The sequence below is a fragment of the Deltaproteobacteria bacterium genome (genome assembly GCA_016875225.1).
Taxonomy (GTDB): Bacteria; Myxococcota_A; UBA9160; order SZUA-336; family SZUA-336; genus VGRW01.
Map to the genome: position 1 here is coordinate 1 of VGRW01000004.1, position 56,539 is coordinate 56,539.

53 protein-coding genes and 1 tRNA gene (1 of these 54 cut by a window edge) are annotated in these 56,539 nt (G+C 70.6%); 25 read left to right on the plus strand and 29 right to left on the minus strand.

What is annotated here, in order from left to right; genetic code table 11:
- The coding region (locus FJ108_01850) for a fumarylacetoacetate hydrolase family protein (GenBank protein MBM4334643.1) at positions 1-655 on the minus strand (655 nt) is incomplete at its 3' end.
- Between the two features lie 47 nt (positions 656-702).
- On the opposite strand from FJ108_01850, the gene FJ108_01855 reads away from it, so the two are divergent.
- Together FJ108_01855 and FJ108_01860 are read left to right on the plus strand one after the other, a co-directional pair.
- Positions 703-1,914, plus strand: a complete 1,212-nt coding sequence (locus tag FJ108_01855; protein ID MBM4334644.1) for a threonine ammonia-lyase — start codon at positions 703-705, stop codon at positions 1,912-1,914.
- A 17-nt stretch (positions 1,915-1,931) separates the two neighbouring features.
- Positions 1,932-3,131, plus strand: a complete 1,200-nt coding sequence (locus tag FJ108_01860; protein MBM4334645.1) for a cytochrome P450 — start codon at positions 1,932-1,934, stop codon at positions 3,129-3,131.
- A gap of 3 nt (positions 3,132-3,134) precedes the next feature.
- Here the strand turns inward: FJ108_01860 and FJ108_01865 are convergent, their stop codons facing one another.
- Positions 3,135-4,277 carry a pyridoxal phosphate-dependent aminotransferase gene (locus tag FJ108_01865; GenBank protein MBM4334646.1) on the minus strand — a complete coding sequence of 381 codons (1,143 nt, stop codon included), beginning with the start codon at positions 4,275-4,277 and terminating at the stop codon, positions 3,135-3,137.
- A gap of 87 nt (positions 4,278-4,364) precedes the next feature.
- Between FJ108_01865 and FJ108_01870 the strand changes: the two genes are divergently transcribed.
- Both FJ108_01870 and FJ108_01875 read left to right on the plus strand, forming a co-directional pair.
- Positions 4,365-5,384: a zinc-binding dehydrogenase gene (locus FJ108_01870; GenBank protein MBM4334647.1), complete on the plus strand. Its 1,020-nt coding sequence runs from the start codon at positions 4,365-4,367 to the stop codon at positions 5,382-5,384.
- A 151-nt stretch (positions 5,385-5,535) separates the two neighbouring features.
- Positions 5,536-6,492, plus strand: coding sequence for an alpha/beta hydrolase (locus FJ108_01875; protein MBM4334648.1), 957 nt, complete (start codon positions 5,536-5,538; stop codon positions 6,490-6,492).
- 12 nt (positions 6,493-6,504) lie between these two features.
- Here FJ108_01875 and FJ108_01880 read toward each other — a convergent pair whose 3' ends face one another.
- The 3 genes from FJ108_01880 to FJ108_01890 form a co-directional block, all read right to left on the minus strand.
- Positions 6,505-6,816 carry a hypothetical protein gene (locus FJ108_01880; GenBank protein MBM4334649.1) on the minus strand — a complete coding sequence of 104 codons (312 nt, stop codon included), beginning with the start codon at positions 6,814-6,816 and terminating at the stop codon, positions 6,505-6,507.
- A gap of 146 nt (positions 6,817-6,962) precedes the next feature.
- Positions 6,963-7,682, minus strand: a complete 720-nt coding sequence (locus FJ108_01885; protein ID MBM4334650.1) for a TVP38/TMEM64 family protein — start codon at positions 7,680-7,682, stop codon at positions 6,963-6,965.
- Positions 7,679-8,233, minus strand: a complete 555-nt coding sequence (locus tag FJ108_01890; GenBank protein MBM4334651.1) for a class I SAM-dependent methyltransferase — start codon at positions 8,231-8,233, stop codon at positions 7,679-7,681. Before FJ108_01890 ends, FJ108_01885 begins: the two co-directional genes overlap by 4 nt.
- A gap of 174 nt (positions 8,234-8,407) precedes the next feature.
- Between FJ108_01890 and FJ108_01895 the strand changes: the two genes are divergently transcribed.
- The gene (locus FJ108_01895) at positions 8,408-8,623 is read left to right on the plus strand and encodes a helix-turn-helix domain-containing protein (GenBank protein MBM4334652.1); all 216 of its coding nucleotides are present in this window, start codon (positions 8,408-8,410) and stop codon (positions 8,621-8,623) included.
- A 61-nt stretch (positions 8,624-8,684) separates the two neighbouring features.
- On the opposite strand, the gene FJ108_01900 is transcribed toward FJ108_01895, so the two are convergent.
- From FJ108_01900 to FJ108_01910, 3 genes are all read right to left on the minus strand, one after another.
- Positions 8,685-10,550 (minus strand): serine/threonine protein kinase, encoded by a 1,866-nt coding sequence (locus FJ108_01900; GenBank protein ID MBM4334653.1) that lies wholly within the window; start codon positions 10,548-10,550, stop codon positions 8,685-8,687.
- Between the two features lie 94 nt (positions 10,551-10,644).
- The gene (gene dusB, locus FJ108_01905; protein MBM4334654.1) at positions 10,645-11,826 is read right to left on the minus strand and encodes a tRNA dihydrouridine synthase DusB; all 1,182 of its coding nucleotides are present in this window, start codon (positions 11,824-11,826) and stop codon (positions 10,645-10,647) included.
- Entirely contained in the window at positions 11,823-12,578 is a 756-nt protein-coding gene (locus FJ108_01910) for a PIG-L family deacetylase (GenBank protein ID MBM4334655.1), read from the minus strand. The genes dusB and FJ108_01910 overlap by 4 nt, the downstream gene beginning before the upstream one ends.
- 68 nt (positions 12,579-12,646) lie before the next feature.
- Here FJ108_01910 and FJ108_01915 point away from each other — a divergent pair, with 68 nt between their 5' ends.
- A complete protein-coding gene (locus tag FJ108_01915; GenBank protein ID MBM4334656.1) occupies positions 12,647-14,311 on the plus strand; it encodes a glycosyltransferase family 39 protein in 1,665 nt (554 codons plus the stop codon).
- Here the strand turns inward: FJ108_01915 and FJ108_01920 are convergent.
- The 12 genes from FJ108_01920 to FJ108_01975 all read right to left on the minus strand — a co-directional run bounded on the left by FJ108_01920 (position 14,199) and on the right by FJ108_01975 (position 29,567).
- Positions 14,199-15,407 carry a hypothetical protein gene (locus tag FJ108_01920; protein ID MBM4334657.1) on the minus strand — a complete coding sequence of 403 codons (1,209 nt, stop codon included), beginning with the start codon at positions 15,405-15,407 and terminating at the stop codon, positions 14,199-14,201. The two genes, FJ108_01915 and FJ108_01920, sit on opposite strands and share 113 nt — an antisense overlap.
- Positions 15,404-17,809, minus strand: a complete 2,406-nt coding sequence (locus FJ108_01925) for an ATP-dependent DNA helicase (GenBank protein MBM4334658.1) — start codon at positions 17,807-17,809, stop codon at positions 15,404-15,406. The genes FJ108_01920 and FJ108_01925 overlap by 4 nt, the downstream gene beginning before the upstream one ends.
- A 13-nt stretch (positions 17,810-17,822) precedes the next feature.
- Positions 17,823-19,043: an acyl-CoA dehydrogenase gene (locus FJ108_01930; protein MBM4334659.1), complete on the minus strand. Its 1,221-nt coding sequence runs from the start codon at positions 19,041-19,043 to the stop codon at positions 17,823-17,825.
- A gap of 14 nt (positions 19,044-19,057) precedes the next feature.
- Complete coding sequence (locus FJ108_01935) at positions 19,058-20,170, minus strand: acyl-CoA dehydrogenase (GenBank protein MBM4334660.1); 1,113 nt, start codon at positions 20,168-20,170, stop codon at positions 19,058-19,060.
- 108 nt (positions 20,171-20,278) lie between these two features.
- Positions 20,279-20,968 carry an ABC transporter substrate-binding protein gene (locus tag FJ108_01940; GenBank protein ID MBM4334661.1) on the minus strand — a complete coding sequence of 230 codons (690 nt, stop codon included), beginning with the start codon at positions 20,966-20,968 and terminating at the stop codon, positions 20,279-20,281.
- A complete protein-coding gene (locus FJ108_01945; GenBank protein MBM4334662.1) occupies positions 20,895-21,671 on the minus strand; it encodes a VacJ family lipoprotein in 777 nt (258 codons plus the stop codon). The genes FJ108_01940 and FJ108_01945 overlap by 74 nt, the downstream gene beginning before the upstream one ends.
- Positions 21,671-22,162 carry an outer membrane lipid asymmetry maintenance protein MlaD gene (gene mlaD / locus FJ108_01950; GenBank protein MBM4334663.1) on the minus strand — a complete coding sequence of 164 codons (492 nt, stop codon included), beginning with the start codon at positions 22,160-22,162 and terminating at the stop codon, positions 21,671-21,673. The genes FJ108_01945 and mlaD overlap by 1 nt, the downstream gene beginning before the upstream one ends.
- 17 nt (positions 22,163-22,179) lie before the next feature.
- Positions 22,180-22,956 (minus strand): ABC transporter permease, encoded by a 777-nt coding sequence (locus FJ108_01955; protein MBM4334664.1) that lies wholly within the window; start codon positions 22,954-22,956, stop codon positions 22,180-22,182.
- The gene (locus FJ108_01960; protein ID MBM4334665.1) at positions 22,956-23,759 is read right to left on the minus strand and encodes an ATP-binding cassette domain-containing protein; all 804 of its coding nucleotides are present in this window, start codon (positions 23,757-23,759) and stop codon (positions 22,956-22,958) included. Before FJ108_01960 ends, FJ108_01955 begins: the two co-directional genes overlap by 1 nt.
- A gap of 57 nt (positions 23,760-23,816) precedes the next feature.
- Positions 23,817-25,778, minus strand: a complete 1,962-nt coding sequence (asnB, locus tag FJ108_01965) for an asparagine synthase (glutamine-hydrolyzing) (GenBank protein ID MBM4334666.1) — start codon at positions 25,776-25,778, stop codon at positions 23,817-23,819.
- 51 nt (positions 25,779-25,829) lie between these two features.
- On the minus strand, positions 25,830-26,642 hold the full coding sequence (locus tag FJ108_01970; protein MBM4334667.1) for a lytic transglycosylase domain-containing protein: 813 nt from the start codon (positions 26,640-26,642) through the stop codon (positions 25,830-25,832).
- 24 nt (positions 26,643-26,666) lie between these two features.
- Complete coding sequence (locus FJ108_01975) at positions 26,667-29,567, minus strand: helicase (GenBank protein ID MBM4334668.1); 2,901 nt, start codon at positions 29,565-29,567, stop codon at positions 26,667-26,669.
- On the opposite strand from FJ108_01975, the gene FJ108_01980 reads away from it, so the two are divergent.
- Entirely contained in the window at positions 29,340-30,515 is a 1,176-nt protein-coding gene (locus FJ108_01980) for a GTP-binding protein (protein MBM4334669.1), read from the plus strand. The two genes, FJ108_01975 and FJ108_01980, sit on opposite strands and share 228 nt — an antisense overlap.
- Complete coding sequence (locus FJ108_01985; GenBank protein ID MBM4334670.1) at positions 30,508-33,075, plus strand: DUF3516 domain-containing protein; 2,568 nt, start codon at positions 30,508-30,510, stop codon at positions 33,073-33,075. The genes FJ108_01980 and FJ108_01985 overlap by 8 nt, the downstream gene beginning before the upstream one ends.
- Here FJ108_01985 and nth read toward each other — a convergent pair.
- Genes nth through grxD form a run of 4 tightly spaced genes read right to left on the minus strand, consistent with a single transcriptional unit; the run spans position 32,996 to position 35,982 of the window.
- Positions 32,996-33,700 (minus strand): endonuclease III, encoded by a 705-nt coding sequence (nth, locus tag FJ108_01990; protein ID MBM4334671.1) that lies wholly within the window; start codon positions 33,698-33,700, stop codon positions 32,996-32,998. The two genes, FJ108_01985 and nth, sit on opposite strands and share 80 nt — an antisense overlap.
- Positions 33,697-34,734, minus strand: a complete 1,038-nt coding sequence (locus tag FJ108_01995) for a ferrochelatase (GenBank protein ID MBM4334672.1) — start codon at positions 34,732-34,734, stop codon at positions 33,697-33,699. The genes nth and FJ108_01995 overlap by 4 nt, the downstream gene beginning before the upstream one ends.
- Before the next feature lie 44 nt (positions 34,735-34,778).
- On the minus strand, positions 34,779-35,003 hold the full coding sequence (locus tag FJ108_02000) for a BolA/IbaG family iron-sulfur metabolism protein (protein MBM4334673.1): 225 nt from the start codon (positions 35,001-35,003) through the stop codon (positions 34,779-34,781).
- Between the two features lie 49 nt (positions 35,004-35,052).
- Positions 35,053-35,982 carry a Grx4 family monothiol glutaredoxin gene (grxD, locus tag FJ108_02005; GenBank protein ID MBM4334674.1) on the minus strand — a complete coding sequence of 310 codons (930 nt, stop codon included), beginning with the start codon at positions 35,980-35,982 and terminating at the stop codon, positions 35,053-35,055.
- A gap of 145 nt (positions 35,983-36,127) precedes the next feature.
- Here grxD and FJ108_02010 point away from each other — a divergent pair.
- Positions 36,128-36,205, plus strand: a tRNA-Glu gene (locus FJ108_02010).
- A gap of 300 nt (positions 36,206-36,505) precedes the next feature.
- On the plus strand, positions 36,506-36,853 hold the full coding sequence (locus FJ108_02015) for an RNA-binding protein (GenBank protein ID MBM4334675.1): 348 nt from the start codon (positions 36,506-36,508) through the stop codon (positions 36,851-36,853).
- 120 nt (positions 36,854-36,973) lie between these two features.
- Here FJ108_02015 and FJ108_02020 read toward each other — a convergent pair whose 3' ends face one another.
- A complete protein-coding gene (locus FJ108_02020; protein ID MBM4334676.1) occupies positions 36,974-37,624 on the minus strand; it encodes a glutathione S-transferase family protein in 651 nt (216 codons plus the stop codon).
- 164 nt (positions 37,625-37,788) lie between these two features.
- On the opposite strand from FJ108_02020, the gene FJ108_02025 reads away from it, so the two are divergent.
- Genes FJ108_02025 through FJ108_02060 form a run of 8 tightly spaced genes read left to right on the plus strand, consistent with a single transcriptional unit; the run spans position 37,789 to position 44,621 of the window.
- Complete coding sequence (locus FJ108_02025) at positions 37,789-40,134, plus strand: DUF4040 domain-containing protein (protein MBM4334677.1); 2,346 nt, start codon at positions 37,789-37,791, stop codon at positions 40,132-40,134.
- Positions 40,134-40,559, plus strand: a complete 426-nt coding sequence (locus FJ108_02030; GenBank protein MBM4334678.1) for a Na(+)/H(+) antiporter subunit B — start codon at positions 40,134-40,136, stop codon at positions 40,557-40,559. The genes FJ108_02025 and FJ108_02030 overlap by 1 nt, the downstream gene beginning before the upstream one ends.
- A complete protein-coding gene (locus tag FJ108_02035) occupies positions 40,547-40,888 on the plus strand; it encodes a Na(+)/H(+) antiporter subunit C (GenBank protein MBM4334679.1) in 342 nt (113 codons plus the stop codon). The genes FJ108_02030 and FJ108_02035 overlap by 13 nt, the downstream gene beginning before the upstream one ends.
- On the plus strand, positions 40,885-42,435 hold the full coding sequence (locus FJ108_02040; GenBank protein ID MBM4334680.1) for a Na+/H+ antiporter subunit D: 1,551 nt from the start codon (positions 40,885-40,887) through the stop codon (positions 42,433-42,435). Before FJ108_02035 ends, FJ108_02040 begins: the two co-directional genes overlap by 4 nt.
- The gene (locus tag FJ108_02045; protein ID MBM4334681.1) at positions 42,087-42,797 is read left to right on the plus strand and encodes a hypothetical protein; all 711 of its coding nucleotides are present in this window, start codon (positions 42,087-42,089) and stop codon (positions 42,795-42,797) included. The genes FJ108_02040 and FJ108_02045 overlap by 349 nt, the downstream gene beginning before the upstream one ends.
- The gene (locus FJ108_02050) at positions 42,794-43,069 is read left to right on the plus strand and encodes a Na(+)/H(+) antiporter subunit F (protein ID MBM4334682.1); all 276 of its coding nucleotides are present in this window, start codon (positions 42,794-42,796) and stop codon (positions 43,067-43,069) included. Before FJ108_02045 ends, FJ108_02050 begins: the two co-directional genes overlap by 4 nt.
- The gene (locus FJ108_02055; protein MBM4334683.1) at positions 43,069-43,440 is read left to right on the plus strand and encodes a Na+/H+ antiporter subunit G; all 372 of its coding nucleotides are present in this window, start codon (positions 43,069-43,071) and stop codon (positions 43,438-43,440) included. The genes FJ108_02050 and FJ108_02055 overlap by 1 nt, the downstream gene beginning before the upstream one ends.
- Before the next feature lie 8 nt (positions 43,441-43,448).
- The gene (locus tag FJ108_02060) at positions 43,449-44,621 is read left to right on the plus strand and encodes a lanthionine synthetase (protein MBM4334684.1); all 1,173 of its coding nucleotides are present in this window, start codon (positions 43,449-43,451) and stop codon (positions 44,619-44,621) included.
- Here the strand turns inward: FJ108_02060 and FJ108_02065 are convergent.
- Together FJ108_02065 and FJ108_02070 are read right to left on the minus strand one after the other, a co-directional pair.
- The gene (locus FJ108_02065) at positions 44,609-45,346 is read right to left on the minus strand and encodes a DUF2470 domain-containing protein (GenBank protein MBM4334685.1); all 738 of its coding nucleotides are present in this window, start codon (positions 45,344-45,346) and stop codon (positions 44,609-44,611) included. The genes FJ108_02060 and FJ108_02065 overlap by 13 nt on opposite strands.
- Position 45,347: 1 nt before the next feature.
- Complete coding sequence (locus FJ108_02070) at positions 45,348-46,886, minus strand: sulfatase (GenBank protein MBM4334686.1); 1,539 nt, start codon at positions 46,884-46,886, stop codon at positions 45,348-45,350.
- Positions 46,887-46,902: 16 nt separating this feature from the next.
- Here FJ108_02070 and FJ108_02075 point away from each other — a divergent pair, with 16 nt between their 5' ends.
- From FJ108_02075 to FJ108_02095, 5 genes are read left to right on the plus strand one after another with little or no spacing between them, the layout of a single operon-like run.
- On the plus strand, positions 46,903-47,868 hold the full coding sequence (locus FJ108_02075; GenBank protein MBM4334687.1) for an LLM class flavin-dependent oxidoreductase: 966 nt from the start codon (positions 46,903-46,905) through the stop codon (positions 47,866-47,868).
- Positions 47,865-49,814 (plus strand): DUF3604 domain-containing protein, encoded by a 1,950-nt coding sequence (locus FJ108_02080; protein MBM4334688.1) that lies wholly within the window; start codon positions 47,865-47,867, stop codon positions 49,812-49,814. Before FJ108_02075 ends, FJ108_02080 begins: the two co-directional genes overlap by 4 nt.
- The gene (locus FJ108_02085; GenBank protein ID MBM4334689.1) at positions 49,811-51,136 is read left to right on the plus strand and encodes a DUF1329 domain-containing protein; all 1,326 of its coding nucleotides are present in this window, start codon (positions 49,811-49,813) and stop codon (positions 51,134-51,136) included. Before FJ108_02080 ends, FJ108_02085 begins: the two co-directional genes overlap by 4 nt.
- 6 nt (positions 51,137-51,142) lie before the next feature.
- A complete protein-coding gene (locus FJ108_02090) occupies positions 51,143-52,117 on the plus strand; it encodes a peptidyl-prolyl cis-trans isomerase (GenBank protein ID MBM4334690.1) in 975 nt (324 codons plus the stop codon).
- The gene (locus FJ108_02095) at positions 52,114-53,079 is read left to right on the plus strand and encodes a HupE/UreJ family protein (protein ID MBM4334691.1); all 966 of its coding nucleotides are present in this window, start codon (positions 52,114-52,116) and stop codon (positions 53,077-53,079) included. Before FJ108_02090 ends, FJ108_02095 begins: the two co-directional genes overlap by 4 nt.
- Here the strand turns inward: FJ108_02095 and FJ108_02100 are convergent, their stop codons facing one another.
- Together FJ108_02100 and FJ108_02105 are read right to left on the minus strand one after the other, a co-directional pair.
- Positions 53,080-53,946, minus strand: a complete 867-nt coding sequence (locus tag FJ108_02100) for an LLM class F420-dependent oxidoreductase (protein MBM4334692.1) — start codon at positions 53,944-53,946, stop codon at positions 53,080-53,082.
- Positions 53,946-54,806, minus strand: coding sequence for an MOSC domain-containing protein (locus FJ108_02105; protein ID MBM4334693.1), 861 nt, complete (start codon positions 54,804-54,806; stop codon positions 53,946-53,948). Before FJ108_02105 ends, FJ108_02100 begins: the two co-directional genes overlap by 1 nt.
- A gap of 122 nt (positions 54,807-54,928) precedes the next feature.
- On the opposite strand from FJ108_02105, the gene FJ108_02110 reads away from it, so the two are divergent.
- Both FJ108_02110 and FJ108_02115 read left to right on the plus strand, forming a co-directional pair.
- A complete protein-coding gene (locus tag FJ108_02110) occupies positions 54,929-55,813 on the plus strand; it encodes a crotonase/enoyl-CoA hydratase family protein (GenBank protein ID MBM4334694.1) in 885 nt (294 codons plus the stop codon).
- Positions 55,814-55,818: 5 nt separating this feature from the next.
- Positions 55,819-56,539: the 5' portion of an outer membrane lipoprotein-sorting protein gene (locus FJ108_02115; protein ID MBM4334695.1), read on the plus strand. The gene runs 134 nt beyond the window's last position; 721 of the gene's 855 nt are visible here — the first part of the coding sequence; it begins with the start codon at positions 55,819-55,821; the stop codon falls past the right edge of the window.

Sequence of the window (56,539 nt, forward strand, 5' to 3'; positions counted from 1 at the left end):
TTTTGGTGTTCGAGCTCTGCCGTACCTCTCCGTTCACGAGCGTGCGGATCGAGAGCGCGTGCGGGTCGCCCACCTCGTCGGACGTGGTGAGCCAGGGGCCGAGCGGTCCGTGCGTGTCGAAGGACTTGCCCATCGTCCAGGTCGGGATGCGAAGCTGCCAGTCGCGCACCGAGACGTCGTCGCAGATCAGGTAGCCCGCGATCACCTCGGGCGCGCGCGAGCGCGGAACGTGGCGGCAGCGCTTTCCGATCACGAACGCTAGCTCGCCCTCGTAGTCCAGCGCCGACGAGACACGCGGCATGTGGACCGGGTCGTACGGGCCGGTCACGCAGGTGGACTGCTTGTTGAAGATGGTCGGGAGCTTCGGCGTCTGCGCGCCGCTCTCGGCCACGTGGTCGGCGTAGTTCAGGCCGACGGCCAGAAGCTTGGGCGGGCGCAGGATCGGGGACTCGAGCTTGACGTCGGCGAGCGGGATCCGGGCGGTGCCGGCGCTCGCGACCTCGCCGGCGCGTTGCCGCGCGCCGGGTCCGCCGGCGAGAAAGCCGATCAGGTCGCGCGGCAGCTCGGGCGCGGCGGAGGAGAGGTCGACGATCTCGTCCCCGCGCACGACCCCGATTCGCGTCGATCCGGCCTGGCTGAAGGTGGCGAGCTTCATTCGGCGTCTCCTGGGTGCGGGCTCGCGGCAGTATACACTCGGCGGCAATGAGCGAGATCGGGATCGGAGAGGTTCGCGCGGCCGCGGCCGCGATCCACGGCGCGGTCGAGCGCACGCCCTGCCTGCTCTCGCGCACGCTCTCGCAGATCGCCGGCTGCGAGCTGTATCTGAAGTTCGAGAACCTGCAGTTCACGGCCTCGTTCAAGGACCGCGGGGCGCTGGCGAAGCTGCGCTCGCTCTCGCCCGGCGAGCGCGAGGCCGGCGTGATCGCGATGTCGGCCGGAAACCACGCGCAGGGCGTCGCCTACCACGCGCAGCGGCTCGGCATCCGAGCCGTGGTCGTGATGCCGCGCTTCACCCCGACGATCAAGGTCGAGCACGCCCGCGCGTTCGGAGCCGAAGTGGTGCTCGAGGGCGACACGCTCGAGGACGCGAGCAAGAGAGCGCACGCGATCGAGCGCGAGCGCGGGCTGGTCTTCGTGCACCCCTACGACGACGCGCGCGTGATCGCGGGGCAGGGCACCGTCGCGCTCGAGATGCTGGGCGCGGTCCCGAACCTGGACGCGATGGTCGTGCCGGTCGGCGGGGGAGGGCTGATCTCGGGAATGGCCGTCGCCGCGCACGCGCTGCGGCCGGAGCTCGAGATCTTCGGGGTGGAGTCGGCGCGCTTTCCGTCGCTGAAGCAGGCGCTCGCGGGCGAGCCGATCGTCTGTGGCGACTCGACCATCGCGGGCGGGATCGCCGTGAAGGTGCCCGGCGCGCTCGCGCTTCCGATCGTGCGCGAGCACGTGCGCGACATCCTGCTGGTGGACGAGGAGCAGATCGAGGCCGCGATCCTGCTCCTGCTCGAAGTCGAAAAGACCGTCGCGGAGGGCGCGGGTGCCGCGGCGCTCGCCGCCGTGCTCGCGCACCGCGCGATCTTCGCGAAGCGCCGCGTCGGGATCGTGATCTCGGGCGGGAACATCGACATGCTCGTGCTCGCGCACGTGATCGAGCGCGGGCTCGCGCGCACCGAGCGGCTCGCGCGCGTCGTGGTCCGGATTCGCGACGTGCCCGGGGCGCTCGCCGCGGTCACGACCGCGATCGCGAATGCCGGTGCCAACGTGGTCGAGGTCCTGCACGAGCGCGCCTTCGCGCGCGGGCCCGCGGGCGAGGCCGAGGTCGAGTTCGTGCTCGAGACGCGCGGCGCGGAGCACCTGCGCGAGATCCTGGAGCAGCTGAACGCGATGGGGCACGTCGCGCGGGCGGAGCCGCGCTAGCGGGGTAGAATGCCGAGATGCCGACACCGTTCGCCTTCAATCCGTTCGAGGATCCGACCCGACGCGACCCGTTCCCGTTCTACGCGCGCGGCCGCGAGCTCCGCGTGCACCGCCATCCCGGGCTGCCGGTCGTGTCCGTCTTCGGCTACGCAGACACCGTCGACGTGCTCCGCGACTGGCGCGCCTGGTCGAACCGGTTTCCGGCGCCGCCGGACTTTCCCGAGCTCGAGGAGCGCACGCCGAGCATGCTGGGCACCGATCCGCCCGAGCACGACCGGCTGCGCGGGCTGGTGAACCAGGCCTTCACGCCGAAGATCATCCGGCGTCTCGAGCCGCGAATGATCGAGATCGCAAATCAGCTCCTCGACGCGGCGCTCGAGAGGCGAGAGGTCGACCTGGTCCAGGCGCTGACTTATCCGCTTCCGGTCACGATCATCGCCGAGATCATCGGCGTTCCGACCGAGGACAACGCGCGCTTCAAGGACTGGTCCGACAAGCTGGTCGAGAACCTGGGCTCCGGCCTGCTCGCGCCCCCCGACCGCGCCACGCTCGAGCGCAACCGCAGGATCGTCGCGGAGCTCGGCGAGTACTTCTCGAAGCTCGTCGAGGAGCGGCGCAGGTCGCCGCGCGAGGACCTGCTCACGGGGCTCGCGCAGGCCGAGCTCGAGGGCTCGAAGCTGGATTTCGACGAGCTGCTGCAGATGCTGATCCTGCTGCTCGTCGCCGGGAACGAGACCACGACGACGCTGATCGGCAACGCCGCGCTCACGCTTCTCGATCACCCCGCGGAGCTCGAGCGACTGCGCCGCGATCCGTCGCTCGTCCCCTCCGCAATCGAGGAGGTGCTGCGCTTCTCGTCGCCGGTGCAGATGGATCCGCGCCGCGCCACCGCCGACACCGAGCTCTGCGGCGAGAAGCTTCGCGAGGGCGAGATCGCGCTCTGCTGGCTCGGCTCCGCGAATCGCGACGCCTCGGTCTTCCGCGATCCCGATCGCTTCGACGTCGGCCGGAAGGAGAACCGCCATCTCGCGTTCGGCTTCGGCACCCACTACTGCCTGGGCTCGAACCTCGCGAGGCTCGAGGCGCAGATCGCGCTGCGCGCGCTGCTCGAGCGCACCCGGAGCTTCGAGCTCGCGACCGCCGAGCCGCTGCCGCTGCACCGCAGCATCGTGTTCCGCAGCTTCACGCGGATTCCGGTCGAGCTCGTGCCCGCCTGAGCCTCAGCGGAGGACGCGGCCGATCCGCTCCAGCGCCTCGCGGAGCCGGGCTTCCGGCGCGGTGCAGGAGAAGCGCAGGAATCCCTCGCCCGCCTGGCCGAAGTCGACTCCGGGCGTGACCGCGACGTGGGCCTGCTCCAGGATTCTCGAGGCCAGCGCAGTCGAGTCACTCGCGAAGCGGCGCGCGTCTGCAAAGACGTAGAATGCGCCGCGCGGAATCACCGGGACCTCGAGGCCCAGGCGCGAGAGCCCGTCGATCAGCAGAGCGCGCCGCGCTCCGTAGCTCTCGCGCATCGCCGCAGTCGTCGCCTCGCCGTGCTCGAGCGCCGCGACTCCGGCGCGCTGCGCGAAGCTCGAGACCGAGATGAAGAGATTCTGCGCCAGGCTCTGCAGCGCGCGCATCGCGCCGGAAGGCGCGATCGCGTAGCCGAGCCGGAAGCCGGTCATCGCGTAGCGCTTGGAGAATCCATCGAGCACGAACACGTCGTCGCCGAGCTCGAGCGCGGATGTGACGCGAGCGCCGTCGTAGACCAGCCCGTCGTAGATCTCGTCCGAGACCAGCGGCAGGCCGAGCGCGTGCAGGGCCTCGAGGTCGGCGCGTGCCTGGATCGCGCCGGTGGGATTCGCGGGCGACGCGACCACGATCGCGCGCGTGCGCGGCGTGATCGCCTTGCGGACGTCGTCGGCGCGAAGCGGGTAGCCCTGGTCGGCGCGCGTCGGGACGAAGACCGGCACTCCGCCCGCGGCGCGGATCAGGTTCGGGTAGCAGGCGTAGTGCGGCGTGCCGAGCACGACCTCGTCTCCCGGGTCGAGCAGGTAGGTGAAGACGAGCAGGAGCGCGGGAGAGGTGCCGGCGGTGACGAGGACGCGCTCGGCGTCGAGCCGGACGCCGCTCCTGCGCTGGTGACTGCGAGCGATCGCCTCGCGCAGCTCGAGCGTGCCGCGGCTGTCGGTGTAGCGCGAGGGCTCGCTCGCGAGCGCGCGCCGCGCGGCCTCGACCGCGGCCTCGGGCGCGGGGAACTCGGGCTCGCCGATCTCGAGGTGGATCAGATCCGCGCCCGCGCGCTCCAGCTCGAACGCGCGCTCCATCACCTCCATCGCGAGGAAGGGAGCGATGCTCCGCGCGCGCAGCGACGGTCGAGTCATGGCGACGAGTTACGCGGCCTGCGGCAGGGTGTCAAACTGGACTCGGGTTCCCCGTCGGTTCAGAATCGCCAGGCGGAGGAAGACGCGATGAGAGCCGCGACATTCCAGGGTCTGGGTCAGCCGCTGACAGTCGAGGAGCGCCCGGATCCCAAGCCCGGTCCGGGCGAGCTCGTTCTGCGCGTGAAGAGCTGTGGGATCTGCGGCTCCGATCTCCACATCGCGGATCTCCCTCCGGGCCTGCCGCCGGGAACCGTGATGGGACACGAATTCGCCGGCGAGGTGGTCGAGGTCGCCGCCGACGCGAAGGCGCTCTGGAAGCCCGGTGATCGGATTTGCGCGCTTCCCGCGATCGGCTGCGGAAAATGCCGCGCCTGCCTCACGGGCGACGTGACGCGCTGCCCGACGCTTCGCGGCACGGGGCTGGGTCAGCTGCCGGGAGCGTACGCGGAGTACGCGATTGCCGGTGCGGCCGAGTCACTGCGCCTTCCCGACGGAGTGAGCTACCGCGAGGGCGCCCTGGTCGAGCCGCTCTCGGTCGGGCTGCACGCGGTGAACACGGCGAGGCTCGAGCCGGGCGACCGGGTCATGGTGATCGGGGCGGGGCCGATCGGCCTTTCGGTCACGGCCTGGGCGCGATTCTTCGGCGCGCGCAGCGTGGTGGTGAGCGAACGCGCACCCGGCCGGCTCGCGCTCGCCGAGAAGTTCGGCGCCACCGCGGTGGCCGACGCCTCCAAGGACGACCCGGTCGCGGTCTTCGAGCGCGAAACGGGCGGTCCGCCCGACGTGATCTTCGAGTGCGTCGGCGCGCCCGGGCTCCTGCAGCAGTGCCTGGGCATGGTGCGGCCGCGCGGCCGGGTGGTGGTCGTCGGTGTCTGCATGCAGCCGGACACGATCTTCCCGGTGATGGCGGTCGTGAAGGAGATCGAGCTGCGCTTCGTGGTCGCCTACCGGCTCCAGGATTTCGAGCTCACGATCGAGATGCTCGATCGCGGGCGGATTCCCGGGCGCGAGATGGTCACCGACGTGGTCGATCTGGCGGCCTTCCCGAGCGCGTTCGAGGCGCTGAAGAAGCCGACTTCGCAGTGCAAGGTGATTCTCGAGCCTTGATCGGATCGGGACAAAACCCTCGGATCGGAGCGCGCGGCGGCGGGACCGCGCTCTCCTCGGGGGTCCCCTCCGGCGGCCCTTCGACCCTCCTCGTCGAGCGCGGTCCCGCCGCCGCGCGCGGAGCGGAGAGGAGAGAGAGCAAGGAGAAGGTATGAGTGGAGGCGGATTTCCAGAGCCTCGGATGGTTTGCTCCAACGGCATACGCATGGCGGTGTACGAGGCGGGGCGGGGGCCGGCGGTGGTGTTGTCGCACGGCTTCCCGGAGCTTGCGTACTCGTGGCGGCACCAGCTTCCCGCGCTCGCGGCCGCGGGCTTCCGGGTGATCGCGCCCGACCAGCGCGGCTACGGTGGGACGGACCGGCCCGAAGCGGTCGAGGCCTACGACATGGCCCAGCTAACGGCCGATCTGGTGGGCCTGCTCGACGAGGCGGGGATCGCGAAGGCGGTCTTCTGCGGCCACGACTGGGGCGGAGCCGTGGTCTGGGCGATGGGCCAGCGGCACCCGTCGCGCGTCGCGGGGATCATCGGCGTGAACACGCCGTTCATGCCGCGCTCGCCGCTGCCGCCGGTCGAGCTGCTGCGCGCGACGATGGGCCCCGAGCACTACATCGTGCACTTCCAGATCCCGGGCGACGCCGATCGAAGGCTCGCCGCCGACGTGGGGCGCGTCTTCGACCGGATCATGCGCAAGGGGATCAAGGCGAGCGATCTCGATACCAGCCGCGGAATCCAGAATCTGGCCACGGCGGTCGAGAGCGGAGACGCGCTCGGCGAGCCGCTGCTCTCCGCCGAGGAGCGCGCGGTCTTCGTGCGCGCCTACGAGCGGACGGGCTTCACGGGCGGAATCAACTGGTACCGGAACATCGACCGGAACTGGCGCGACTCCGAGCGGCTTCCCGCGAAGATCGAGGCGCCCGGCTTGATGATCTGCGCCGAGGACGACTTCGCGCTTCCTCCGACCCTCGCGGACGGAATGGAGACGTACGTCCCGCGGCTCGAGAAGCGGCTGATCCGCGACTGCGGTCACTGGACGCAACAGGAGAAGCCCGAGGAGCTGAACGCGCTCCTGATCGACTGGCTCACGCGGACGGTCGCGCGCGAGAGCTGAGTCGGGCCCGGTCTAGGAGCCCGCGTTCTCGAGCGACTTCCGGCCGGCCTCGGCCTCGACCGCATCCACCAGATCCTCGGCGTCCTCGAGCGGAAGAGCCCGCCGGAGCCGGGACATGACCCCGGCCCAGCGCAGGGCCTCCTGGGGCGCGGATCCTGCGGAATCCGCGGCCTCTGCGATCGGCAGGAGCGAGATCACGTCGCCCTGGAGCTCGACGATCACGGGGAGCGCGCGGCCGCTACGGACGTCGCGGACGACGACCTCTCCGCGGCGCAGAAGGCGCCTCAGGTAGCCAGCTTGCTGGCGGGGGGTGGGACCGGTCATGTCATCTCCGCAGAAGGACGGACGAGTGGGATTTGCAAGCGGCGCGCCCGTCGCGAGAGACCCGGCCCGACGCCGCGGGCGCGCGGATGTGCAAGTGTCGCGCAGAACGAGAAGGCTTTCTTCCCCGTCATGTGGCGCCGCCTTCCTCAGGACTGTGGCGGCTCGCCCGTGGCCTCGCGGAGCGCGCGCCGCGCGGTGCGCGTGATGACCGCGGTCGCGATCAGCGTGACGACCAGGCCTGCCGCCTTGAAGATCCACTCCAGCGCCGTCGGCGCGCTCTGGCTCCGGCCGGCCGCGTCCCCCGCAAGCGAGCCGAGGTAGACGTACAGCAGGGTTCCGGGGAGCATGCCCAGACACGCGAGTGCGTAGTCGCGGAAGCGAAGCTTGGTCAGGCCGAGCGCGTAGTTCAGCAGGCTGAACGGAAACGCCGGAGAGAGCCGCAGCAGGAAGGCGATCTTCCGGCCCTCGGCCGCGATGGCGCGATCGATCGCCGCGAAGCGCGCGTTTCCCTCGAGCCGGCGCTCGATCGCGCCCCGCGCGACGGTCCGCGCCAGCGCGAAGGCCCCGCACGCGCCGAGGCTCGCGGCGGCGAAGACGTAGATCGTCCCGGCCGCCAGGCCGAAGATGCCGCCGGCCGCGAGCGTGAGCACCGAGCCCGGTACGAACGCGACCACCGCGAGCGCGTAGCCTGCAATGAACGCGACCGGCCCCCAGGGGCCGAGCGTCGGCACCCAGCGCAGGAAGGCCTGCACGCTCGACGTCACCGCCTCGCCGAGCCCGGTGCTCCGAGCCAGCGCCACCGTGGTGATGGCGAGCGCTGCGAGCGCGAGCCCGCGCAGCCATCGTCCTCGCGCGGTCGGCGTCATCCGACCCGCCTGCTTCGCCACAGGTAGCGGCTTCGCGTGGGCGCCCAGCCGGCCGCGACGAACCTTGCGCGCCACCAGCTTCGCGGCCGCAGCGTCACGCGCTGCGGGTCTTCGGGCTCGTGGTCCTCGCTCGTGCTGCTGTAGAAGTGGAACAGCTCGCCGACGCGGCTGGCGGCCGCGAGCACGGTCGGCACATCTCGCGCCGCCAGGTAGACCAGCGCGTTCGAGAAGATCAGGTCGAAACGCCGTCCCGCGCGCTCGAGGCGAGGCAGGTAGTGCCGCAGGTCGGCGCGCTCGATGCTGCGGCGGTGGCGAGGCGGGATCCGAGCGTGGGCCCACGCGCTGATCTCGCAGCCGTGCGGGCGAACGCCGAGCGCCCTTTCGAGGTGCGCGAGGATCTGTCCCGTGGCCGCGCCGAGCACGAGCGCCGAGCCGATCGGTGCGCGCATGCGGCGCAACGTGGCGACGCAGTTTTCCGCCCCGCTGTGCTCGAGCCAGATCTGCTCGTACGGGGCGCGCCCGCAGTAGCGGGTGAAGTATTCGCGATTCACGGCGCCTGTAGATGCCAGCTGCGACCCGGGGGCGCAAAAATTTCCCTAAAGGAGTTGGCGGCCGTGTCGAAACGAAGTCATCTGGGGCGGGGCTGGCCGGGACTGGACGGTGGTGCTGGCGAAACGACCCGCAAAGCCTGAAATGGCCCGAAGGGGCCGGAAAGTGGGGGGATCATGGGAATGGCGGAGAATCTGATCACGGTTCGCGAGGCGGCCAACTTCCTGCGCATCTCGGCGCGAACGGTCTACCGGCTGATCGAGTCGGGCCAGATCGGCGCGGTGCGGATCGGCAAGCAGTGGCGCATTCCGGCGAACGATCTTCCGGGCGTGACGATCGTCGAGGGTCCGAACGGCCCGCAGCTTCAGACCCAGGCGACGTCGAACGCCTGAGCATTTCGAGGTTGGGCGTAGCGCGCCGGCTCTCGCGAGAGGGCCGGCGCCTTGCCTTCTTCTAGCGCGGCTCCGTCCGGCGGGGACGCCCCGGAAAGAGCTGGCTCGCTTCCTCGGCCAGCTTGGTCACGCCCTCGAGCTCCTCGCGCAGCTCGAAGCAGATCGCGTGGATCGCGCGGCGCTCGTCCTCGGGCTCGAGCAGATCCTGCGCGCGCAGGCGCGAGAGCGAGGCGGCGAACTCGAGCACGGCCTGCACGAGCCGGCTGCGCGCGCTCTGGTAGAGCGACCGGCTCTCGATCAGCCCGGGCGGCGGCTCGTTGCGGTGCTCGCCGTGGAGCTCGAGCGCGTCGAGCATGCCGTCCTCGCGCGCGAGCTCGGTCGCGGCGTCGCAGGCGCAGAGCAGCGCGGCGACGAGCTCGGAACGCGCGCCGTCGGAGGCCTCGCCGGCGCAGAGTCGCAGCCAGAGATCGCGGCCGAGGCGAAGGATCTCGACCAGCAGCTTGCGGGCCTGGCCGGCCTGGAGCATCGGCATCGCCTCCGAGACCGCGCGAACCAGCGCGCCCGGCGGAGGCACGTCCGTGCCGTCACCGATCAGTGTCTCGCGCTGGATCCAGGTCCAGCCGGAGTAGATCGCCACCGACGCCGGGATCAGGCTGGCGCCGAGCAGCGGCAGGAATCCGGCCGCGGCCGCGGCCGCGCCCGCGCCCAGCGTCGCGACCGCCAGCCAGAGGCTCCAGTGGGGCAGGGCTGCCCAGGCGCGCTCGAGCGGCAGAGCCCGCGCTTCGATTCCACGGCTGCGCAGGCGCCGCGCGAGCACCTCCGCGTGCGAAGCCGACACGCGCACGAGCGCGCGCTGCGCGCGCGCCGCGCTGCGCAGCGCGTGGACCTCGGGGGGAATGCTGGTCAGCTCCGAGAGCAGCCGCAGCTGGTTGGCGCGGCCCTCGCGACCGTGCGCGGGAACGACCAGAAGCAGCGTGTTGGCCTCGCCGCCGTCCACGTCCTCGCAGTGCGGACAGACCGCGCGCCCCAGCGTTCCGGGCCGCCGGCAGAGCACGCAGACCCGCAGCGCCTGGCCGGAGTGCGACTCGTCGGATCGGCTCTCGAGCGAGCGCTCCGCGAGCGCCCGCGCGAAGCGCGACGCGGTCTCGAGTCGGTGGCTCGCCTCCGCGCGCGTCGCCCGCGCGATGATCTCGTCGATCCACTCGGGCAGATCCGGGCGCTTCTCGCGCGGGTGGTGCCCGTTGGGAAGTGGATCGGGCGGAAGCTTCGGATCCGCGCCCTTCGGCACGTAGCCGACCAGTGCGAAGAAGAGCGTCATGCCCAGCGCGTACACGTCGCTGCGCGGGTCGGCGATCTGCCCCTCGACCAGCTCGGGCGAGAGGAAGCCGACCGCCTGCAGGGGATCTTCGGGCTGCAGGAGCAGCGCCTGGCTCTCCAGGTGCACGCTGCCGAAATCGGAGAGGCGAGCGCGGCCGCCTTCGTCGAGCAGGACGTTCTGGGGCTTCACGTCCCGGTGGACCACACCGCAGCGGTGCACGGCCGAGAGCGCCGCGGCGAGCTCGGTGCCGATGCGCGCGACGGCCTCGGGGTGGAACGGCCCGTCCTCCGCCACCGCGCTCGCGAGCGACCGGCCGGTGACCCGCTCCATCGCGATCAGGCTCCAGGTTCCGTGTTCCAGGATCTCGATCGGCCGCACGATTCCGGGGTGTGCGAGCGCGCGCACGAGCTCGGCCTCGCGGCGCAGCCGCTCTCGGGCGAAGTGCGCGGTCGCGGGAGCGAGCATCACGAGCTTGAGCGCGATCTCCGCACCGGTCGATCGATCCCGGGCAGCGTAGACGATCGACCGCTCGCCGCGTCCGAGCTCGTCTCCGATCTCGTAGCGCTCCGCGATCACCGATCCAGATGGTAGGCCGAGGGGTGCCTGCATCACGCGCTCGATTCGGCGCGCGTGCGGCGAAGCTTGACCCAGGGGCGGTCAGCTGGGGTCAGACGCGCAGGGCAGCGGCAGCTCTCGCGCAAGCCTATCCGCCCGAGGCGGGGTCCTCCGCGTCGGCGCCCGGAGGCGTGTCGTCGTCCAGGCTCTCCAGGTAGCCGTCCGGGAGCGACACGGGCCGCGTGCCCCCGCTCTTGCCGCGCGGAACGCGCATCGCGAGCGGCGAGAACGGCTCGTCGCGATCGATTCCCGCCAGGATCTGCTCCAGCTCCGCGAGGCCAGCCACCTCGCAGAGCCGCACGCGCAGCGTCTTGCTGTCGCGGAAGCCCTTCGTGTACCAGGTCGCCTGCTTGCGAAAGCCGCGCACTCCGTAGGACTCGCCGAACCAGCCCGCGAGCAGCCGCGCGTGCTCCAGCATGGTGTCGGCGACCGCGCCGAAGCGCGGCGGATCCTGTGGCTCGCGGCCCGCGAAGACGTCGGCCAGGTCCCGGAACAGCCAGGGACGGCCCAGGCAGCCGCGGCCGACCACGACACCGTCGCAGCCGGTCCTGCGCATCATGCGCAGCGCGTCCTCCGCCTCCCAGATGTCGCCGTTTCCGAGCACCGGAATTCCGCGCACCAGCGCCTTCAGCTCGCCGATCGCCTCCCAGCGCGCCTGGCCGTCGTAATGCTGCTCGGCCGTGCGCGCGTGCAGCGCGACCGCCGCGCAGCCCTCGTCCTCGGCGATGCGCCCGGTGTCCCGGAAGGTGGTGTGCGCGTCGTCGGTGCCGATGCGGAACTTCAGCGTCACCGGTACGCCCTGCGCGCGGCCGACCGCCGCGCGCACGATGTTGCGCAGCAGGCGGGGCTTGAGCGGCAGCGCCGCGCCGCCACCGCGCCGTGTCACCTTTCGCACCGGGCAGCCGAAGTTCATGTCCAGGTGGTCCACGTGCCCCTCGCCGACCAGCCAGGCCACGGCCTCGCCGACCCAGCGAGGATCGACGCCGTAGAGCTGCAGCGAGCGGGGCTTCTCCTCGGGGCTGAAGCCGGCCAGGCGCAGCGTCTTCTCGTTCCCCTCGACGAGCGCCCGCGCGGTGATCATCTCCGAGACGAACAGACCCGCGCCGAAGCGCCGGCAAAGCGTCCGGAACGGCGCGTTGGTGACACCCGCCATCGGCGCGAGCACGACCGGCGGCCAGACGTCGATGGCGCCGATCCGCAGCGTGCCGAACTCGCCCGGTCGCGCGGGCTCGACGTCGCGATTGATCGCGCTGCGGTAGATCGGGTTCATCGGAACATCTCGTCGGCGCCGAGGTTCACGTGCAGGTGGCCGGGGTCGAGCACCGCGAGCGCCTCACCGTACTCGAAGCCGCGCCCGCTCGCCCAGGCTCGCTCCTTGTGCTCGAGCGCCGCGTGCAGGAGCCCAAGCTGCTCCGGCGAGAACTGCGCGGTGTAGGCGTCGAGCGCGCGGTGCTTGCGCTCGCGCGTCGCGCCGATGTCGACCACCGTGTTCGCGCGCGCGCTCGCGTAGAAGGCGATCCCGCGCAGGCGGAACGGCTCGAACGCCTCGTCGAGCCCCGGGTCGCCGCTCGCAAAGCGCGGCAGCCCGAAGAGCAGGCACGCCTCGGCTGTGGCGAGACCCGTGCGCACGTGGTCCTGGTGCGCCTCGTACGGGAGCCAGGGATCGACGGTGAGCACGAAGTCCGGCCGGATCCGGCGCAGGTGTCGGACGACCTCGCGGCGCAGCGCGAACGCGCTCCACTCGCCGGCGTCGGGAAAGCCGAGCCGGTGCTGCGCGCGCACGCCGACCTCCCGCCCGGCCCGATCCTGCTCCTCCGCGAGCCGGGCGCGCGCGGCTTCGTCGGAGAGCCGGCGATCGAGCACACCCACCAGGTCGTCGGTCACCGTCAGGTAGTGCACCTCGGCGCCGGCGAGCGCGAGCCGCGCGATCGTGCCTCCGGCGCAGATGTCGTTGTCGTCGTAGTGGGGCTGCACGCAGAGCAGGCGCCTGGCGCGCAGCAGGTCTGGAATCGGGATCAGCATCGCGAGGCGGAGCGTAGCCGCAGTCGATCGTCTATGCTGCGCGGCGCCGCCGGGGGTTCGCGCCTGCGATGAGCGCTGCTTGGAGAGAAGTCGGTTGGCTTGCCGCGCTCGGGCTGCTCGGGCTCGTCGGGCTCGGCTCGATCGGGCTCGTCGATTACGACGAGGCGGCGTACGCCGAGGTCGCGCGCGCGATGTTCGAGAGCGGCGATTGGCTCGTGCCGCACCTCTGCGGCGCGGTGTTCTTCGAGAAGCCGCCGCTCCTCTACTGGCTTCAGGCGTCGGGCTTCGCGGTCTTCGGCGTGGGCGAAATCGGCGCGAGGATCGGCACTGCTCTGGCGGGGGCGGCGACCCCGATCGCGCTGTGGGCGTTCGCGCGCCGGCCGCTCGGCGCGCGCGCGGCGCTTCTCTCGGCGCTCGTGCTCGCGACTTCGCTCGAATTCTTCGCGCTCACGAGAATCGCCTTCACCGACATGCTCCTCGTGCTCTGGTTCACGATCTGTCTGGGCGCGCTGTCGCGCGCGATCCGGTCGCCGGAGCGCGGCGTCGGCTGGTTCGCGCTGGCCTGCACGGCCGCGGCGCTCGCGGTGTTGACGAAAGGCGCGATCGGCATCCTGCTTCCGGGCGCGGTCGCGCTCGCGCAGCTGCTCGTCCTGGGACGTCTGCGCGCGGCGCTGCGCCCGGCCTGGCTGCTTCTGGCGCTCGCGATCGTGCCCGCGCTCGGGTTCTCCTGGTACCTGCTGCTCGGATTCACGCAGCCCGGCGGCTTCGGCTTCATGCGCGATCTGTTCCTGGAGCACCACGTCGGCCGCTTCGCGGCGCCGATGCAGGGGCACTCCGGCTCGCCGCTCTTCTACGTCCCCGTGCTCGCGATCGGGATGCTGCCGTGGAGCCCGTTCCTTTTTCTCGCCATCGCTCGCGCGGAGCTGCGCGGAGCCGGCGAGCGCGCGGAGCTCCTGCGCGGCTTCGCGCTCTTCAGCGGGCTCGTCTTCGTGTTCTTCTCGATCGCCGCGACCAAGCTCCCCAACTACCTGGCGCCCGCGCTGCCGGGATTCGCGCTTCTGGTCGGCGATCTGTTCGCGCGCCTCGACCTGCGCGCGCGGGATCGCGCCTTCGAGACCTCGCTCGGCGTTGCGCTCGCGGCCGCGCTGCTCGTCGCGCTGGCGCTCGCGCTCCTGCCGCTCGCGGCCGCGCTGCTTCCGATGCTGCTCTCGGAGCGCGCGGCGGAGCAATCCGGACTCGCGCAGCCGCTGGCGATCGGCGCCGCCGGAGGCCTCGGATCGGCGGCGCTGATCGCGGCGTCGGCGCTCGCGGTCGCAGGCTTTCGCAAGCGCAGACCCGATCGGAGCTTCGCGGCGCTCGCGGTCGGGTTCGTCTGCACCTACACGATCGTGTTTCACCTGGCCCTGCCGCGGTTCGACGCCCGCTTCGGGGCGCCGCTGCGCAGGCTGGCCGAGCTCGCCGCGGAGCGGCTTCCGGAATCCGAGCCGATCCTCCTGCTCGGGCTCCGCAACCGACCCAGCGTCTGCTTCTACGCCGAGCGCGCTGCCGAGTACGTCCGCCCGACCTCCGGACCGACGGCGACGGCGCAGCTCTTCGGATCGCCGAGCCCGCGGATCGGAATCACGAGCGATCCGATCCTTTCGCGCTTCCCGGCTCGGGAGCGGCTGGAGATCCTGGTCCGCGACTCCGACTACGCGCTGTTCCGCTCCCGGCCCGAACCCGGCGCGCGGTGACCCGGACCAGGAGCGCGAGCGCGAGCGCGCCGAGCACGCGCACGGTCCAGGTCGGCAGCGGCCGCGCCCGTGCGCGAACGTCCGGGAGCGCGACTCCGTCCCAGCGCAGCAGCGGATTGGTGAAGAGCAGCGCGCCGCGCGCGTGCACCTCGACGCGAAGGTACGGATCGGCGGCGTCCGGGCGGTAGCGCGCTTCTTCGGTGCCGCGCGCCTCGTGGCGCAGCGCGCCGCGCGCGGAGACGAAGCGGATCGCGTCCGCGATCTCGCCGACCTTCACCACCAGCTCGCCGTCCTCGAGCTCGCAGCGGACCAGCGCGATCGGCGCCTGGTTCTTTCGCATGTAGATGGCGTGGAAGCGGCCCGCGCGAAGCGCGCGGAGCGCGGCCTCGGGCGTCCTTTCTTCCGCGTCGATCAGAACCGCGCCGATTCCGACGTGGCTGGGCCTCGAGCGCTGGGTGTGGCCGTCGTCGCTGGCCATGCCCCAGACCGGGCGACCCGCGGAGAGCGCCGCGTCCCAGAACTCGGTCGAGATTCCGTACTTGCTCGCGACCTCGATCGCGTCGTAACCGGTGAGTCGGGCCAGGTCGGCGGGAGCGTACGAGCCGGCCTTGTCCAGGTGGTTCAGGACCAGGAGCTCCGCCCCGGGTCGGAGCACGTCGATCACGTGCTGCTTGTGGCGCACGCCGCCGCCGAGCGGATAGTCGAACCAGTGCACGCGAGACGCGCCGATCACCGTCTGGTGGCGACGCCCGATGGTGTAGCCGTGCTCGTAGGTCGGCAGGTAGAGCGCGGCGCCGGGCGGCTTCGGAGCGATGCTCATGTAGTCGCTGATCCCGACCAGGTCGTATCCGCGGGCCGAGTAGATCTCGAAGAGCTCCTCGCGCGAGACCTCGCCGAAGGTGAGCCCTCCCCAGGCGTTCGCGTGGGCGTGGAAAAAAGCCAGAAGCCCGCCCCCCCGATGGCCCGCGTACGGCTGGTACCAGTGCTCGCCGCGGAAGGGCTGCTCGCCGGGAAAGTCGTAGAAGGGCGGCCAGGCGAGCTCCAGATAGCTCGCGAGCGCGAGCAGGAGCGCCGCGATCGAGGTCAGCCGTCTCACGCGCCCGAGGATGGCGAATCGCCGGACGCCTGGCCGCAGCGGAGCCAGAATGCTTCGAGCGCGGGAACCGGATCCGAGGCCTGCACTAGATCGTCGCGGATCCAGCCCGGCAGCCGATCGCGGTAGCGCGGCTCGCAGAAGCGCCGGTCGACCAGCACGATCGCAGCCACGTCGTCGGCCGAGCGCAGCACGCGGCCGGCCGACTGCACCGCGCGCGCGAGCCCCGGCAGAAGGTAGGCGTGGTCGAAGCCGCTCTCGAGCTCGGCGTCGAAGAAGGCGCGCACGAGCTCGCGTTCGCGCTCCACCTTCGGAAGCGCGGGGCCGACGACGAAGACGCCGATCGCGGTGTCGCCCGGGTAATCGACGCCTTCCGAGAGAAGCCCGCCGTGCACCGCGCAGACGAGCAGCGTCTCGCTGCGGTTCGCGCGCAGCTTGGCGAGGATCGGCTCGATCGGCATTCCGGCCAGCTGCAGCAGCACGCGGTGCTCTCCGGGCGGGAGCTTCGCGACGACCTCGTCGCGGAAGCCGAAGCTCGGGAAGAACGCGAGCCAGTTGCCGCGCCGCGTGCGCACACCGCGCGCGATCAGGTCCGCGATCCAAGCCGCGTGCTCGGAGCGGACGCGGAAGCGCGTGTCGACCGAGTCGACCGCGACGACCAGCCGGTTCGCGCGCGGAAACGGCGACGGCAGGTCGAGCATGACCGTGCTCGGCGAGTCGACGCCGAGCGATCGGGCGTGGAAGTCGAGCGGCGCGAGCGTCGCGCTCATCAGCACTGCGGAGTGGAACGAGCGGATGCGCTGGCCGAGCCACGGCGCCGGGTCGAGGCAGAGCCGCTTGGCGCGATCGGGCGACCAGAGGGCGGCGAAGCGCTCCGGGTCGTCGCTCTCGCAGCCGTGCGCGAACTCGCGCACGAGCGCAAGCGCCGAGCGCAGCGGATCGCGCAGCCGGCGATCCCGCCCCTCGCGAGCCGGCGCGAGACCGTCGGGCCGGCACGACTCGGAAGCCGCCTGCGTCTGGGTCTCGAGCAGCGCGGCGCACGCGGCCTCCTCGATCGGCTCCCAGAATCCCCGCGCCGGCGCCTCGACCCAGGGCGCGTCGTCGGGACGCTCCTCGGCCAGGCGCAGCGCGATCCCGCGACAGTGCGCCGAGACCTCGCGGAGCAGATCGCCCGCGCGCCGATAGGCGCGCTCCGGAAGCGCTGAGCAGCGCTCGGCGAGCGAATCGAGCCGAGCCAGCTCGAGCTCCGGAGAGAAGTAGCCCTGCGCGCGCTCTGCGAGGTTGTGCGCCTCGTCGACGATCAGCAGATCGCGCCCGTCCGAGGCGTCGAAGAAGCGCCGCAGGTAGACGCGCGGATCGAAGACGTAGTTGAAGTCGCAGACCACGGCGCTCGCGCGCATTGCGAGCGCCAGGCTGGTCTCGAACGGGCAGAGCTCGTGATGGCTTGCGCGCTCGGCGATGCGCTCGGCCGAGAGCACGCCCTCGTCGGCCAACGCGTCCGCGAGGCCGGTGGCCGCGAGGCGCTCGGCGAAGCCGCGCTGCCACGGGCAGCGGCCTTCCGCGCAGCCGAGCTCGGCCTGCGGACAGACGCGGTCCTTCGCCGAGATCTGCACCGCGAGCGCGCCGCAGCCCGGCGGAAGCATGCTCCGCAGCGTCTCGAGCGCGAGCTCCTGCTGCGAGGTCTTCGAGGTGACGAAGAAGACGCGGCGGTCGTCGCGGAGCGCGTGCGCGAGGAACGGGTGGAGCGCGGCCGCGGTCTTTCCGACGCCGGTCGGCGCCGAGCAGAGCAGGGTGAGGCCGGAGGCCGCGGCGCCGTCGACCTCGCGCAGAAGCTCGGCCTGCACCGGGCGCACCGACGCGAACGGGAACGCCGGCGCGAGCTCGCGGCGGGCGCTGCCGCGCGCCGCCTCGAGCTCGGCGGACCGCGCGATGCGCTCGATTCGCTCGTCGAGCTTCGCGGCCCAGGCCTCGGGAGCGACGGATACGCGGGTTCGTCTGGCGGGAGCTCCGATCAGCGAGAGAGCGACGGCGGACGCGCCGGCCACCCGCGCGCCGCCGAGCGCGAGCAGAAGCGATGCGAATCCGGCGCGCTCGACCGCGCGCGCGGCACTCGTCGCCTCGTCTTCGTCGGGCACGAAGCGCAGAGTTTCGAGGCGCGTGCCGCGCGGGCCGTCGCGAAGCACGTCGGCGCAGCCGTCGAGCGCGATGCGGAAGCCGCGCCAGTCGAGCTCGGCGCGAAGCGGCACCGCCGCGCGCGCGGAGCCCACCCAGGCTTCTCGCACACGCGCCTCGAGCCGCCCGCGCACGGGGTCGACGCCCCGATACGCGGCGGCCGCGGAGCCCGCGTCGATCAGATCTTCGACACCGAGCGCGAGCGTTCGCGCCCGTTCATCGATCAGGATCAAGCGGAGCGCGCGCTCACTTCGAAGGCGGTCCCGTCGGGATGTCGCGGAAGGCCGTGTCCTTGTCGAGCCTCGGCTCCGGCGGCAGCCGCAGCACGCGCTCGGCGAGGATGTTGCGCAGGATCTCGTCGGTGCCGCCGGCGATGCGCAGGCCTGGCGAGCCCAGGTAGGCCTCCTGCGGGTCGCCCTGTGCGGAGCCCGCGAAGCCCTGCAGCTCGATCGCGAACGACGCGAGCTTCTGGTTCAGCGGCGCGCCGACGAGCTTGCCGATCGAGCTCTCCGGTCCCGGCGTGGTGCCCTTCGAGAGCGCCGTGAGCGTCCGGTAGCCGGTGTACTTCAGGCCCGAGGCGCGGATGTAGAAGTCCGCGATCTGCTGTCGCACCGAGCCGTCCTCGATCGCGGGCCGGCCGTGCAGCTCCGCCTCGCGCGCGAGCCGGATCAGGTCCTCGGCGCGGAAGCCGCCGCCGCCGCCGCCGATCGAAGCGCGCTCGTTCATGAGCGTGGTCAGCGCGACCCGCCAGCCGTCGCCGACCCGACCGACGCGGTCGGAATCGGGAACCTTCACGTCGCTGAAGAACACCTCGTTGAAGGCCTTGCCGCCGTTGATCTGCTTGATCGGGCGGATCTCGACGCCGGGCGCCTTCATGTCGACGATGAAGTAGGTGAGCCCGGCGTGCTTGGCGACGGTCGGATCGGTGCGGGTCACGATCATTCCCCAGCGGCTGAAGTGCGCGCCGGTGGTCCAGATCTTCTGGCCGTTGATCGTCCAGGTGTCGCCGCTCTTCACGGCCGAGGTGCGAAGGCCCGCCAGATCGGAGCCGGCCGCCGGCTCGCTGAAGAGCTGGCACCAGATCTCGTCGCCGCGCGCCATCTTCTCGAGGTGCTTCGACTTCTGCTCCGGCGTGCCGTGCGCCATCAGGGTGGGGCCGAGCATGCCGATGCCGATGCCGAAGACGTTCGGCGGAACCTGGAACTTCGCCTCTTCCTGGTTCCAGATCACCGACTGGATCGCCGTCGCGTCGCGTCCGCCGTATTCCTTCGGCCAGGTGAGGCAGGCCCAGCCGTTGTCCTTCTTGCACGCCTGCCAGGCCTGCGAGGCCTTGATCGTGTCCGGGTCGTCGCGCTCGGAAAGCATGGAGTTGGATTCGCCCGGCGCGAGCAGCTTGCGGTGCTTCGAGAGGAACGCGCGTGCTGCGGCGCGGAACTCGGCCTCTTGCGGGGTATCGTTGAAGTCCATCTGAATTCTCCTTCCTAGGCCGCTTGCTTCGCGATCAGACGCTGAATCAGCTTCTCTCGCCAGTGCGTGGGGGATCCGAGCGCGACCGCCTGGTGCTTCGCGCGCCGGTAGAAGAGATGGCAGTCGTACTCCCAGGTGAAGCCGACGCCGCCGTGCATCTGCACCATCTCGACCGCGTTGGTGTCGAACGCCTCGGTCGCCGACACGCGCGCGGCGGGCGCCGCGATCGCGAGCTCCGGGTTGTCCTCCGAGAGCGCCCAGGCGGCCCAGTAGCAGTTCGACTTGGCCAGCTCGATCAAGACGTACAGATCGGCCATGCGGTGCTTCAGCCCCTGGAACGAAGCGATCGGCCGGCCGAACGCGTAGCGCCCCATCGTGAAGTCGCGCGTGATCTCGAAGGCGCGCTCGGCGCCGCCGAGCTGCTCGAAGGCCTGGATCACCGCGGCGCGGTCGAGCACGCGCTCCAGCAGTTCCCAGCCGCGGCCCTCGTCGCCGAGCAGCTCCGCAGGCGCGTCCTTGAAGCTGATCTCGGCCGACGCGCGGGTCGGGTCGATCGACTCGGTCGCCTTGCGCGTGACGCCCGGACCCGCCAGGTCGACCAGTGCCAGCGAGATGCCCGCGTTCGAGCGCGCGGCGACCACAGCGAAGGTCGCGACGTTTCCGTCGGGCACGGCGATTTTCGTTCCGCTGAGCTTTCCGCCCGCGAGCGTCGCCTTCAGGCTGGCCTGGGACGGGAAGCCCGGAGCCTCGGCGAACGCGAGCGTTCCCACGGCCGAGCCGTTCGCGAGCGCCGAGAGCCACTTCTTGCGCTGCGTGTCGCTCCCCGCGAGCAGGATCGCCTCGGTGGCCAGGTAGACCGACGAGCCGAAGGGGATCGGCGACAGCGCCCGGCCGAGCTCCTGCGCGATCAGGACCAGCTCGAGGTAGCCGAAGCCCGCCCCGCCGTACTCCTCGGGAATCACGGCGCCCTGCCAGCCCATCTCTGCGGCGGCCTTCCAGAGCTCGGCATTCCAGTGGGTGCCCTTCTCGAGCACGTCGCGATCGACCTGCAGCGGCGAGCGTTCCGCGAGGAAGTCGCGCGCGGTCTTCTGCAGGAGCTTCTGGTCCTCGGAAAAGTCGAGATTCATTCGGGAGGTCTCCGTATGCGGGCCGCTCTGTCGGCCGCGCGGATTATACGCAGGTACTCCCGGGGTGAATCAAACCGGCTCGAGGGCCGATCGGCCCGAGCCGCAGCGCTACTTCGCGGCGGTGGCCTGCTTGTCCGCGGCCTCGTTCTTCTCGTGCAGCGTCTTGATCAGCGCGCCCACGCCCTTCTGTGTGACGATCTCCTGGACCTGCGAGCGGAAGTTCTGGATCAGCGAGACGCCCGCCGGCGTGACGTCGATGATCAGCCAGTCGCCGCCCTCGATCTCGCGCAGTCGGTAGTCGATCGACACGCCGTCGCCGGCTTCGCCGCCGACCACGCGCGTCTTCACGGTCACGTCCTTGTTCGACTCGAGCCGCGCGTCGCCCATCTCGATCTTCTCGTTCGAGGTGTAGCGGTCGAGCTTCTTGCCGTAGGTGTTCGAGAGGCTGCGCTTGAACTCGACCTGGAACTGCTCGAGCTGCGCGTCGTCGAGCTTGCGCCGGTTCTTGCCCAGCACCAGCAGGGCCATGCGCGGAAAGTCGAAACGCTCCAGCGCGATCGACTCGAGCTTCGAGAGCCGCACGTCGGGCGCGAGCTGCTTGTCGTCGAGGATGGCGAGCACGTCGCTCACGGTCTTCGACATGAAGCCGCGCGCCGACTCGACGCGCTCGTCCGCATGCGCGGGAAGCGCGACGGCCAGAAGCAGCGCGCAGAGCGCGAGCCAGCTACTCGGGAAGAGAATCGCTCTCGTCGAGCTCGTAGAGATCATCGGAAGGCGCCTCCTCGGAATCGTCTCCATCGTTTCGGATCAACACTTCGCGTCGCTGGAGGTACCCGTCGCGCACGGCGGAGTACCAGTCGAAGGACGCCTCGCGAAGCTCGCGCAGGTCCTCGTCCGCCAGCGCCCGGCGATTGATGGTTCGAAGCAGCGTCGCCGGCCAGATCCCCGGAACGACCCATGAGATGAGCGCGGAGTCCCCGATGTTCAGCGCCGAATCGATCGGGAAGCCCGCCGCGTCGCGCGCGCTCGAGGCCGGCAGCAGGAACGGCAGGACCAGGTACGGCCCCGGTCCCGACCCCCAGACGCCGAACGTCTGTCCCATGTCCTCCGGCCTTCGCGCCAGACCGAGCCAGTGGTTCGCCGGATCGAAGAAGCCGGCGAGCCCGGCGGTGCTGTTCACGCCGAAGCGCGCCAGCGCGATCCCCGACTGTTTGGGGTCTCCCTGCAGCAACGGCTGCACGAAGTAGCCCGGGAAGTTCAGGTTGTCGTAGAACTGCTCGAGGTGGACGCGGACCGTCTCCGGGGTGACGAAGATCCAGCCCTTCGCGACCGGCCCGACCAGGAAGCGATCGAGTGCGTCGTTCACGCTGAACATCGCGTGGTTGAACGGCCGCCACGGATCGGGCTCCGGCGTCGGCTCGGGCTCCGGACCGCGGGCCGATGCGCAGGCGAGAAGCGACGCGGCGAGCGCGGCGTGCAGGAGCGTGCGGGCGCCGAGCATCAGCCGTCGTCGCCCGGCTCGGAGCGCGACTCCTTGTCGTCGCCGTCGGAGGAGTTCCCGAGGCTCTGGATCACGCGGCCGATCAGACGCTCGATCACGATCGCGCTCTGCGTGTAGGTGATCTCGGCCCGGTCGCCGAGCATCGTCTCGGAGCCGCCCGGCTCGAGCCCGACGTACTGGCTGCCCAGCACGCCCTGCGTGAGGATCGAGGCCGCCGTGTCGTCGGGCAGCTTCAGGTTCTCGTCCACGTCCATCAGCACGCGCGCGCGGAAATCGCCGTCCGGCGAGAGCTCGATCGCCTTCACCTGCCCGACCTTCACGCCGCCGATCACGACCGGCGAACGCGCCGCCAGGCCGCCCACCTCGTCGAAGCTCGCGTAGAGCAGGAGCCCGCCTGGACCCGAGTAGGTCGAGCCGCCGAGCTGGATCGAGAGGTAGGCGAGCGCGGCGAAGCCGGAGAGCACGAAGACTCCCACCAGGAGATCGCGGATCGGCGAACGGCTCACTCTCAGCCTCCCCACAGAGCGGTGATGATGTAGTCGAAGACGAGCGTCGCGACCGACGCCTGTACCACGGCGCCGGTCGTCGCGCGACTCACGCCGGCGGAGTTCGGCGCGGACGTGAAGCCGCGCCAGGTCGAGATCAACGCGACCAGCGCGCCGAAGACCACGGATTTCAGCACGCTGCCCACGACCTCGTCCCTGAAGGTGATGCTGGTCTCCAGGTTGGTGATGTAGGTGCCGCCGTCGATTCCGAGCAGGCCGACGCCGACCACGTAGCCGCCCGCGAGCCCGAAGACGATGAACAGCGCCGAGAGGAGCGGCATCGAGATCAGCAGCGCGAGCGCCTTGGGCTGCGCGACGAAGTCGACCGGATCGACCGACATCATGCGCAGGCCGTCGAGCTGCTCGGTCGCGACCATCGCGCCGATCTCCGCCGCGACCGCGGACCCAGCCCGGCCGGCGACCAGAAGCGCGGTCAGCACGGGCCCGAACTCGCGCACGAGCGAGAGTCCGACCACGCTGCCCAGGCTCTGCTCCGCGCCGAAGCGCACCAGCGTGATGTAGCCCTGCAGCCCGAGCACGCTGCCGACCACCGCGCCGGAGAGAAGCACGATCGCCAGCGACAGAACCCCGGTGGTGTAGATCTCGTCGACCAGGCGCCGCAGTCGCCACGGCGGGCTGAACGTCTGGTAGACCATTCGCCCGCCGAAGACCGCGATCCCTCCGAGCTCGAAGACGTTCGAGACCGTGCGCCAGCCGGTGTGGCGGATCAGCGCGAGCATCAGCTCGCCTCCTCGAGGGCCGGCCCGGTGCCCGCAGCCTGGAAGAAGCGCTGGATGCGCGGATCCGTGCTCGCCTTCATCTCCTCGACGGAGCCGGTCACGGCGATTCCGTCGACGAGAAACACGATCTCGTCGGCCATCCGCATGGTCGAGCCGATGTGGTGATTCGTGAGGACCATCGTGAGTCCCTTGGTGTGATTCACCTCGACCAGCAGCGCCTCGATCAGCCGCACCGCGAGCGGGTCGAGGCCCGAGAACGGCTCGTCGATCAGCAGCACCGACGGCTCCATGATCATCGCGCGCGCGAGCGCCACGCGCTTCTTCATGCCGCCCGAGATCTGGCCAGGGAGCAGCTCGTCCACCTTCTTAAGGCCCACGGCCTCGAACTGCGCGTGGACGCGGTCCGCGATCTCGCTCTCGCGGAGCTTGGTGTGCTCGCGGAGCGCGAGCGCCACGTTTTCGAAGACGCTGAGCGAATCGAGCAGCGCGCCGCCCTGGAACATCATGCCGAGCCCGTGCCGCAGGTTGCGCAGTCGCCGCTCGGACAGCCGCGAGATCTCCTCGTCACCGACCCAGATCTCGCCGTAGTCCGGCCGGAGCAGGCCCGCGCCAAGGCGGAGCAGCGTGCTCTTGCCGACGCCGCTCGCGCCGAGGATCACGGAGATCCGGCCCTTCGGAAACCCGCACGACAGCCCGTCGAAGACGCGCCGCTCGCCGAAGGCGAGGCGCACGCTCACCATCTCGACGTGCGCCCGGCCCTCGATCCGACGCTCGACGGCGGTCTCCGACACCGTTCCCCTCATCCAGCCCCGCCCGGCTTTATCGCGGTTGTCCGAGAGCGCGTCAACGACGCGCCGGGATCAATTCGCGATCGGCGCGATCGCGGTGTGGCTGCGGACCGCCGTGACGAGCGAAGGCTCCTTGACGTCGCGGAAGAACAGCTGGCCCCAGCCCTCGAGCATCAGCAGCCGCACCTTGAAGGCGGGACCGGACGCCGATAGCAGGTGGCGGAGCGCCGGGTCGCTCAGCCGGTACAGGTCCGCGACGAAGCCCCGTCGGAAGAGCTCGGGCGCAACGGTCATGCGCTCGTAGGCATTCACCGGAAAGCCCCGCTTTCGCCTGCGGCTCAAGCTGCGCGGCAGGTAGCGGTCCGCCACCCGGCGAAGGATCCACTTGTCGCGCAGAAAAGGGTGAGCCTTGTCGAGCACGGTCGGGGAGGGCCGGATCTTGTAGCGGTGCGGCAGATTCACAGCTCGGCGCACGACCGGATGATCCAGGTACGGAAAGCGCGCCTCGACGCTCGCAGCCATCCCCAGTGCGTCGTTGCGGTGCAGCAGGGTCCGCAGGTGGTAGCCGAGCCAGCCGAGCGAGCGATAGTCGCGTGGGCTCACCATCGAACCGGACTCGCGGATCCGCTGCTCGATCTGCTCGCGATCCAGCACCGTCTCGAAATTCTGCTCCATGCCCTGGACCAGGCTCCCGAAGCCGACCTCCGCCGGCCAGATCTCCTTGCCAAGGAGGGGAATGCGGTGGACCAGCTCGCGCAGCCCCGAGATCGCGGCGCGGTAGCGCTGTCGCAGGTCCTCGAACGGGATCTCGCGGTAGCCGAGAAAGCACTCGTCGGCGCCCTCTCCGGAGAGGATCGCCTTCACTCCGCTCTCACGGACCAAGCGCGACACCCGCAGGAAAGGAATCGAGTTCGGGTGGTATGCGAAGGGGTACTCGTAGTGCCAGAGCGCCGCGGGCAGCTGCTCGCAGAAGTCCTCGTCGCGCACCTCCACCGACTTCATGTCGAGGCGCAGGTGCTTCGCGAGCATCCGGGCTGCATCGGACTCGCTCTCGGGGCCCACCACGTCTGCGTGGAAGATCGCGAGATTCGTGTGGGAGCGGCTGGCCATCGCCATGATCAGCGACGAATCGAGCCCTCCGCTGCAGAGCGCTCCCACCGGCGCGTCCGCGATCAGGTGCTTCTCGACGCTCGCGAGCAGCAGGCCTTCGAGCTGGTCGATCGACTGCGTCGGTCCCATCGCGGTGAGGCGATCGTGCTCGTCCGGATCCCAGAAGTCTCCGATCGAGCGGAAGCAGCGCTCGTGGGGGCGCTGGCCGAAGTGGCTCTCGCGGATCGTGCCGGGAGAGAGGATCGAGACATCGCGGAAGAACGAGCGGATCCGCGTACTGCCGCCGAATCCGGCCAGGAAGGCCGAGGCCATCTGAGGGTCCGGCTCGAGCGCGACCCAAGGGCGGATCGCCTTGATCTCGGAGGCGAAGACCAGCAGCCGCTCGTCCTCGTAGAACGACAGCGGCTTGATTCCGAAGCGATCGCGGACCAGCGTCAGGCTGCGCTGCTCGGCGTCCCAGAGACCGAACGCGAACATCCCCTCGAGTCGAGGCAGCAGCGCGTCGAGACCGTACTCGACCAGGCCGTTCAGCAGGACTTCAGTGTCGGACGAGGTGCGGAACGCGACGCCGCGCTGCTCGAGCTCGGCGCGGATCTCGCGGTAGTTGTAGATCTCGCCGTTGTAGACCAGCGCGAAGCGCCCGTTCTCGTCCCAGAAAGGCCGGTCGCTCCGGCTGGAGAGATCGACGAGCGACAGCCGCGTGTGCACCAGACCGATTCCCTCGGCCCGATGCACGCCCAGGCTGTCCGGACCCCGGTGGCCGAGCAGCCGGCCGGTCTCGCGGAGCAGCTCCTCGTTGGGGACCGTCCTCCCGTCCCGGTAGACGATCCCGAAGATTCCGCACACCGACCGTTCCCGTCTCTGCCATCTAAATCGGCCGAAGAATGAGTGGAAATGATCCCACCCGGTTTCGGTTGCGGACAAGAGGAATGCTGGAGCGGGGCCGCCTGCGCCGCAATCTCCCTTGCGGGCTCGCTACTCGCCGAGCGCGTCCTCGACCGAGTCGGTCGCGATCGGCCCCATCTCGCTGGACAGGGTCTGGACGTGCTTGAGGACGGAGACCAGGTACGCGGGCCTGGGGTGGTGGCCTCGTGCGACCAGCCTGCGGACGCGGTAGGGGCCCATGTTGTAGGCCGCGATCGCGAGCGCCGGGTCAGGGAACATCTCGAGCATCTCGCCGAGATAGCAGGCGCCGATCTGCACGTTTGCCGCCGGATCGAGAAGAGTCTTGGCGCCCGCCCAGGGGATGTTGTGCCGGCGCGCGACGTCCGCGGCCACGAACGGGCGGACCTGCATCAGGCCGAGCGAGCCTCGCGGCCCGCGGGCATCCGCTCGAAATCGGCTCTCCTGGTGGATCACCGCCAGCACGAGCACGGGGTCGACCCGGTGGCTGTGCCGCGCGTCCTCGATCGCCTTGGCCACGCGCGCCCGGTCGACCGGCCGCATGGTCGGGGCGCGCTGCAGGAGCACGGCCGCGATCCGCGCGCCCATGGAATGATCCGGAGCCGGCTCCTGCTGCGGAGCAGGAGCGGCCTGGGTCGCGAGCGCCGCGGCGGGCGGATCGATCGGAAGCTCGGAGACGGGCCCGGTCCACGGCGTCTGGCAGGCCGAGAGGGCGAGCGCGAACGCGGCGCCGAGCACCGTCCGCGCGATCCCCAGTCGAGCGCCAACTCTCTTCAAGCCCGGCTCCTGCCGTCCGCGGTCCACCGGTCCCGGAACGGGTCGGTGGCCTTCGGATCGGGTCGGAGTCCACCAAAGGCTCTCCATGGCTGCTGTGATCGACGTCACCCGGCCCCTGCTTTGTGACGCGCCTCACTCGAGCAGGCCGAGCAGGTCCTCGCGGGTGATCGCGGCCGCCCGATCCGCGCCGGACAGCGCCGCCTCGGCGAGGGCGCGCTTGCGCTCCTGCAGCTCCAGGATCCGCTCCTCGACCGTCTCGCGCGCGACCAGCCGGTAGACCGAGACCGGCCGGTCCTGGCCGATCCGGTGCGCCCGGTCAGCTGCCTGCTCTTCGACGGCGGGGTTCCACCACGGGTCGAGCAGGAAGACGTGGTCGGCCGCGGTGAGGTTCAGGCCGGTGCCGCCCGCCCGGAGCGAGATCAGAAGGACCGGCGGCCCCGCCTCCGATTGAAACTCCTCGACCACCGCCTGCCGGTCGGGCGTGCGGCCATCCAGGCGGGTGAAGCGGATGCCGGCCGCGCGCAGGTGCGGCTCGACCAGGTCGAGGAGCCCGGTCCACTGTGAGAAGACCAGCGCCTTGTGACCCTCCGCCGCCGCCTCGTCGAGGGCCTCGAGCAGCACCTCGACCTTGGATGAGCTCGGAGCGCTCTGGCCGGGAACCAGCGCGCGGTGGCAGGACGCCTGGCGCAGGCGAAGCAGGAGCTCGAGCGCCTCGATCACGCTGCCGCCTTGCTGCAGGCGCTCCACCACCTGCCGCTGCGAAGCCGCGCGGACCGCGTCGTACACCGAGCGCTCGTCCGGGTCGAGCTCGCAGTGGAGCGTCGCGTCGGTGCGCGGCGGCAGCTCCGCCGCCACGACCGACTTCATCCTCCGCAGCACGAAGGGCGCGATTCGCGCTCGCAGGTGCGCGGCCGCGCCGGGCTCCCCCGACGCGATCGGCCTCGCGTAGCGCTCGCGGAAGTCGCGCAGCGATCCGAGCAGGCCCGGATTGGCGAAGTGAAGCTGGGACCAGAGCTCGTCGAGCCGGTTCTCGACCGGCGTTCCGGTCAGGGTCAGGCGGAACGTGCCGCGGAGCGAGAACGCCGCGCGCGCGATCTGGCTGTCGGGGTTCTTGATCGCCTGCGCCTCGTCGAGCGCGATCGTGTCCCACGCCTCGCGCGCAAGGGTCTCGGCGTCGAGGCGCAGAATTGCGTAGCTCGTGAGCGTCAGGTCCGCATCGCGATCGAGCGCGCGCTTCGGTCCGTGGTAGACGCTGCAGCGAAGCCCGGGCCGGAACTGGCCCGCCTGCTGCGCCCAGCCGAAGATCACGCTGGTCGGCGCCACCACGAGCGTGCGTCCGCGCAGGGCGCAGAGCGCCTGGAGCGTCTTGCCGAGCCCCATGTCGTCGGCCAGCAGACCGCCGAGTCCCGCCTCGGCGAGGAACTGCAGCCAGGCGACGCCCTGGCGCTGGTAGCTGCGCAGCTCGGCTCGGAGATCCCGAGGCAGCCGCGGCTCCGGCAGGCCGGCGAAATCGCCGACCAGCGCCCGCAGCCGCTCGAACCCGGGCGGGGCGGGCTCGCCGAGCTCCTCGCAGAGTCGGGCCAGATCGGGCACGGCGCAGGTCGGAAGGCGGCCGTCGGCGTCGCTGGCAGCGAGCAGGTCCAGAACACGCCGACCGTGCCTCTCGAGCCAGTCCGTCGGCAGCTCCGCGAAGCCCCCGCCGAGGAGCGGCACCAGGGATTCGCCTTCCTGCCATGCGCTCAGAACGCTCGCGGCATTCACCCGGCCCCCGCCGCCGCGCGGCTCGAAGGCGAGCTCGAAGCGGTCGGAGCCGGTCGAGAGCCGGGGCTCGAGCGCGGCCTCGAGCCGGAACTGCTCGTGCGCGCGCCCGACGATCTCGCCGGAGAAGCGCTCGAGCTGTGCGCGAAAGGGGATCGCCTGCGCCGCGGGAAGCGTGAGGGAGGCTCCCGGCGCGAGCCCGAGCTCGTGCTCGAGCCGCGTCGACAGCGCGGCTTCCGCGTTCTCGATCCGGCGCGGGACCGAGCTTGCACCGAGCGCCACGAGCCGTCCGTTCTCGACCTTTGCTACGGGCGGGTCGCCGTAGACGAGCTCCGCGCGCACGCAGAGCGCATCGCCCTCGCGAGCGACGAGCGCGCGCAGCCGCGGGCGTTCGGCCTGCTCGCGCGGCAGGCGGCGGCTTCGCACCTCGACCGGGAGCCGGGCGCGGAGATCCGGAATCACCTCCGAGACCAGCCGACCTGCGGCATCGGGCGGGTAATGGCGACCGCGCGGCAGCTCCTCGCGCTCGCGCGAGGAGAGGTGCGGATCGCCGAGAGGCCGCAGCACCGAGCCGCAGCGCGCGACGCCGTTCGCGAAGCTCTCGTCGTGCCGGGGATCGGGCACGACGCGAAGCTCGAATCCATCGCCGCGATCCTCGACGAGCGCGATCGGCAGCACCGGCTCGAGCGAAACCGAGACGGGAGCGCCTTCGAGCGAGACGTCGTCGCAGCCGAGCAGCGCCACTAGCAGCCGCTGCATCGCCGGAGCCGGCGGCGCACCGGAGCGACGCGGATCGATCAGCCGTTCGACCGCGAGGTCCGCGGCGCTCGCCAGCGGCACCGGGCCGCTGGCGCGTCCCGCGGCGAAGGCGGCGAGCGTCGCGGGCAGCGGCTCCTCGCGGCCATCGCGCACGAGCACGCGCGCGAGCTCGAGCCCGCCCTTCGCGCGCGCGAGCCGGTAGCCGATCCGCGCGCTCGACTCGTTCGGTCGCGGCACCGCGTCGCCGCCCTCGCGCGCGCGCCGCCAGGCGATCACCGCCGCGGCGACGTGCTCGCACGGATCGTCCGGCCCGTCGCAGTCGCACTCCCAGGCCGTGTCGCGCGGGCGCAGTCGAACCGCCGGGGCGGCGCGGCCGGCGCGCGTCTCCACGCGCATCACCACCTCGTCCGCCGAGCTCGACTGCGCGTGCACCGCGCCGCTGCGCACCAGCTCCACGCCGCGCGACCAGACGCTGCGCGCGCATTCCTCGCGCACGGCCTCGAAGAGCTCGTCCATCGCCGGCGGAACCTAGCCCGGTCGGGCATCCTCCCGCACGTGACTGCGACTCGCGCGACGGATCGGCGCATTCCCGCGCTGCTCGTCTCGGGCTTTCTCGGCTCGGGCAAGACCACGCTCGTGCGAAATCTTCTCGCCGACGCGCGCGAGCGGGGGCTGCGCCTGGCGATCGTGTCGAACGAGTTCGGCGAGCTCGGGATCGACCGCGCGCTTCTGGGCGGAGGCGACGAGACCTTCGTGGAGCTCGGCGGGGGCTGCGTCTGCTGCCAGCTCTCCGACGAGCTGGTGGTCACGCTCGAGCGGCTGCGCGAGCGGATCGACCCGGATCGGATCGTGATCGAGACCTCGGGCGTCGCGCTGCCCTACGACATCCAGCTCAACTTCTGGCGCGAGCCGGTGTCGCGCTGGATCGGCGACGACGTGACGGTGATCGTGGTGAACGCCGAGCAGCTCGAGAGCGGTCGCGATCTGGTCGGGACGTTCGAGGACCAGGTCTCGTCTGCGGATCTGATCGTGCTGAACAAGCTGGACCTCGTGCCCGAGGCGATCGTGCCCGAGCTCGAGGCCCGGCTCCGCGAGATCGAGCCCGACGCGCCGATCCTGCGCACGCGTCACGCAGCGGTGTCGCCCGAGCTGCTCTTCCCGCCCGAGCTCGAGCAGGCCGCGCGGGCGCGGCGAGCGCGCGCTTCCGGCGCCGCCCACAGCCACGAGGCGTTCGAGACCGACGTGATCGAGATCGAGCGCGGCCTGGGGCACGACGCGATCCTGCGCCGGATCGCCGCCGAGGGGGCGCTGCGCGCGAAGGGCTTCGTCGCGAGCGACGTCGGCCTTCGCGTCGTTCAGGGCGTGGGTGCGCGGATCGAGCTCTCGACCCCGCACTCGGCTCCTCCGGCCGAGCTGGTCGGGCGCGTGGTCGTGATCCGAAGAGGGCGCGCAGAGCGTGGCTAGAGCCGCAGCGTCGATGCGCCTGGTCGATCTGGCCAGCCCGATCGGACGTCTGGACGCGGACGAGATCCTGGCCCGTTTCGTGGACTGGTCGAGCGAGCGCGGTCTGGTGCCGTACCCCGCGCAGGAGGAGGCGTTCCTGGAGCTCGTCGCGGGCAAGCACGTCGTGCTCTCGACGCCGACCGGCTCCGGCAAATCGCTCGTCGCAACGCTCCTCCACTTCAAGGCGATGTGCGAGGGGCGGCGCTCGTTCTACACCTCGCCCGTGAAGGCGCTGGTCAGCGAGAAGTTCTTCGCGCTCTGCCAGGACTTCGGGCCCGAGAACGTCGGCATGCTGACCGGCGACGCGAGCATCAACCCGGCCGCGCCGATCATCTGCTGCACGGCCGAGGTGCTCGCGAACATGGCGCTGCGCTCGGGCCCGGCGCTCGACGCCCCCTACGTGGTGATGGACGAGTTCCACTTCTACTCCGACGCGCAGCGCGGCGCGGCCTGGCAGGTGCCGCTTCTGCTGCTGCCGGACACCACGTTCCTGCTGATGTCGGCGACGCTCGGCGACACCCGCGAGATCCGGCGCGACCTCGAGCTGCGAAGCGGCCGCCCGGTCGCGCTGGTCGCCTCGAGCGAGCGGCCGGTGCCGCTCGACTACGCCTGGTGCGAGACTCCGCTGCACGAGACCGTGCAAGCGCTGCTCGAGTCGGGCAAGGCGCCGATCTACGTGGTCTCGTTCACGCAGCGCGAGGCAGCGGAGCTCGCGCAGGCGCTGACCAGCCTGAACGTGACCTCGCGCGCGGAGCGACTCGAGATCGGCGCGGCACTCGGAGACTTCGAGTTCGACACCGCCTACGGCAAGGAGCTGTCGCGGATCGTGCGCGCGGGCATCGGGATCCACCACGCGGGTCTGCTGCCGAAGTACCGCCTGCGGGTCGAGCAGCTGGCGCAGCAGGGGCTGCTCAAGGTCATCTCCGGCACCGACACGCTCGGCGTCGGCGTGAACATCCCGATCCGGACCGTGCTCTTCACCAAGCTCGCCAAGTTCGACGGGCGGCGCGTCGGCGCGCTCTCGGTGCGCGAGTTCCGGCAGATCAGCGGTCGAGCCGGACGCAAGGGCTTCGACGAGCACGGCAGCGTCGTGTGTCAGGCGCCGGAGCACGTGATCGAGAACAAGCGCATGCGCGAGCGCTCGTCGAAGCCGGGCGGAAAGAAGCGCAAGCGCGAGGTGACCCGGAAGCCGCCGCCCGGCTTCGTCGGCTGGAGCGAGGAGAGCTTCGAGCGGCTGATCGAGCGCGTCCCGGAGCCGCTCGTCTCGCGCTTCCGCGTCAGTCACGGGATGATCCTGCTCCTGCTGCGCCGGGCCGAGGACGACCCCGATCCGCGCGGCGGCTGGCGCGCGGTCGCGGACCTGATCGCCCGCAGCCACGAGAGCGAGGCTCGCAAGCGGCGCATCCTGCGCGAGGCCGCGCAGCTGTTTCGGGGCCTGCGCGCTGCGGACATCGTGAGGGTCGAGCGCGACGCGGCGACGGGGCGACGCCGGGTCCGCGTCGCCGACGATCTGCAGTGGGGTTTCTCGCTCCACCACGCGCTCTCGCTCTACGTGGTCGAGGCGATCTCGTACATCGAGGCGCGCGACGAGGCGTTCGCGTTCGAGGTGCTCTCGCTCGTCGAAGCCGTGCTCGAGGATCCCCGCGCGATCCTGTTTCGGCAGCTCGACCGGGTCAAGAGCGAGCTCTTCGCTCGGCTCAAGGCGGAGGGCGTGCCCTACGAGGAGCGCATTCGCAGGCTCGAGGAGGTGCAGCCGCCCGCGCCGAGTCGAGACTTCATCGAGCAGACCTTCGACCTCTTCGCGCGCCGCCACCCCTGGGTGCGCCACCAGGACGTCCACCCGAAGTCGATCGCGCGCGAGATGTACGAGGGATATTTCAGCTTCGACCACTACGTGCGCTTCTACGGGCTGCAGCGCAGCGAAGGGCTGCTGCTTCGCTACGTCTCGCAGGTCTACGACACGATCGTGCAGACGGTTCCCGAGGGCGCGAAGACCGAGGCCGTTCACGACCTGATCGCGTACTTCCGGACCATGCTCGAGCGCGTCGACTCGAGCCTGGTCGACGAGTGGGAGCGGCTCCTGAATCCCGCCGCGCGCACGGCCGACGCCGCGCCGGCTCCCATGCCGACGCGCGTCTACGACCTCGCGCGGGACGAGCGGGCGCTTCGCGCACGGGCTCGCGCCGAGCTGCACCGACTGGTCCGCGCGCTCGCCGAGCGCGACTGGGCGGAGGCGTGCGCGTGCGTGCGCGCGGATCCCGAAGACCCGTGGACTCCCGAGCGCTTCGAGCGCGCGCTGGCGGCCTTCTTCGCGCAGCACGGCGAGCTCGTGTTCTCGCAGGCGGCGCGCCACTCCGAGTGGACCCGGATCCGCCCGGATGGCCCGCGCCGCTGGGCCGTCACGCAGGTCCTGCTCGACCCCTCCGACGAGAACGACTGGTTCATCGCGGGCGAGATCGACCTCGCGCTCGAGACCGAGCCGGTCGGCCCGCTGCTTCGGCTGCGGACGATCGGGAGCTAGCCTGCTTCGCTCCCGCCCAGCTGCAGATCGGGCAGATCGCGGGGTCGTGCCCGCGCGCGGGACAGTGCTCGCGCCCGAAATGGACCAGCTGGAGATGGCGGCGGATCCAATCCTTCTCGGGAAAGACCGCCTTCAGGTCGCGCTCGGTCTCCACCACGTTCCTGCCGCTCGACAGGCCGAAGCGCTCGGCCAGGCGGTGGATGTGCGTGTCGACCGCGAACGCGGGCACGCCGAAGCCCTGCGACATCACGATGCTCGCGGACTTGTGGCCGACGCCGGGCAGGGCCTCGAGCGCCGCGAAATCCCTCGGCACCTCTCCCGCGTGGCGCTCGATCAGGAGCTTCGAGAGCTCGTGGATGTTCCGCGACTTCGCCGGGGCCAGCCCGCAGGAGCGGATGATCTCGTAGATCGCGGGGACGCCGAGCGCGAGCATCGCCTGTGGGGTGCGCGCGCGCGCGAACAGCACTCGCGTCACCTGGTTCACGCGCACGTCCGTGCACTGCGCGGAGAGCACGACCGCGATCAGCAGCGTGTACGGATCGCGGTACGAGAGCGGGACCTCCGGCATCGGGTAGAGCGAGTCGAGGATCTCGCCGATCCGCTTCGCCTTCTCGGCGCGCGTCATCGCGAAGCGCCCCGGACCCGGGACGCGACGTAGCGCACGAACGCCGGATGCGCGTTCGCGCACGGCACCAGCTCCAAGGCCTCGCCTCCGAGCGAGCGCCACTGCGCGGCTCCGCGCAGCCCGATCTCCTCCAGCGTCTCGAGGCAGTCGGCGACGAAGGACGGGCAGAGTACCGCCAGCCGCGCAACACCGGCACGTGCCAGCTCCGGCAGCGCGGCGTCGGTGTGCGGCGTGATCCACGGCGTGCGGCCGAGCCGCGACTGGAACGAGGTCGAGCAGCCCTCGGGCCGAAGCGCGAGCGCCGCGGCGAGCGCCCGCGAGGTCGCGTAGCACTGCGCGCGGTAGCAGTGGCGATTGGCGGCGCCGATCGCGTCGCAGCAGCTGGCCGACGCCAGACAGTGTCGTCCGCTCGTGTCGCTCTTCCGCACCTGCCGCTCCGGCAGGCCGTGATAGCTGAACAGCACGTGGTCGGGGCGAAACGCGTCGAGCCGCGGCTTCGCGATCTCGGCGAGCGCCGCGATGAATCCGGGCTCGTCGAAGAACTCGGGCAGTGTCTCGAGTGCGGGCACGTTCCAGCGCTCGGCGACGAGCCCGTGAATTCGCGCGAGCGCGGAGCCGGTCGACGACGATGCGTACTGCGGAAAGAGCGGCACGACCAGGATCCGCGCCAGATCGTGGCGCAGCAGCTCGTCCAGCGCGCGCGGCAGAGACGGCTCGCCGTAACGCATTCCGAGCGCGACTTCGAAGTCGGCCCCGAGCTCGGCCGCGACCGCCGCGCGCAGATCCTGGCCGTTCGAGAGCAGCGGAGAGCCTCGCTTGGTCCAGACTGCTCGGTACGCCTCGGCCGAGCGCGGCGCCCGAAACGGCGCGATCACCGCGTTCACGAGCAGAAAGCGCGGCAGCGCGGGGATGTCCAGCACGCGCGGATCGGAGAGGAACTCGCGCAGATACCGCCGCACGTCTCGCGAGGAGGGCGATCTCGGCGTGCCAAGATTCACGAGCAGCACGCCCGACCGCGTCGTCGCTTGATCCACGTCCGAAGTAGAACCCCAACGCGCGCGGGCTGTCGAGCGGGGGATCAGGGCGCGAGCGTCTCGAGCTCGTCGATCGCGTGAACGGGCGCGTCGTCGCCCTTCATCAGATGGGCGATCGCGCTGAAGACGAGCCGCTGCTTCGCGAGCGTGTTCTTGCCGGCGAAGGCGCTCGAGACCACGCGGATCGAGAAGTGCCCGCCGCTGCCGCGGACCTCGAGCGAGTCGCAGGGCAGGGCGGCCGAGAGCGCCTGGCGGATCTTCTCGATCACCTCGCTCGGGGGCGCATGGATCTGCAGGGCCACGTCTCGCGCTCCGGGCTCAGTACCGCGGCACGGACGCGTCGACCTCGCGCGACCACGCGTCGATTCCGCCCGCCAGGTTGTGGACGTTGGTGAAGCCGCGACTCGCGAAATGCTCGGCCGCCGCCTGGCTTCGGCCGCCGTGGTGGCAGTGGAAGACGATCAGCGCGTCCTTCGGGAGGCGCTCGATCTGCTCGGCGACCCGGGCATCGACCAGCGTCGCCTGGGCGATGCGCGCCTTCTGGTGCTCCTCTGGCGTGCGCACGTCGTAGAGGTGCAGGTCTCGTCCCGAGGCGATCAGGGCCTGGAGCTGGCTCGCGGAGAGCTGATTCACCTCGGCCGCGCGCGGCGCGTTCGGGTTCTCGACGGTGAGCGCCTGGCTGCCGCCCGAGTCGGCCGCGCCGATCACGAGCCCGTTGGCTCGTCGTGCAGAATCGCGATCGAAGAGAATCGTGAGGCCGTTGCTCGTGGCCGCGACCTCGTGCCCCGCGCGCGGCCCGAGCGAGAGCGAGTGCTGGAACGACGCGTCGATCGAGACGTGCAGCTCGCCTCCCTCGCTCGCGATCACTCCGCGCAAGAGCTCCGCGGCAGCGTCTGTCACGGTCACCGCGGGCGGCTCGACGGTCTCCACCTCGACACCCAGGAGCTTTTGCAGGTCACCGCTGGCGTAGAGCTCCTTCACGATGTCGCAGCCGCCCTGGAACTCGCCCTCGACGTAGAGCTGCGGAATGGTCGGCCAGCTCGAGAACTCCTTGATCGCCTCGCGCACCTCGCGGTCCGAGAGCACGTCGAAGCTTCCGTATTCGGGAAGCAGCTGGCCGAGGATTCCGACGACCTGGGCCGAGAAGCCGCACTGGGGGGCGTCGGGCGTGCCCTTCATGAATAGAACCACGCGGTCCGAGCGGATGATCGATTCGATTCGCTCGCGCAGCGCAGGGTCGAGGCTCATGGGTTCGTCTCCCTCGATGAAGTTCCGCACGATACGATTCCGTACGAAGCGGTCAAGATTCGCCCGGACCCAGGATCGAGCGCCCGAAGGTTTGACCCCCCTCCGACCCACGGCTAGGCTACGCGCCGCCGGCCGACCGGCACCCGACCCCATCGTCTAGCTTGGCCCAGGACACCGGCCTTTCACGCCGAGAACGCGGGTTCGAATCCCGCTGGGGTCGCCAGCGCGCAGGACCGAAAGAAAAGTCGCGCAAAAGCTCAAGTCAGGGTCGCCATTCCCGGATGACCGGGCTAGACTGCGGCACGATTGGCGTCGATCGGTCGACGCACCGCTCTGGTTGATCCCTAAGCAGTGATTCGAACCGCTCGTCGGCCCGTCCTGCCGCATGTCGGGGCCCGATCCCCCGTGTGTCGTGCAGCAACAGTAATCGCATCTCTTCAGCGCCGGAACGTGTCCGGCTCGAAGCGGGGCGAGGGACGTGCCCGAGGACGGAATTGAACGGGTCACGTACGGGAACCATCAGTTGGGTAAGAAGCTTTACGTAGGGAACCTTCCATTCTCCACCGACGAGGCCGAGCTCCGCGAGCTCTTCGAGCCGCATGGGGAGCTGGCTTCGGTCAGTGTGATCATGGACCGCGACACGGGTCGCCCGCGCGGATTCGCGTTCGTCGAGTTCGAGGACGCGAACAGCGCCGCGAAGGCGCGCCAAGCTCTCGACGGGCGTGAGCTCGGCGGTCGCACGATGCGCGTCAGCGAGGCCAACGAGCGCGGCCCCGGTGGCGGCGGCGGCGGTGGGCGCAGCGGCGGCGGTGGCGGCGGTGGCGGTGGCGGCGGTGGCCGCGGCGGCTACGGCGGCGGGGGCCGGCGCTAAGAGCACCTGATCGCGATCGATCTGGAGGGCTCGGGGTTCCGGGCCCTCCAGATCGGCCGCTGATCGACCTTCGATCCGCGATCGCCGCGCCCGAGGGCGCGGCGATCGGGTATCGTGTGCCTAGGCGCGCATTCCTCCGGCCTTCGCTACCGGGTGCAGGCTGGACTCGGCGCTCGGCCGCTTGCCGACGCGCTCGAACCAGGCCAACACGTTCTTGTGTTCGGCCTTGAGCGGCTGCCCCACGGCCGCGCCGAAATCCGTGAGCGCGTAGAGGACGATGTCGGCCAGCGAGAACCGGCTGCCGCAGATCCACTGCTTGCCGTCGAGCTGGGCATCCAGCCAGCCCAGGCCCTCCTGCGCGAGCAGCTTCAGGTCGGCGGCGGCGTGCGGGATCGTGCGCATGCGGTCCTTGAACATCGCCAGCCCCTCGGCGAAGCGGAAGCCGTCGGCGAGCGGGACCGTGATCTTCAGCTCGACGCGGCGCGTCCACATCCGCGTCTCCGCCTTCTCCTCGGCGGTTCGCCCGATCAGCGGCGGATTCGGGTTCTTGTCTTCCAGGTACTCGCAGATCGGAACCGTCTCCGCGAGGACGAAGCCGTTGTCGAGCTCGAGCGCGGGCAGCTGTCCGGCCGGGTTCTTGTCGGTGTAGGGCGGGCGCCGGTTCGCTCCGCTCATCAGGTCGACCTGCTCCGCAGGGATCGTGATTCCCTTCTCGATCATGAACATGCGGACCAGACGGGGATTCGGACCAAGTGAGTCGTAGAACTTCACGGGGATCTCCTGTTCGAGGTCCGCGCAGCATATCACGCAGACCCCCGCCGACCCCCGGCTCTGCCGTGTGAATCCCGAGCTCCGAGGACGCGCTGCGGAGTCTGTGTATGATACGCGCGCGGAGGGGCCCCGATGGACGACTGGCGCATGCGTAGGCCGCGCGCGTGAGCGCGCTCGTCACGATCGTCGCCGCGCCGTTCGTCGCAGCTCTCGCGATCGCGCTGCTCGGTCGTGCGCTCGGGCGCTGGTCGGCGCTGCTGATGGTCGCAGCAGCGGGTGTCTCGTTTGCGACGGCGCTGCCACTTCTCGGCGCCGAGACCGCGCCGGTATCGAGCCACGAATGGATTCCGTCGCTCGGCGTGGCCTTCCTGCTGCGCGCCGACGGGTTCGGGGCGTTCTTCGCGCTGCTCGTGTCGGGGATCGGAGTTCTCGTCGGCGTGTATTCGCTCGGCTACATCGGGGCCGAGCTCGGTCGGGCGCGCATCGGCCGCTACTACGCGGCACTCACCGCTTTCATGGGCGCGATGCTCGGGATCGCCCTCGCGGACGACTTGATCCTGCTGTTCCTGTTCTGGGAGATCACCAGCGTCACGTCGTACCTCCTGATCGGCTTCTGGTACGAGCGCGAGGCCGCGCGTGCGGGCGCGCTGACCGCACTTCTCGTCACGGCGATGGGCGGCCTTGCGATGCTGGCCGGGTTCATCTTGATCGGGCTGGCGACGGGGTCGTTCGCGCTCGGCGAGATCGTCGCGGACGAAGCGCGCCGCTCTGCGCTCGCGAGCTCGCCCATGTTCCTGCCCGCGCTTCTGCTCGTCCTGGCGGGAGCCTTCACCAAGTCGGCGCAGGTCCCGTTCCACTTCTGGCTGCCCGGCGCGATGGTCGCGCCGACGCCGATCTCGACTTACCTGCACTCCGCGACCATGGTGAAGGCGGGCATCTTCCTGCTCGCGCGCGTCACGCCGCTCTTTGCCGACTCGGCCGCCTGGCCGCTGCTCGTGGCGCCGGTCGGACTCGCGACCTTCTTGCTGGGCGCCTGGCACGCATTCCGCCAGAACGATCTGAAGGCGCTGCTCGCGTACAGCACGGTCTCGACGCTGGGGCTGGTCACGCTCGCCTACGGCCTGCGCATGCCCGAGCAGGACGCGCTGCAGATCCTCTCGCATGCCGGCTACAAGGGGGGGCTGTTCATGATCGCGGGCATCGTCGAACACGCGACCGGCACGCGCGATCTGCGCGAGCTCGGCGGGCTGCGCCGGCGGCTTCCGATCAGCTTCGCGCTCTGCTTGCTCTTCGCGCTCTCGATGGGCGGAATTCCGCCGCTGTTCGGTTTCGTCACGAAGGAGGCGCTCTACGCATCGCTGATCGAGAGCCCCACGCTTGCGGGATCGCCGCTCGCGCACGGGGCGGTGATCGCGGCGGTGGTGGTCGGAAACGCATTCCTGCTCGCGGCCGTGCTGAAGCTGCTGATCGGGACGTTCCTCGGCAGCGAGCCCGCGGCCCATTCCCACGACGCGCACGGCGCGCATTCCGGCCACGGAGAGAGCGCGGCGCTCTGGCTGCCTCCCGCAGTGCTCGCGCTCGGCAGTCTCGTTCTCGGCCTGCTGGGCGAGAGCAGCGCGATCGAGCGCGCGGCGAATCTGCTCTCGTCGGCGCCGGACGCGGGGCTCGAGGTCTCGCTGCTGCCGGCGCATCTCGGTCCGGTGCTGCTCTCACTGGCCGGGATCGGGCTCGGCGTGGCGCTGTACCGCGGACGGTCGCGCGTCGAGGCGCTCCAGCGCGGCCTCGGCATGTTTCCCGACGCGCAGGCGGTCTGGAACCGCTGCGTCGCGAGCGTGACCGGCTTTGCCGAGGCCTACAGCGAATGGTGGCAGGACGGGTCGCTGCGCTGGTACTTTTCGGTGATCCTGCTCTTCGCGGCGGGGATCAGCCTGTTCGCGCTCGAGGCCGGTGGGGTGTCGCTCGCTCACGTGGAGGTCGAGCTCGGCAACCTCGGCTGGCCCGCGATCGGGCTGGCGGCGCTCATCCTCGCCTCGACCATCGCGGTCGTCCGCTCCGAGACGCGTCTGGGTGCCGCGCTCGCGCTCACCGCCAGCGGCTTCCTGGTGGCGCTGGTCTACGCCGTCTACCAATCGCCCGACATCCTGCTGACCCAGATTCTGATCGAGACCGTGTCGACGGTCGTGATCCTGCTGGTGCTCTACTACATGCCCACCTTCCGGCGCGATGGCCTGTCGCCGGCGCAGAGCGCCTGGAACCTGGCGGTCTCGGGCGCGATCGGCTTCGTGGTGTTCCTCTTCGTGCTGCTCGCGACCAGCCCGAGCTTCAAGGAGACGCGAAACCTCGGCTTGGACTACCTCGCGCGCAGCGTGGGCGAGGCCGGCGGTCGCAATGCGGTGAACGTCATCATCGTCGACTTCCGCGCCATCGACACGCTCGGTGAAGTCACCGTTCTGGTCGTGGTCGGACTCTGCGTCTTCGGACTGCTTCGCGCGCGCAGGGTGGACGGCTGATGCACGAGTCTCCAATCCTGCGCACGATCTCGCGCTTCGCGATCCCGCTCGCGGTGTTCCTGTCGTTCCGGATCTTCATGCAGGGTCACGATCTGCCCGGCGGCGGTTTCATCGCGGGCGTGATCGCCGCCGCGGCCGGCGCCATGTATCTGCTCGCGTTCGGAATCGGCCGCCTCGCGCGCTTTCCCTGGTGGCGCCTCTCGGTGCTCGGTCTGCTCTGCGCGCTCGCGAGCGGGTTCGTCCCGCTGCTGCAGGGCTCGACGTTCATGGACCACGTGGTCCTGGACTACGAGCTGCCGCTGCTCGGACACGGACACCTGCCCAGCGCCACGTTCTTCGACCTCGGCGTGTACATGATCGTGCTCGGGACGCTGATGACGCTCTTCGTCGAGCTCGGCCTGGAGGATCGACCGTGGAGCTCCTGATGGCGCTGGTGATCGGCTCGATGTTCGCGGCCGGCACCTACATGATCCTGCGGCCCAGCCTGATCCGCGTGGTCCTGGGCTTCGGGCTCTACTCGAACGCGGCGAACCTGCTCCTGATCGCCTGCGGAGGCTACTCGGACGCCCTCCAGGCGCCATTCCTGCGGGATGGAGCCGATGGCTACATGGATCCACTCCCGCCCGACATCATCCTGACCGCGATCGTGATCAGCTTCGCGGTCGGGGCGCTGCTTCTCATCGTCTCGTATCAGGTCTACGTCGATCACGGCACGGACGACCCCGAGAACCTGCCGCGGGATCCGCTCTCGTGAACCGCTGGCTGATCCTTCCCGTGCTCGTGCCGTTCCTCACGGCCGTGCTGCTCGCGCTGCTGAACGGCCATCCGCGGCTCGAGCGTGCAGTGAATCTGGTCTCCTGCGCGGGGCTCACGGTCTTCGTCTACTGGCTGCTCGGCCACGTCGATGCCCACGGGATCCAGGCGATGGTGATCGGCGGCTGGTTCGCGCCTTGGGGCGTTGCCTTCGTAGCGGATCGCCTGGCCGCGATCATGCTCTGTCTGTCGATGTCGGTGGGCACGGTGGTGCTCGTCTACACGTTCTTCACCGTCGAGCCGCGCCAGGAGCGGTACTTCTTCCACCCGCTCTTGCAGGTCCTGCTGCTCGGCGTGAACTGGTCGTTCATCACCGGCGACCTCTTCAACTTGTTCGTCGCATACGAGGTCATGCTGCTCGGCTCCTATGGCGTGATGATGGTCGGCGCGAGCAAGCCGCAGGTGCGCCAGACCATGGCGTACATCGCGATCAACTCGATCGGATCGACGCTCTTCGTCATGGGCTGCGGTCTGGTCTACGCGACGCTCGGCACGCTGAACATGGCCGACATCGCGCAGCGCTCGGCGCAGCTCACGGGCGAGCGGGCGGCGCTGGTCACCGCCGTCTCGATGCTGCTCATGGTGGTGTTCGCGCTCAAGGCCGCGGCCTTCCCGGTCTTCTTCTGGCTGCCGGATTCGTACCCGATCGTGCCGGCGGGGATGAACGGCTACTTCGCAGGCATGCTGACGAAGGTGGGCGTGTACTCGTTGATGCGGCTCTTCGTGCTCTGCTTCCGTCAGCCGGGCGCGGAGCTCGTCCTCGAGGTTCTGCTGGTGCTCTCGGGCCTCTCGATGCTCTTCGGCGTGCTCGGAGCGCTCTGCCAGTGGGAGGTCCGCAAGATCCTCTCCTGGCACATCATCAGTCAGGTCGGGTACATGTTGATGGGGATCGGGCTCGCGGCCAGCGGCGCCGACGTCGCGCAGGCGGGCGTGGTCGCGAGCATCTTCTGCGTGGTCCACAACATGGTGGTGAAGTCGAGCCTGTTCCTGATCGGCGGCATCGCTGGACGGATCTCGGGCTCGCAAAAGCTGTCCGAGATGGGCGGCATCGCAGGGCTCGCGCCGGGCGTCTCGATCCTGTTCCTGGTCGCCGCCTTTTCGCTGGCCGGGATGCCGCCGTTCTCCGGCTTCATCGCGAAATTCGTGCTGATCCGCGCGGGTCTAGCCGGCGGCCACGGCGTGGTCGTGTTCGTCTCGGTCGTCACCAGCCTGTGTACTCTCTACTCGATGAGCAAGATCTGGAACTACGCGTTCTGGCACGCGCCGTCGGTTTCGGCGCCTCTCGGCCGCTACCGCGCGATGATGCTGCCTACGGCGGTCCTGGTGCTCTCGAGCGTTCTGATGGGCGTCGTGGCCGAGCCCTTCCTTCGGCTCGCGAACGACGCGGCGCGCGACCTGCTCGATCCCCGCGCGTACCAGGAGGCCGTGCTGCTGCCGATTCCAGAGCCCACGACGGCGCAGACGTCGAGGCTCGGAGGCGTGCCGTGACCCTGGTGCGTCTCTGGTACCTGATTCGCTACTGCGTGATCTTCGCGAAGGCGCTCACTCTCTCGACGATCGAGGTCGCCAAGGCGGTGCTCCGGCGCGAGCTCGATTTCCGACCCGGTTTTCTCGCCGTCGACATGGACTGCGAGACCGATTTCGAGATCACGGTGCTGGCGAACTCGATCACGCTCACGCCGGGAACGATCACCGTTCACGTGGAACAGGACCAGCGCAAGATCATCATCCACGCGTTGAGCGTCGGCGAAGACCCCGACGCCGTGCGCCGAGACATCCGGCAGACGCTCGAGGCGAACATCCTCAAGTTCACGCGGCCCGGGGGCTGGCCGCCGAGCGCGAGCTCATGAGTCCGTTCCTCTACGTGGTCTCCCTGGCGTGTCTCGCTTCGCTCTTCGGCGGCGCCGCGCTCTGTATCCACCGGCTGGTGATCGGCCCGAGTCCCGCGGATCGTGCCGTGGCGCTCGACACGCTCACCATGGTCTTCATCGGTCTGATCTGCATCCTCTGCATCCTCGGGGAGACTTCGCTGTACTTCGATGCGGTCTGGATCCTGACGCTGCTCGGCTATCTCGGATCCGTCGCGATCGCGCGCTACCTCGAGAAGGGGAAGCTGTTCTGATGCCGACCTCGCTAGAGCTCCTCGTGACCGTGATGATGGTTCTCGGCACGTTCCTCACCGTGGTGGCCTGCGTCGGCCTGCTGCGCTTCCCCGACGTCTACTGCAGGCTCCATGCCGCAGGAAAGGCCGGAACGCTCGGCGTGTCGCTGCTGATCCTGGCGCCGATGCTCTACTTCGTGTCGAGCGAGGCGTGGGTCTTCGTGCGCGGGGCGTTCGGCATCTACTTCCAGTTCCTGACCACGCCCGCCGCGACCCACATCCTCGCGCGCGCGAGCTACGTCTCGGACTACGCGCTCCACGAGCGGACCGCCGTCGACGACCTGCGCGCGTTCCTGCCCTCCCGGCCGCACGAGACCTACGGGCGCGAGTAGGAGGGCCCGTGCTCTTCGATCCAGCGCGCCACGGGCCGCTGCGCGAGAGCCGTTGGGACGAGGCGCGCGCGCGCGATACGATCGGGCGGATCGTCGCGGAGGCCGAGCGGGTCTTCGATCCCGAGACGCTGTGGCCAGAGCATCCGCTCGATCGCCTCCCTTCGAGGTCTCTATACTACGGCGCGGCGGGCGTGATCTGGGCGATCGACTTCCTCTTCGAGCAGTCGGCGGCGCGGTCGACGCGCGACTGGAATCCGATCGTCGAGGCGCTCCACTCGCGTCCGCACGTCGGAGCCGAAGCGGATCCGCTCGCGCGGGACGGGTACCTGCACGGCGCCGCGGGGCTCGCGCTCGTCGGCCATCGCGTGACTCGATCCGCCGTCTGGGTCGAGCGAGCCTTGGCCTCCGCAAGATCGAACCTGGAGCACCCGTCGAACGAGCTCGCGATCGGCACGCCGGGAACGCTCCTCGCGGCGGTCGCGCTGCACGAGGCCTCGGGCGACCCGCGGCTGCACGAGGTCGCCGCGCGGAGCCGGGCGAGCGTGCTCGCGCGACTCCGCTTCGAGCCCGAGCACGGCTGCAAGCTCTGGACGCAGGCCTTCGGCGCGACGACGCAGATGCTCGGGCTGGCGCACGGCTTCGCGGGAAACGCCTGCGCTCTGATTCGCGCCGGCGTTTCGGCGCAGCTCGCGGGCGACGTGGAGCGTACGCTCGACGCGACGGCGCGGATCGAGGACGGGCTCGCGAACTGGCCGCAGAGCGTCGGACCTCCGCGCCCCGGTCGCGACGCGATGCGGGTCCAGATCTGCCACGGCGCGCCGGGCGTGATCGTCGCGCTGGCTCGCCTGGAGCCGCGCCCGGGCTCGCGGCTGGACGAGCTGCTGCGCATGGGCGGCGAGCTCGTCTTTCGCGCGGGTCCGCTGGCGAAGGGTTCGAACCTCTGCCACGGCACCGCCGGCAACGGCTACGCGTTCCTGTGTCTGTACCGGCGCACCGGCGAGCGCGTCTGGCTCGAGCGCGCGCGGAGCTTCGCGATGCACGCGATCGGGCAGTGGGAGGACGAGCGCGAGGTCCATGGCCGCGGCCGCTACTCGCTCTGGACCGGCGACGTGGGTCTCGCCTGCTTCCTCTGGGACTGCGTTCGAGAGCGCGACGAGTTCCCGACCGTTCACGCCTTCTGAGCTGCGCGCGAGAGCGCGACGAAGACCTCCCGCGCATCGCGCGCCTCGATCTCGCGGCCGAACCCGACGTAGCGCAGCTCGTCCGGGGACTCGGTGCGGACCAGGAAGCCGGCGCGATCGATCGCCGTCATCCGCGCGCGCGCGGGTGTCACGCCGCTCGCGGCCACGACGATCCGGCGCATCGCGTCCTCGTGGTCGGCGTTCATGTGCGAGAGGATTCCGCTCGCGGCCTCGCGAAGCCCCGCGCCGAGCGGGTCGCGGCCGATCGCGGCCGGGTCGATCCAGCCGATCGCCCCGAAGCCGCCGATCGCGCGCACGCGCACGGGCGCGAGCTCGAAATAGCTGAAGTCGTGGGTCTCCAGGTAGGACGTCGCCGCGGGCACGCGCTCGCGATAACGCGCGTGGACCTCCTCGAACTCGTCGCCTTCGGATGCGAGCGCGCGCGCCCGCGCCAGAATCGTCACGCGCCAGCTCCCTTGCGCGTCGCCGCTCGCGCTCGGATCGCGCACGAAGAGCGAGACGCGCGGATCGCGGCGCAGGTTGCGCGTGTGGAGCGCGATCTCGGACAGGAGCACGATCGGCGTTCCGTCCGCGCGCAGCGCGAACGGCGCGAGCGAGCCGAACGGCCAGCCGGCGATGTCGTCTTCGGCGGCGAGCGTACAGAGGGTGGCCGTCGTCGCCGTGAGCAGCCAGTGTCGGATCTCGGAGCCGGCGTCGGTACTCATCCTACGCGAGCCCCAGCCGCGCGAGCTGATCCTCGGGCGCCTCGATCTCGACGAGCGCCGCGCGAAGCCGCTCCTCGGCGCGCTTCTCCGCGGCGGTTCCGGCCAGGTCGCGCTCCTCGCCGGGATCCTCGCGCAGGTCCCAGAGGTGGCTGCCGCTGAACTGGCCGATCCCCCAGAAGGGCAGGCGGTCGCCAAGGACGAAGGGCTGGCGGATCACCGGGACCTTCGATCCCGGCATGCGATCGAGACGCGCGCGCTCGTCGGGAAGCGGCATGCGCAGCTGCGGCAGGCGCGCGACCGGCATGGTCGACCAGCGATTGGAGAAGACCGAGAGCGGCGAGTTCGCGCCGACCGGACCGCGCGCGTACTTCTCGCGGCCGTCGAGCACGTGGACCTCCCGGCCCCAGTAGCCGGAGAGCGCCCATTCGCGCACGCGATCGGTCTCGCCGCGCAGAAGCGGCGCGAGCGAGCGTCCGTGCGTGCGCTGTCGGGCCGTGACGCCGAACAGGTCGAGGAGCGTCGCGTGCACGTCCACGTTCGTCGTCAGAGCCGCACGGCTCCCCGGCACGACCCCCGGCCACGCGATCATGAGCGGGATGTGTCCGAGCGGCTCGTAGACGGGAACGGCGGGCTTACCGAACGCGTCCTTCTCGCCGAGATAGTGGCCGTGGTCGGAGCAGACGATCACCGCGGTCGAGTCCCAGAGCCCGCTTCGGTCGAGCGCGTCGAGGATCCGGCCGAACCAGTGATCGATCATCGTGAGTTTCGCGCCGTAGCAGGCCCGCACCTGTCGCGCCTCGCGCTCGGTCAGCACCCCCTCGCCGATCGCGGCGCGGGAATAGGGCGGCCAGATCAGGTGCGGCCCGCGCCAGTCGGGGTCGTAGAGCGACGCGTACGGCTCGGGCGTGTCGAACGGCTCGTGCGGATCGAACTCGTCGACGAAGAGCAGGAAGCGCTCGTGGTGCGGAGCGTCGTGCTCGAGCCAGCGCGAAGCGGTCGAAAGCGTGCGCGGGCCGGGAAAGTCGGCCTCGCCGCGAAAGTAACCGCGCGAGTCGTCGTAGTGCGTGTGTCCGCGGCCGAACGACGGCGCCCCGATCCAGCTCGGGTCCGGACGCGTGCGCCACGGATCGCTCTCGTGACCGCGTTGGTAGTCCCAGGCGGTGAAATCGCAGTGGTAGTTCTCGCCGCCGACCTCGAAGAGGTGCGGGTGGTCCGAGACCAGCATGGTCGTGACGCCTGCGCGCCGCAGCTCCACCGTGATCGGATCCTCCCAGATCTCGATCGAGCCCCACGGCTTCCACAGGAAGTCGAGCGCGCCGCAGAGCAGGTCGTGCCGCGCGGGCATGCAGGGAAGCGAGCCGGCGTAGTGCGTGTCGAAGCGGACCGCTCGCTTCGCGAAGCGATCCAGGTTCGGCGTCTGGAACTCGCGCGAGCCGTAGGCGCCGAGCAGGTGCCGGTTCAAGCTGTCGAGTAGCACGACGACCGCGTTCGAGGGCGAGTTCGCAGCAGCCCGGCCGTTGGCGGAGGCGCGCTCGTTCATGACAGGATTCTCGCACATGCAAATCTCCGTCGCGTTTCCGCCGGGCCGGGATCTGGTCGACTACGCGCTGCTCGCGGAGTCGCTCGGCTACACGCGGGTCTGGGTCTGCGATTCGCCCGCGCTCTACGAGGACGTCTGGATCGCGCTCGGCGCGATCGCGGAGAACACGGACGAGATCGGCTTCGGACCCGCGGTGCTGGTGCCGAGCCTGCGGCACGTTCTGGTGACGGCCTCCGCGATCGCGACGCTCGAGGCGCAGGCGCCGGGCCGGCTCGCGGTGGCGATCGGAACCGGATTCACCGGGCGCCGGGCGCTCGGAAAGAAGCCGCTCTCGTTCGCCGTGCTCGAACGCTACGTCCGCGAGCTCCGCGGGCTGCTCGCCGGCGAGACGGTGCGGGTCGACGGCGCGAAGGTCGCGCTCCTGCAGCCGGACGGCTTCGGAGCGCCGCGGCCGATCCCCACGCCGATCCTGATCGCGGCCAACGGGCCGAAGGGCCTCGCGGTCGCGCGCGAGCTCGGCGACGGGGTGATGTGCGTGGGCCGGCCACAGCCGGGCTTCGCGTGGTGCGCCGCGCTCGCAGTCGGCACCGTGCTCGAGGAGGACGAGACGTTCGCCTCGCCGCGCGTCTTCGACGCGCTCGCTCCCGCGATCGCCATGATCTACCACGCGGCCTGGGAGGCGTCACCAGAGAGTGTAGATGCGCTTCCCGGCGGGGCCGCCTGGCGCGCCGAGATCGAGGCGCTGCCCGCGGACGAGCGCCACCTCGCCGTCCACGCCGGGCACGGGGTCGCGGTCTCCGAGCTCGACCTACGGCACGTCTCGAGCCAGCTCGGCGCGCTCACCTTCTCGGGCACGCAGGCGCAGCTCCGCGAGCGGCTGGCGCGCCTCGCCGACGAGGGGCTGACTGAAATCGTCTACCAGCCGCTCGGCTCGGACATCCCGAGCGAGCTCGACGCGTTCGCCAGGATGGCGAGGCCGTGAGGCGCGCGATCGCGGTCGCGCTGCTCGGCGCCGCGTTCGCGAGTCCGCCGGCCGCAGCCTCCGAGCTCGCGCTCGGGAGCTCGGAGCAGAGCGCGCCCTGCGCGCACCGAGAGAGCCTGCGGCGTCCGCTCTTCGGCGACCTGCACGTCCACACCGCGCTCTCGCTCGACGCCGGCACGCAGGGCACGCGAAATCGACCCGCCGACGCCTATCGCTTCGCGCGCGGCGAGCGCATCGGCGTCCAGCCGTACGACGCGCAGGGCAGACCCATGCGCGAGATGCAGCTCGAGCGTCCCCTCGACTTCGCGGCCGTGACCGATCACGCCGAGATGCTCGGCGAGGCCCACATCTGCGGCACCCCGGGGATCGATGGCTACGATTCGTGGATCTGCCGCGTCTATCGCGGCTACCCGCGCCTCGCGTTCTTCGTGATGAACTACCGCGCCTCGCGCGGCGACGCGGTCGAGCCTCCGACGCGCTTCGACTTCTGCGGCGCGGGCGGGCAGCGCTGCAAGGAGGCCGCGATCGGGCCCTGGCGCGAGATCGTGGAAGCCGCCGAGGCGGCGAACGATCGCAGTGCGGAGTGCCGCTTCGCGACCTTGATCGGCTACGAGTGGACGGGCGCGGCCGGGCCCGGAAACAACTTGCACCGCAACGTGATCTTCCGGAACTCGGTGGTGCCGGAGCTGCCGTCGAGCTTCATCGACACGCCGGCGCCGGAGCTCTTGTGGCGCAAGCTCCGCGAGACCTGTCTCGACGCGGGGACCGGCTGCGACGCGCTCGTGATTCCGCACAACTCCAACCTCTCCGCCGGGCGCATGTTCGCGACCGTGCACGCCGACGGCTCGCCGATGTCGGCGGAAGAGGCGAGCTTGAATGCAGAGCTCGAGCCGCTGGTCGAGATCATGCAGCACAAGGGCTCGTCGGAGTGCATGCGTGGCGTCGACACGGCCGACGAGCTCTGCTCCTTCGAGACGCTCGCGATGAGCAACTTCAACGGGCGCTACGTGCCGTACCTGGCCGAGACCCCGCTGCCGCGCCAGTTCGTGCGCCACATCCTGCGCGAGGGACTGGTGCAGGAGGAGAAGCTCGGCGTGAACCCGTTCAAGTACGGCATCGTCGCGGGGAGCGACACGCACCTGGGCGCGTCCGGGGCCGTCGACGAGGACGTGGACTTCAAGGGCCACGGCGGCGCGGGCAATCCGGCGCGCGACGAGATCCCCAAGGGGCTGCCGGACGCCTGGGATCTGAACCCGGGCGGACTTGCGGTGGTCTGGGCCGAGGAGAACTCGCGCGAGGCGATCTTCTCGGCGCTGCGACGCAAGGAAGTGTACGGCACGAGCGGCCCGCGCCACGTCGTGCGCTTCTTCGCCGGCTACGACTATCCCGAGGATCTGTGCGAGACCGGCGAGTTCGCGGCGCGCGGCTACGCGGGCGGGGTGCCGATGGGCGCGGACCTTCCGGCCGCGCCCGCCGGCCGAGCGCCGCGCTTCGTCGTCTCGGCGCTTCGCGATCCGGGGACCGAGACGCGGCCGGGCGCAAAGCTCTCGCGGCTGCAGGTCGTGAAAGGCTGGCTCGACCGGGAGGGTCGGACGCACGAGCGGGTGTTCGACGTCGCGGGCGACCCGAAGAGCGGAGCCGACGTCGATCTCGCCAGCTGCGAGCCCCGCGGCCCGGGAGCGGACGCGCTCTGCGCGGTCTGGGCCGATCCGGATTTCGATCCTGCCGAGCGCGCCGTCTGGTACGCGCGCGTGATCGAGAATCCGACCTGCCGCTGGACCACCCGGGTCTGCAATGCCGGCGGCGTGCGCTGCGACGACCCGTCGCAGCTGGAAGAGGGGTTCGAGCCGTGCTGCGACGCGCAAGTCCCGAAGACGGTTCAGGAGCGGTCCTGGACCTCGCCGATCTGGTACTCGCCCGCCCGCGCCGGAAAGGGAGCGCCATGAGACGCATCTCGGTGTTGGCTCTGCTGGGTTGCGCGCTGCTCGCCCGCACGGCCGCGGCGGACGTGGCCCCGGGCGACGTGATCCGGGCCGCGAACCGGGAGCAGGTGCGCGAGCTCGTGCCCGCGGAGTTCTACAGCTACGCGATCGAGCCGTTTGCCGAGCTCGAGATGCGGATCGTCGCGACGGAGTCCTACCCGCCCCACCCGAAGTACGTCGAGGCGACGGTGAAGTTCGCCTGCCAGGCCTCGCTCGACGCCGAGGGCCGGCTCTCGAACTACGGCGCGGGACAGCCGTTCCCGTACTCGGAATGGGCCAAGGAGGCGACCGGGCACCGCTGCGACCTCACCCCCGACGATCCGCAGTTCGCGACGAAGCTGGCCTGGAACGTGAACCAGCGCTGGCAGGGCGGCTCGGGCTTCAACATTCCGCACTGGGGCTTCGCGAACATGCGCAACGCGGGCCGCGAGATCTGGCGCATCTCGCAGGGCGAGTACCGCCGCACCTACTTCAGCGGCCGCGCGGATCTGCTTCCAGCGACGACGGAGCTCGAGCCCGGGACCAACACGGAGTGGGCCGAGTACTTCGACGTGAAGTCGCCGTTCGACCTGCGCGGAACCATGTTCCTGCTCTATCGCTACCGGAACGGCCAGGAGGACGACACCTGGGCGTACATCCCGGCGCTGCGGCGCGTGCGCCGCATCGCCGCGACGCAGAAGAGTGACTCGCTGCTGGGAACCGAGTTCACGCTGGAGGATTTCTACCTGTTCTCGGGCTACGTCTGGGATCACGTCTGGGAGTTCCAGGGCGAGAGCGAGCAGCTCGCGGTGTCGAACAGCGTCCGCACCTGCTTCCCGCGCGTGCTGGGCGCGATCTCGCCGACCAGCATGGTTCGGCTCGGCACCGACGCGGAGTGGGGCACGTGTCGCTTCGATCCCTATGGCGCGCTGCCGATGATCGGCGAGAGCTGGCAGAAGCGGAGGAGCTTCGAGCTCGACGACATCCCGCGCCAGAAGGGCCACCCCTACAGCCGCAAGAAGATCTGGTACGACAAGGAGACGATGTCGCCCGGGCTCGCCGTCGCCTACGACCGCGCTGGCAAGCCCTACAAGCTGATCGGCGGCGTGGGGAAGTGGAGCGAGTCGACGGACCTGCCCGAGAACCAGGGGCGCTTCGTGCTGCTCGGCACCTCCGTGATGATCGTGAACGTGCAGAGCGGCGCGTCGAACCTGGGCCAGTTCGACGGCATGAACGCGATGGAGTTCGACGTCGGCGCGAGCCGCAAGTACTACGACACCACCAAGCTCAAGACCGCGGGGCGCTAGAGGGGGATGCGGCCGGGGATCGTCTCGCACGCGCTCCGCTTCCTGTGCCTCGGCGCGCTCCTGGTCGCGGCGGATCGCGTTCTGCTGCGGAGATCGAGCGCAGGCGAATCGGAGCGGGGCGCGATCGAGATCGACGCCGAGCGGATCGACGCGCTCCGCAAGGGCTGGATCGCGCGAGGCGGCACGGCTCCCGACCATGCCGTGCTCGCCGCGCTGATCGAAGCCGAGATCGACGACGAGATCCTGCTGCGCGAGGCGCGCAAGCGCGGTTTCGAGAGCGAGGACCCCGTGGTTCGCGCGCGGCTGGCGAGGAACGTCGGCTTCATCTCCGGCGCGGACGAGCGAGCGGGCCGCGCCGGCGATTCCGCGCGCGTCGATCTCGCGCTCGCGCTCGGGATCGCGCGCGGCGACCTGGTGGTGCGAAGGCGGCTGATCGAGCGCATGCGCGCGGAGCTCGGGGCAGGGGAGCACGAACCGCCGAGCGAGCGCGAGATCGACGCACGGTTCGCTCGCGATCGGGAGCTGTGGCTCGGCTCGCCGCGACTCCGTCTCTCCCATGTGTTCCTGTCGCGCGATCGCCGCGGAGCAGCGCTCGTCTCGGACGCCCTCGCGCTCCGGCGCGAGATCGCGGCAGGCCGGCTCGAATTCGCGGACGCGATCGCGCGCGGCGATCCGTTCCTGCTCGGTCACTCGCCGTCGGATCGGTCGCAAGCGGAGCTGTCGCGGAGCTTCGGCGCGGCCTTCGCGATCGCGGTCTTCGCGCTCGAGCCGGGGCAGGTCTCGGAGCCGATCGAGTCGCCCTACGGGCTGCATCTGGTTCGGGTTCACGAGCGGACCCTTGCTCGGCCCGCCGAGCTCGAAGCGGCGCGCGCGCGGATCGCGGCGGAGCTCGCGCGCGAGCGCGCGGACGGGTCGCTGCGCGTCGCGCTCTCTCGACTGCGCGACGGCTACGAGATCCGCATCGCCAAGGTCGAGCGGTGAAGTTCGCACGGTTCGCGGCGCTCGTTGCCATCGCCGCGCTCTTCGCCGCACGCGCGCACGCGCACCCGCTCGCGCCATCTCTTCTGGAGCTGCGCGAGCACGGGGGCGGACGCGTGAGCCTGGTCTTCCGCACGCCTCGTGTCGGCGCGGCGGGAGCGACGCCGGCTCCGATCCTGCCGGCGGGCTGCCGCGAGGCCGAGCCCCCGCGGCTCGAACGCGACGAACGGGCTCAGACGCTCTCGGCCGTGCTCGATTGCGGCGAGCAGCCACTCGCCGGCCGCTCGGTCGGCCTCGATGGGCTTCGCGACACCGCGACCAACGCGCTGGTGCGCTTCGAGGCCGCGGACGGCACGGTCGCGCAGGGCGTGATCGACGCCGATCGGCCTCGCTTCGAGCTTCCCGCGCGGCGCGGGCGCGCGGCCACGATCTACGCCTATCTGAGACTGGGCCTCGAGCACATCCTCGGCGGTCTGGACCATCTGCTCTTCGTCGCCGGGCTGGTTCTGCTGGTGCGAAGACCGCGCGCGCTCGTCGCCACGGTGACCTGCTTCACGCTCGGGCACGCGCTCACGCTCTGCGCCGCGGCGCTCGGCCTCGTGCAAGTGCCGGCCGCGCCGATCGAGGTCGCGATCGCGGCGAGCGTGTTCTGGCTCGCGCTCGAGCTCGCCTGCCCCGGCGGGCGGCGGCTCCGGCCCGCGCGAATGGCGGCGGCGTTCGGGCTGCTGCACGGCTTCGGCTTCGCCGCGGCGCTCTCCGAGGCCGGGCTTCCGGCGCGCGACGTTCCGCTCGCGCTCGCGAGCTTCAACGTCGGAATCGAGCTCGGCCAGCTCGCCTTCGTGGCGGCGCTGCGGCTCTGCATCCGGCCGCTCCGCGCCGCCGAGCGGCCGATCGCGTACGCGTTCGGCGCGATGGCCGGCTTCTGGCTGATCGAGCGCACGCTCGCCGCGCTCGGGCTGGGCTGATCAGCGGATCTTCGCGAGCACCTCGCCGGCGAAGCGGTCGAGCGCGTCGTCGGAGCTGCCGCCGATCGCGAAGGTCGGCACCACGAGTCGCGAGACGCCGAGATCCGCGTAGCGCTTCACCGCGTCGATCCCCTCCGCCGCGGGAATCCACATCGCCGAGATCTCGACGCTCGCCGGGTCGCGTCCGATCGCGGCGCACGCCTTGCGCAGCGGCGCGAGCAGCTCCGCGAGCTGCGCCACGTTCCCGCTCGGCGCGTACCAGCCGTCGCCGAGCTTCGCGATCCGCTCGAAGACCTTCCCCTTCGATCCGCCGACGATGATCGGCACGCCCGGGCGCTGGACCGGAATCGGGTAGCTCTTGAAGCCGGACCAATTCAGGAACTCGCTGCGGTGCTCGACGACCTCGCCCGACCAGACCTTGCGCATCGCCGCGACGTAGTCGTCGAAGCGGGCGCCGCGGTGCTCGAACGGAACGCCGAGCGCGTCGAACTCCTCGCGCAGCCAGCCGATCCCCACGCCGAGCATGAAGCGGCCGTTCGAGACGAAGTCGAGGCTCGCGGCCTGCTTGGCCAGGTACAGCGGGTTGGTCTGCGACAGGATGTTCACGCCGGTCGCGAGGCGGATCTTCGAGGTGCAGGACGCGATCGCCGCCAGCGCGATCAGCGGGTCGACCAGGTTCGTCTCGGGCGGCGCACCCATCTTCCCGGTCGCGTTGTACGGGTACTTCGACGAGTAGTCGATCGGGATCATCACGTGCTCGAAGGTCCAGAGCGACTCGATTCCGATCGCCTCGGCCTTGCGCGCGGCAGCGAGCAGCTGCCGGGAATCCGCGACGGCCATGTTGACGGGGATCAGGCCGATCTTCATCAGAGCAGCTCCACCGCGTCGCCGACCGCGATCCGGCCGGCGCGCTCGATGCTTCCGTAGACGCCGACGTTCTGGTTCGCCTCGCGCACGACGGTGCGGATCAGACCCGGGTCCTTGGGCAGATCGTCGAAGCCGTGCGAGATCATCACGCAGCGCGGGCAAGCCGCAGGCACCGAGATCTCCACGTCTCCGATCCGCAGGCGCTTGCCGATCCAGCCGAGCTCCGCGAAATCCTCGACGCCGTCCGGTGTCGTGATCAGGAGATTCGGACGGAAGCGGCGCACGTCCACGCGCGACGCGGGCGCCAGCTTCTGCAGCCGCCCGAGCGTGGCGCTGGTGAGCAGGAGCAGCGGAAACGCGTCGAAGTAGGTGCCGGGCGGCGACTCGAACTCGAAGAGCACCGGAGGGAAGACCGAGAAATCCGGCAGCGGCTCGTCCGGCGCGCGGCCGAAGACCGCGCGCATCTCCTGGTCGAAATCGGCGTGGGTCGGGGCGCCGCGCCGGTAGTGATCGAGCTTCTCGGCCGGAAGCAGCGGCCAGAGCGTGACCTCGTTGCGAAGCGCCTGGCTCAGTCGCTTCGAGGCTTCGGCGTCCGACGCGCGCAGACGCGCGCCGTCGGGAAGCGTGATCTCGGGCGCCGGCACGCGTCCCGGCTCGGGCTCCTCGAGGTAGCGCGCTCCGCAGCGCATCAGCTCGGCGAGTTTCTTCGCGCCGCGAATGCCGCCGCGCACCTCGTCCCGCCCCGCCCAGCCGCGATCTCCGGGGATGCCGTTCGTGCCGAGCTTCGCGGCGTCGATCCGCTCGCCCTTCATGGATTTCACGGGATACCGCCAGAGCTCACCGATCCGACCGACGATCATCGCGTCCCGACCTCCGCTTCGAATCGTTCGAGGGTATCACGCCGGATCCCTTCTTCGTGTACCGTCACCGGCCACGACGGGAGGATCGCGTGGCGACGAGAGCGAGGACGGGGCCGAAGACGCTGCGCACCCACGTCGAGGAGGGCGTCTTCGTGATCACGCTCTCGCGCGCGGCTGAGTACAACACCATCACGCCGCAGCTGCGCGACGAGCTGGCCGCCGCGATCGACGCCGGCGATGCCGAGTCCGCCGCGCACGTGATCCTGCTCCGCGCCGAGGGCCCGGCCTTCTGTGCCGGTTACGCGCTCGACTGGGGAACTGCGGCTCAGGACGCGGAATCCGGAGCGACGCGAAGGCGTGTATGGGATTCGGTCTCCGACCTGCGCATGATGGGCCGCTTCGTCGACACCTACATGAAGCTCTGGTACGCGAAGAAGCCGACGATCGCGGCCGTGCAGGGTTGGTGCATCGGCGGCGGCACCGACCTGGTCCTGTGCGCGGACCTGATCGTGGCCGGCGAGGGCGCGCGCTTCGGCTACCCGCCCTCGCGCGTCTGGGGCACGCCGACCACGGCGATGTGGGTCTACCGAATGGGGCTCGAGCAGGCCAAGCGCTACATGCTGACGGGGGACGAGATCTCCGCGCGAAAGGCGGTCGAGATCGGGTTGATCCTGGAAGCCGTTCCCGACGCGGAGCTCTCGGATCACGCCCTGGCGCTGGCCAGGCGCATGGCGCGCGTGCCGACGAATCAGCTCGTGATGCTGAAGCTGCTCTGCAACCAGACGGCCGAGAACATGGGGCTCGCCTCGAGCCGTCTGCTCGGCACGCTCTTCGACGGCGTCGCGCGCCACACGCAAGAGGGGATCGACTTCGTCGCGAGCGCGCGAAGCAAGGGCTTCCGAGAGGCGGTGCGCGATCGCGACGATCCGTTCGGCGACTACGGCAGCCGGGCGGGCACGCGGCGCAAGGCAGGCGCGAAGCCGAAGCCGAAGCCGAGGCGGAGCTAGCGCCGATGCGGACCCGAGACGTACGACGGCTGATCTCCTGCCTGATCCTGCTCCTGGCCGCCACGGCACAGGCCCAGGACGACGCGCTGCCGAACGGCGCCGGACCGAGCGGCCGCGAGATCTACCAGCGCGTGATCGACAACAAGCTCGAGACCGCGTACTTCGAGCACCGCATGAGCTCGACCGATCCCGGTGGGAGCGTGCAGAACCTGGCGTTCTGGTCGCGCTTCAAGGATCTGCGCGCGCCGGGATCCGCGCCGAAGGGCGCCGTCATCTCGAAGACGGTGATGAAGTTCACCGACCCGTACGACAAGCGAGACACGGCCTACCTCTTCATCGAGCGGAAGGGCACCGAGGACGAGGGCTTCCACTACTCGCGAAAGCGCGAGCGAGTCACCCGGATCGCGCCGGCGAAGGAATCGATCTTCGGCAGTGACTTCAGTCTGGACGACCTCGCGGTGGTGAGCCACATCGACGACGCGACCTACCAGCGGCTTCCCGACGAGGAGCTCCAGGGAGTGTCCGTCTGGGTCGTCGACGTGAGCCACAAGCCGGAGACCGATCCGGCCTACGCGCGCAGCCTGCTGTACGTGGACAAGGTGTACAACGTGCCGCTGCGCACGCGGCACTGGGACGACGCGGGGGTCGAGGTGAAGCAGCTCGAGATCCCGCGCGGCAGGATCGAGTCGTACTCCGGGGTCTGGATCCCGCGCGAGAGCACGATGT

Coding starts and splice junctions, on each gene's coding strand:
- FJ108_01855 (MBM4334644.1), top strand. CDS start 703: ATGAGCGAGATCGGGATCGGAGAGGTTCGCGCGGCCGCGGCCGCGATC.
- FJ108_01860 (MBM4334645.1), top strand. CDS start 1,932: ATGCCGACACCGTTCGCCTTCAATCCGTTCGAGGATCCGACCCGACGC.
- FJ108_01865 (MBM4334646.1), bottom strand. CDS start 4,277: ATGACTCGACCGTCGCTGCGCGCGCGGAGCATCGCTCCCTTCCTCGCG.
- FJ108_01870 (MBM4334647.1), top strand. CDS start 4,365: ATGAGAGCCGCGACATTCCAGGGTCTGGGTCAGCCGCTGACAGTCGAG.
- FJ108_01875 (MBM4334648.1), top strand. CDS start 5,536: ATGAGTGGAGGCGGATTTCCAGAGCCTCGGATGGTTTGCTCCAACGGC.
- FJ108_01880 (MBM4334649.1), bottom strand. CDS start 6,816: ATGACCGGTCCCACCCCCCGCCAGCAAGCTGGCTACCTGAGGCGCCTT.
- FJ108_01885 (MBM4334650.1), bottom strand. CDS start 7,682: ATGACGCCGACCGCGCGAGGACGATGGCTGCGCGGGCTCGCGCTCGCA.
- FJ108_01895 (MBM4334652.1), top strand. CDS start 8,408: ATGGGAATGGCGGAGAATCTGATCACGGTTCGCGAGGCGGCCAACTTC.
- FJ108_01900 (MBM4334653.1), bottom strand. CDS start 10,550: ATGCAGGCACCCCTCGGCCTACCATCTGGATCGGTGATCGCGGAGCGC.
- dusB (MBM4334654.1), bottom strand. CDS start 11,826: ATGAACCCGATCTACCGCAGCGCGATCAATCGCGACGTCGAGCCCGCG.
- FJ108_01910 (MBM4334655.1), bottom strand. CDS start 12,578: ATGCTGATCCCGATTCCAGACCTGCTGCGCGCCAGGCGCCTGCTCTGC.
- FJ108_01915 (MBM4334656.1), top strand. CDS start 12,647: ATGAGCGCTGCTTGGAGAGAAGTCGGTTGGCTTGCCGCGCTCGGGCTG.
- FJ108_01930 (MBM4334659.1), bottom strand. CDS start 19,043: ATGGACTTCAACGATACCCCGCAAGAGGCCGAGTTCCGCGCCGCAGCA.
- FJ108_01935 (MBM4334660.1), bottom strand. CDS start 20,170: ATGAATCTCGACTTTTCCGAGGACCAGAAGCTCCTGCAGAAGACCGCG.
- FJ108_01940 (MBM4334661.1), bottom strand. CDS start 20,968: ATGGAGACGATTCCGAGGAGGCGCCTTCCGATGATCTCTACGAGCTCG.
- FJ108_01945 (MBM4334662.1), bottom strand. CDS start 21,671: ATGCTCGGCGCCCGCACGCTCCTGCACGCCGCGCTCGCCGCGTCGCTT.
- FJ108_01955 (MBM4334664.1), bottom strand. CDS start 22,956: ATGCTCGCGCTGATCCGCCACACCGGCTGGCGCACGGTCTCGAACGTC.
- FJ108_01960 (MBM4334665.1), bottom strand. CDS start 23,759: ATGAGGGGAACGGTGTCGGAGACCGCCGTCGAGCGTCGGATCGAGGGC.
- FJ108_01975 (MBM4334668.1), bottom strand. CDS start 29,567: ATGGACGAGCTCTTCGAGGCCGTGCGCGAGGAATGCGCGCGCAGCGTC.
- nth (MBM4334671.1), bottom strand. CDS start 33,700: ATGACGCGCGCCGAGAAGGCGAAGCGGATCGGCGAGATCCTCGACTCG.
- grxD (MBM4334674.1), bottom strand. CDS start 35,982: ATGAGCCTCGACCCTGCGCTGCGCGAGCGAATCGAATCGATCATCCGC.
- FJ108_02030 (MBM4334678.1), top strand. CDS start 40,134: ATGCACGAGTCTCCAATCCTGCGCACGATCTCGCGCTTCGCGATCCCG.
- FJ108_02050 (MBM4334682.1), top strand. CDS start 42,794: ATGAGTCCGTTCCTCTACGTGGTCTCCCTGGCGTGTCTCGCTTCGCTC.
- FJ108_02055 (MBM4334683.1), top strand. CDS start 43,069: ATGCCGACCTCGCTAGAGCTCCTCGTGACCGTGATGATGGTTCTCGGC.
- FJ108_02065 (MBM4334685.1), bottom strand. CDS start 45,346: ATGAGTACCGACGCCGGCTCCGAGATCCGACACTGGCTGCTCACGGCG.
- FJ108_02070 (MBM4334686.1), bottom strand. CDS start 46,886: ATGAACGAGCGCGCCTCCGCCAACGGCCGGGCTGCTGCGAACTCGCCC.
- FJ108_02075 (MBM4334687.1), top strand. CDS start 46,903: ATGCAAATCTCCGTCGCGTTTCCGCCGGGCCGGGATCTGGTCGACTAC.
- FJ108_02085 (MBM4334689.1), top strand. CDS start 49,811: ATGAGACGCATCTCGGTGTTGGCTCTGCTGGGTTGCGCGCTGCTCGCC.
- FJ108_02090 (MBM4334690.1), top strand. CDS start 51,143: ATGCGGCCGGGGATCGTCTCGCACGCGCTCCGCTTCCTGTGCCTCGGC.
- FJ108_02100 (MBM4334692.1), bottom strand. CDS start 53,946: ATGAAGATCGGCCTGATCCCCGTCAACATGGCCGTCGCGGATTCCCGG.
- FJ108_02105 (MBM4334693.1), bottom strand. CDS start 54,806: ATGATCGTCGGTCGGATCGGTGAGCTCTGGCGGTATCCCGTGAAATCC.